Source organism: Pseudomonas sp. B424 (assembly GCF_055408345.1).
This window is the reverse complement of sequence record NZ_JBUZTL010000024.1, coordinates 1-57,671: the sequence shown is the minus strand read 5'-3', so window position 1 is coordinate 57,671 and position 57,671 is coordinate 1. Positions and strand designations below refer to the sequence as shown.

48 protein-coding genes, 1 tRNA gene and 1 pseudogene (1 of these 50 running past the window's edge) are annotated in these 57,671 nt (G+C 58.1%); 36 read left to right on the top strand and 14 right to left on the bottom strand.

What is annotated here, in order from left to right; all coding sequences use genetic code 11:
- Nucleotides 1-724, top strand: the 3' portion of a protein-coding gene (locus ACZRMS_RS21755) for a mechanosensitive ion channel family protein (RefSeq protein ID WP_463997026.1). The gene continues 119 nt to the left of window position 1, outside the view; the window shows 724 of its 843 coding nt (coding positions 120-843); its start codon lies off the left edge, out of view; its stop codon occupies nucleotides 722-724.
- 268 nt (nucleotides 725-992) lie between these two features.
- Here the strand turns inward: ACZRMS_RS21755 and ACZRMS_RS21750 are convergent, their stop codons facing one another.
- On the bottom strand, nucleotides 993-2,285 hold the full coding sequence (locus tag ACZRMS_RS21750; RefSeq protein WP_463997025.1) for an OprD family porin: 1,293 nt from the start codon (nucleotides 2,283-2,285) through the stop codon (nucleotides 993-995).
- Between the two features lie 786 nt (nucleotides 2,286-3,071).
- On the opposite strand from ACZRMS_RS21750, the gene ACZRMS_RS21745 reads away from it, so the two are divergent.
- Complete coding sequence (locus tag ACZRMS_RS21745; RefSeq protein ID WP_463997024.1) at nucleotides 3,072-3,497, top strand: HIT family protein; 426 nt, start codon at nucleotides 3,072-3,074, stop codon at nucleotides 3,495-3,497.
- A gap of 2 nt (nucleotides 3,498-3,499) precedes the next feature.
- Entirely contained in the window at nucleotides 3,500-3,706 is a 207-nt protein-coding gene (locus ACZRMS_RS21740; protein ID WP_003441212.1) for a SlyX family protein, read from the top strand.
- Between the two features lie 65 nt (nucleotides 3,707-3,771).
- Here ACZRMS_RS21740 and ACZRMS_RS21735 read toward each other — a convergent pair whose 3' ends face one another.
- Nucleotides 3,772-4,374 (bottom strand): cold-shock protein, encoded by a 603-nt coding sequence (locus ACZRMS_RS21735; RefSeq protein WP_463997023.1) that lies wholly within the window; start codon nucleotides 4,372-4,374, stop codon nucleotides 3,772-3,774.
- An 840-nt stretch (nucleotides 4,375-5,214) separates the two neighbouring features.
- Between ACZRMS_RS21735 and ACZRMS_RS21730 the strand changes: the two genes are divergently transcribed.
- From ACZRMS_RS21730 to ACZRMS_RS21650, 17 genes are all read left to right on the top strand, one after another.
- Nucleotides 5,215-5,577, top strand: coding sequence for a ribbon-helix-helix domain-containing protein (locus ACZRMS_RS21730; RefSeq protein ID WP_463997022.1), 363 nt, complete (start codon nucleotides 5,215-5,217; stop codon nucleotides 5,575-5,577).
- Between the two features lie 184 nt (nucleotides 5,578-5,761).
- The gene (locus tag ACZRMS_RS21725) at nucleotides 5,762-5,983 is read left to right on the top strand and encodes an FmdB family zinc ribbon protein (protein ID WP_048359691.1); all 222 of its coding nucleotides are present in this window, start codon (nucleotides 5,762-5,764) and stop codon (nucleotides 5,981-5,983) included.
- 109 nt (nucleotides 5,984-6,092) lie between these two features.
- The gene (gene aspS / locus ACZRMS_RS21720) at nucleotides 6,093-7,868 is read left to right on the top strand and encodes an aspartate--tRNA ligase (protein WP_048359690.1); all 1,776 of its coding nucleotides are present in this window, start codon (nucleotides 6,093-6,095) and stop codon (nucleotides 7,866-7,868) included.
- A gap of 108 nt (nucleotides 7,869-7,976) precedes the next feature.
- Nucleotides 7,977-8,723, top strand: coding sequence for a YebC/PmpR family DNA-binding transcriptional regulator (locus tag ACZRMS_RS21715; RefSeq protein WP_463997021.1), 747 nt, complete (start codon nucleotides 7,977-7,979; stop codon nucleotides 8,721-8,723).
- A 132-nt stretch (nucleotides 8,724-8,855) separates the two neighbouring features.
- Nucleotides 8,856-9,380, top strand: coding sequence for a crossover junction endodeoxyribonuclease RuvC (gene ruvC / locus ACZRMS_RS21710; RefSeq protein ID WP_048359688.1), 525 nt, complete (start codon nucleotides 8,856-8,858; stop codon nucleotides 9,378-9,380).
- A gap of 111 nt (nucleotides 9,381-9,491) precedes the next feature.
- Nucleotides 9,492-10,100 (top strand): Holliday junction branch migration protein RuvA, encoded by a 609-nt coding sequence (gene ruvA, locus ACZRMS_RS21705; RefSeq protein WP_060694300.1) that lies wholly within the window; start codon nucleotides 9,492-9,494, stop codon nucleotides 10,098-10,100.
- The gene (gene ruvB / locus ACZRMS_RS21700; protein ID WP_048359687.1) at nucleotides 10,101-11,162 is read left to right on the top strand and encodes a Holliday junction branch migration DNA helicase RuvB; all 1,062 of its coding nucleotides are present in this window, start codon (nucleotides 10,101-10,103) and stop codon (nucleotides 11,160-11,162) included. It begins immediately after the preceding gene.
- A 137-nt stretch (nucleotides 11,163-11,299) separates the two neighbouring features.
- The gene (gene ybgC, locus ACZRMS_RS21695) at nucleotides 11,300-11,767 is read left to right on the top strand and encodes a tol-pal system-associated acyl-CoA thioesterase (RefSeq protein ID WP_048359686.1); all 468 of its coding nucleotides are present in this window, start codon (nucleotides 11,300-11,302) and stop codon (nucleotides 11,765-11,767) included.
- On the top strand, nucleotides 11,757-12,452 hold the full coding sequence (gene tolQ, locus ACZRMS_RS21690; RefSeq protein ID WP_016782231.1) for a protein TolQ: 696 nt from the start codon (nucleotides 11,757-11,759) through the stop codon (nucleotides 12,450-12,452). The genes ybgC and tolQ overlap by 11 nt, the downstream gene beginning before the upstream one ends.
- Nucleotides 12,453-12,475: 23 nt before the next feature.
- Nucleotides 12,476-12,928, top strand: coding sequence for a protein TolR (tolR, locus tag ACZRMS_RS21685; protein ID WP_162200692.1), 453 nt, complete (start codon nucleotides 12,476-12,478; stop codon nucleotides 12,926-12,928).
- Complete coding sequence (gene tolA, locus ACZRMS_RS21680; RefSeq protein ID WP_463997020.1) at nucleotides 12,928-14,022, top strand: cell envelope integrity protein TolA; 1,095 nt, start codon at nucleotides 12,928-12,930, stop codon at nucleotides 14,020-14,022. Before tolR ends, tolA begins: the two co-directional genes overlap by 1 nt.
- 47 nt (nucleotides 14,023-14,069) lie before the next feature.
- Nucleotides 14,070-15,320 (top strand): Tol-Pal system beta propeller repeat protein TolB, encoded by a 1,251-nt coding sequence (gene tolB / locus ACZRMS_RS21675; RefSeq protein ID WP_261742473.1) that lies wholly within the window; start codon nucleotides 14,070-14,072, stop codon nucleotides 15,318-15,320.
- Between the two features lie 55 nt (nucleotides 15,321-15,375).
- Nucleotides 15,376-15,876, top strand: a complete 501-nt coding sequence (pal, locus tag ACZRMS_RS21670; protein WP_003441254.1) for a peptidoglycan-associated lipoprotein Pal — start codon at nucleotides 15,376-15,378, stop codon at nucleotides 15,874-15,876.
- A gap of 6 nt (nucleotides 15,877-15,882) precedes the next feature.
- Complete coding sequence (ybgF, locus tag ACZRMS_RS21665; protein ID WP_463997019.1) at nucleotides 15,883-16,701, top strand: tol-pal system protein YbgF; 819 nt, start codon at nucleotides 15,883-15,885, stop codon at nucleotides 16,699-16,701.
- Nucleotides 16,702-16,864: 163 nt separating this feature from the next.
- Complete coding sequence (gene queE / locus ACZRMS_RS21660) at nucleotides 16,865-17,512, top strand: 7-carboxy-7-deazaguanine synthase QueE (protein ID WP_048359682.1); 648 nt, start codon at nucleotides 16,865-16,867, stop codon at nucleotides 17,510-17,512.
- Between the two features lies 1 nt (nucleotide 17,513).
- Nucleotides 17,514-18,206, top strand: a complete 693-nt coding sequence (queC, locus tag ACZRMS_RS21655) for a 7-cyano-7-deazaguanine synthase QueC (RefSeq protein ID WP_463997018.1) — start codon at nucleotides 17,514-17,516, stop codon at nucleotides 18,204-18,206.
- 74 nt (nucleotides 18,207-18,280) lie between these two features.
- Nucleotides 18,281-18,356, top strand: a tRNA-Lys gene (locus ACZRMS_RS21650).
- A 712-nt stretch (nucleotides 18,357-19,068) separates the two neighbouring features.
- On the opposite strand, the gene ACZRMS_RS21645 is transcribed toward ACZRMS_RS21650, so the two are convergent.
- The 5 genes from ACZRMS_RS21645 to ACZRMS_RS21625 form a co-directional block, all read right to left on the bottom strand.
- Nucleotides 19,069-19,506 carry an N-acetyltransferase family protein gene (locus ACZRMS_RS21645; protein WP_463997017.1) on the bottom strand — a complete coding sequence of 146 codons (438 nt, stop codon included), beginning with the start codon at nucleotides 19,504-19,506 and terminating at the stop codon, nucleotides 19,069-19,071.
- Nucleotides 19,507-20,095: 589 nt separating this feature from the next.
- Nucleotides 20,096-20,419: an isochorismate lyase gene (locus ACZRMS_RS21640; protein WP_463997016.1), complete on the bottom strand. Its 324-nt coding sequence runs from the start codon at nucleotides 20,417-20,419 to the stop codon at nucleotides 20,096-20,098.
- 37 nt (nucleotides 20,420-20,456) lie between these two features.
- Nucleotides 20,457-21,647 (bottom strand): histidine decarboxylase, encoded by a 1,191-nt coding sequence (locus ACZRMS_RS21635; RefSeq protein ID WP_463997015.1) that lies wholly within the window; start codon nucleotides 21,645-21,647, stop codon nucleotides 20,457-20,459.
- A gap of 39 nt (nucleotides 21,648-21,686) precedes the next feature.
- Nucleotides 21,687-23,522: a (2,3-dihydroxybenzoyl)adenylate synthase gene (locus ACZRMS_RS21630; RefSeq protein ID WP_463997014.1), complete on the bottom strand. Its 1,836-nt coding sequence runs from the start codon at nucleotides 23,520-23,522 to the stop codon at nucleotides 21,687-21,689.
- Nucleotides 23,523-23,548: 26 nt separating this feature from the next.
- On the bottom strand, nucleotides 23,549-24,724 hold the full coding sequence (locus ACZRMS_RS21625) for an isochorismate synthase (protein ID WP_463997013.1): 1,176 nt from the start codon (nucleotides 24,722-24,724) through the stop codon (nucleotides 23,549-23,551).
- Nucleotides 24,725-24,859: 135 nt separating this feature from the next.
- Between ACZRMS_RS21625 and ACZRMS_RS21620 the strand changes: the two genes are divergently transcribed.
- Nucleotides 24,860-29,203: an amino acid adenylation domain-containing protein gene (locus ACZRMS_RS21620; RefSeq protein ID WP_463997012.1), complete on the top strand. Its 4,344-nt coding sequence runs from the start codon at nucleotides 24,860-24,862 to the stop codon at nucleotides 29,201-29,203.
- Nucleotides 29,204-29,296: 93 nt separating this feature from the next.
- Nucleotides 29,297-30,613 carry a putative histamine N-monooxygenase gene (gene basC, locus ACZRMS_RS21615; RefSeq protein WP_463997011.1) on the top strand — a complete coding sequence of 439 codons (1,317 nt, stop codon included), beginning with the start codon at nucleotides 29,297-29,299 and terminating at the stop codon, nucleotides 30,611-30,613.
- Between the two features lie 49 nt (nucleotides 30,614-30,662).
- On the opposite strand, the gene ACZRMS_RS21610 is transcribed toward basC, so the two are convergent.
- Nucleotides 30,663-32,828, bottom strand: a complete 2,166-nt coding sequence (locus ACZRMS_RS21610; RefSeq protein WP_463997010.1) for a condensation domain-containing protein — start codon at nucleotides 32,826-32,828, stop codon at nucleotides 30,663-30,665.
- 229 nt (nucleotides 32,829-33,057) lie between these two features.
- Here ACZRMS_RS21610 and ACZRMS_RS21605 point away from each other — a divergent pair, with 229 nt between their 5' ends.
- The 9 genes and pseudogenes from ACZRMS_RS21605 to ACZRMS_RS21565 all read left to right on the top strand — a co-directional run.
- On the top strand, nucleotides 33,058-33,576 hold the full coding sequence (locus ACZRMS_RS21605) for a sigma-70 family RNA polymerase sigma factor (RefSeq protein ID WP_463997009.1): 519 nt from the start codon (nucleotides 33,058-33,060) through the stop codon (nucleotides 33,574-33,576).
- A gap of 144 nt (nucleotides 33,577-33,720) precedes the next feature.
- Nucleotides 33,721-35,514, top strand: coding sequence for an ABC transporter ATP-binding protein (locus ACZRMS_RS21600; RefSeq protein WP_463997008.1), 1,794 nt, complete (start codon nucleotides 33,721-33,723; stop codon nucleotides 35,512-35,514).
- The gene (locus ACZRMS_RS21595) at nucleotides 35,508-37,277 is read left to right on the top strand and encodes an ABC transporter ATP-binding protein (protein ID WP_463997007.1); all 1,770 of its coding nucleotides are present in this window, start codon (nucleotides 35,508-35,510) and stop codon (nucleotides 37,275-37,277) included. Before ACZRMS_RS21600 ends, ACZRMS_RS21595 begins: the two co-directional genes overlap by 7 nt.
- Nucleotides 37,274-38,218: an ABC transporter permease gene (locus ACZRMS_RS21590; protein WP_463997006.1), complete on the top strand. Its 945-nt coding sequence runs from the start codon at nucleotides 37,274-37,276 to the stop codon at nucleotides 38,216-38,218. Before ACZRMS_RS21595 ends, ACZRMS_RS21590 begins: the two co-directional genes overlap by 4 nt.
- Entirely contained in the window at nucleotides 38,215-39,165 is a 951-nt protein-coding gene (locus ACZRMS_RS21585) for an iron chelate uptake ABC transporter family permease subunit (protein ID WP_463997005.1), read from the top strand. Before ACZRMS_RS21590 ends, ACZRMS_RS21585 begins: the two co-directional genes overlap by 4 nt.
- The gene (locus tag ACZRMS_RS21580; RefSeq protein ID WP_463997004.1) at nucleotides 39,162-39,944 is read left to right on the top strand and encodes an iron ABC transporter ATP-binding protein; all 783 of its coding nucleotides are present in this window, start codon (nucleotides 39,162-39,164) and stop codon (nucleotides 39,942-39,944) included. Before ACZRMS_RS21585 ends, ACZRMS_RS21580 begins: the two co-directional genes overlap by 4 nt.
- On the top strand, nucleotides 39,941-40,924 hold the full coding sequence (locus ACZRMS_RS21575) for a siderophore ABC transporter substrate-binding protein (protein ID WP_463997003.1): 984 nt from the start codon (nucleotides 39,941-39,943) through the stop codon (nucleotides 40,922-40,924). Before ACZRMS_RS21580 ends, ACZRMS_RS21575 begins: the two co-directional genes overlap by 4 nt.
- Nucleotides 40,925-41,088: 164 nt before the next feature.
- A complete protein-coding gene (locus ACZRMS_RS21570; protein ID WP_463997002.1) occupies nucleotides 41,089-43,335 on the top strand; it encodes a TonB-dependent receptor in 2,247 nt (748 codons plus the stop codon).
- A 112-nt stretch (nucleotides 43,336-43,447) separates the two neighbouring features.
- Nucleotides 43,448-43,969: pseudogene (locus tag ACZRMS_RS21565) on the top strand (Tn3 family transposase); the annotation flags it as partial.
- Between the two features lie 270 nt (nucleotides 43,970-44,239).
- Here the strand turns inward: ACZRMS_RS21565 and ACZRMS_RS21560 are convergent.
- Complete coding sequence (locus ACZRMS_RS21560; protein ID WP_463997001.1) at nucleotides 44,240-45,754, bottom strand: nucleobase:cation symporter-2 family protein; 1,515 nt, start codon at nucleotides 45,752-45,754, stop codon at nucleotides 44,240-44,242.
- Nucleotides 45,755-45,872: 118 nt separating this feature from the next.
- Nucleotides 45,873-47,231, bottom strand: a complete 1,359-nt coding sequence (locus tag ACZRMS_RS21555; protein ID WP_463997000.1) for an 8-oxoguanine deaminase — start codon at nucleotides 47,229-47,231, stop codon at nucleotides 45,873-45,875.
- Nucleotides 47,232-47,902: 671 nt separating this feature from the next.
- On the opposite strand from ACZRMS_RS21555, the gene ACZRMS_RS21550 reads away from it, so the two are divergent.
- Entirely contained in the window at nucleotides 47,903-48,352 is a 450-nt protein-coding gene (locus ACZRMS_RS21550) for a hypothetical protein (protein WP_463996999.1), read from the top strand.
- A 72-nt stretch (nucleotides 48,353-48,424) separates the two neighbouring features.
- On the opposite strand, the gene ACZRMS_RS21545 is transcribed toward ACZRMS_RS21550, so the two are convergent.
- Complete coding sequence (locus tag ACZRMS_RS21545; protein WP_463996998.1) at nucleotides 48,425-48,586, bottom strand: DUF2986 domain-containing protein; 162 nt, start codon at nucleotides 48,584-48,586, stop codon at nucleotides 48,425-48,427.
- A gap of 33 nt (nucleotides 48,587-48,619) precedes the next feature.
- Complete coding sequence (locus ACZRMS_RS21540) at nucleotides 48,620-49,648, bottom strand: LacI family DNA-binding transcriptional regulator (protein ID WP_463996997.1); 1,029 nt, start codon at nucleotides 49,646-49,648, stop codon at nucleotides 48,620-48,622.
- 369 nt (nucleotides 49,649-50,017) lie between these two features.
- On the opposite strand from ACZRMS_RS21540, the gene ACZRMS_RS21535 reads away from it, so the two are divergent.
- Nucleotides 50,018-51,349: an MFS transporter gene (locus tag ACZRMS_RS21535; RefSeq protein ID WP_463996996.1), complete on the top strand. Its 1,332-nt coding sequence runs from the start codon at nucleotides 50,018-50,020 to the stop codon at nucleotides 51,347-51,349.
- A 13-nt stretch (nucleotides 51,350-51,362) separates the two neighbouring features.
- Nucleotides 51,363-52,718 carry an amidase gene (locus ACZRMS_RS21530; RefSeq protein ID WP_463996995.1) on the top strand — a complete coding sequence of 452 codons (1,356 nt, stop codon included), beginning with the start codon at nucleotides 51,363-51,365 and terminating at the stop codon, nucleotides 52,716-52,718.
- Nucleotides 52,719-52,751: 33 nt separating this feature from the next.
- On the opposite strand, the gene ACZRMS_RS21525 is transcribed toward ACZRMS_RS21530, so the two are convergent.
- Entirely contained in the window at nucleotides 52,752-53,990 is a 1,239-nt protein-coding gene (locus tag ACZRMS_RS21525) for an acyl-CoA dehydrogenase family protein (RefSeq protein ID WP_463996994.1), read from the bottom strand.
- A 313-nt stretch (nucleotides 53,991-54,303) separates the two neighbouring features.
- On the opposite strand from ACZRMS_RS21525, the gene ACZRMS_RS21520 reads away from it, so the two are divergent.
- Nucleotides 54,304-55,227, top strand: coding sequence for an ABC transporter substrate-binding protein (locus tag ACZRMS_RS21520; RefSeq protein ID WP_463996993.1), 924 nt, complete (start codon nucleotides 54,304-54,306; stop codon nucleotides 55,225-55,227).
- 18 nt (nucleotides 55,228-55,245) lie between these two features.
- Nucleotides 55,246-56,565 carry an LLM class flavin-dependent oxidoreductase gene (locus ACZRMS_RS21515; RefSeq protein ID WP_463996992.1) on the top strand — a complete coding sequence of 440 codons (1,320 nt, stop codon included), beginning with the start codon at nucleotides 55,246-55,248 and terminating at the stop codon, nucleotides 56,563-56,565.
- Nucleotides 56,566-56,674: 109 nt separating this feature from the next.
- Here the strand turns inward: ACZRMS_RS21515 and ACZRMS_RS21510 are convergent, their stop codons facing one another.
- Nucleotides 56,675-57,175: a C40 family peptidase gene (locus ACZRMS_RS21510; RefSeq protein WP_463996991.1), complete on the bottom strand. Its 501-nt coding sequence runs from the start codon at nucleotides 57,173-57,175 to the stop codon at nucleotides 56,675-56,677.
- Nucleotides 57,176-57,671 lie beyond the last annotated feature (496 nt).

Genomic DNA, 57,671 nt, shown 5'->3' with positions numbered 1-57,671 from the left:
GTTGATCAACCGCCTGACCGTCAAGATTGGGCAACTGCTGGCGCTGAGAAAGGCCGATCTGGCGCTGCAAGGCTTTATCAGCAGCCTGGCCAATATCATTCTAAAGATACTGCTGATCGTCAGCGTAGCTTCAATGATCGGCATCCAGACTACGTCGTTTGTGGCGGCCATCGGTGCTGCGGGTCTGGCCATCGGTCTGGCGTTGCAGGGCAGCCTGGCCAATTTTGCCGGGGGGGTACTGATCCTGTTGTTCCGCCCGTTCAAGATCGGTGACTGGATCGAAGCGCAAGGTGTGAGCGGTACTGTCGACAGTATCCAGATCTTTCACACCGTGTTGCGCACCGGTGACAACAAAACCGTCATCGTGCCAAACGGCAACCTGTCCAACGGCATCATCACCAACTACAACCGTCAACCGACGCGCAAGGTGGTGTTTGATGTGGGTGTGGACTATGAGGCGGATCTGCAGAAGGTGCGTGAAGTGTTGCTGGCGCTGGCCGATGACCCGCGCGTGCTGAAACATCCTGCTCCTGTTGTGGTGGTGACTGCCTTGGGCGAAAGTGCGATCACCATGTCGCTGCGCGTTTGGGTTAACACGCCGGATTACTGGGATGTGCTGTTTATGCTTAACGAGCACTCCCGTGATCGCTTGAAAGCCGAAGGTGTTGATATTCCTTTCCCACAGCGTGTAGTTCGTGTGGTTCAGGAAGTGGCTGCGGAATAAGGCCGGACACTGCATCTGATAGTTGAGTCGGGTACGGGTAAACAATTAAAGGGGCGAATGCCCCTTTAATTGTTTTTGTCGCTTGTGGTCGCCGTTGCGAATGCAAGATCGGACACATATGCATAACTGATAATTAGTTGCATTCGATGTTGTTAGTTAGCTTGCTATATAACTTGGTTTTATGTCGGCCAATAAAAAGCCACGCCCTGAGACAGGTGCGTGGCTTTCACTAAACAGTGTGTTTGCAACTAGAGCCCTAAGGCCTTGGTTACAAGATGTTCAGTGGGTACTCGGCAATGATACGTACGTCGTTGTTGTCTGTGCCGTTCACGCTGTTGTTGCCGTTGGTGCGGTAAACCGCGCTACGCAGACGCAAGGACAGGTCTTTGGCCGGGCCTTCCTGCAATACGTATTTGGTCTCGAAGTCGAACTCGTGCTCTTTGCCTTCGCCCGTGCTGGTGGAGATGTTATCGCCTTTAACATAGCGAGCCATGAAGCTCAGGCCTGGAACGCCGTAGCTGGTCATGTTCAGGTCGTAGCGACCCTGCCAGGAGCGTTCGTCACGTTGGTTAAAGTCGGAGTACTGCACGGAGTTAGCGAGGAAGATACTGCCGCCACCATCGATGCCGTAGTTGTAACCGCTGTCACCGGTGGAGCGCTGGTGAGCAACGGTGAACTTGTGTGCGCCGATGCTGTAAGCCGCTGCCAAGCTCCAGATCTTGTTGTCCACGTCGCCCAGCAGTTCTTTGCCGTCGCTGGTGGTTTTATAGCCGTTGAAGTCGAAGTTCAGGGCCTGAGACTCTGCGATAGGCAGGGTGTAGTTCAGGTTGATGTACTGCTTCTTGAAGTAGTCTTCAACGTCGGATGCAGCCACGCCACCGACAAAGTTGTCAGTGAACTGGTAGGTCGCGCCAGCGATGTTGGCAGCAGTCAGGCCAGCTGCGCCTGGACCGTTGATGCTGTCACGAGCCATACCTGTCTGCGAGCTCAGGGCGGTGAAGCGACCTGCGGACAACTCAAGACCCTTGATTTCATTGCTGGTGATCAAGGTACCGGTAGCAACTTCTGGCAGCAGACGGCTGTCGTCGGTGGAGAATACCGGGCTGGAAACGAACTGGTTGCCGTATTTCAGAACGGTGTCGGAGAGACGGAACTTGACCGCGCCGCCCATTTTAGACTGGGTATCTTCCGGAGAACCGTCGCTCTTGGTGGCGAACAGACCGTTGCCTTGGCGACCAGCGCCGCCGTCCAGGCGTACTGTGCCCATGGCGAAAGCATCAACGCCGACACCGATGGTGCCCTGGGTGAAGCCGGACTGGTAGTTAAGCAGTTCGCTCAGGCCCCAATCTTCGCGATAACCACTTTTAAAGCCGCCGCCTGGCTTGGCAATGTTGCCAGCGCCATTACGGAAGTCACGGTTCATGTACAGCATGCGGGTTTTGGAAGTCAGCTTGCTGTCTTCAACGAAACCTTTGGCATCGTCCTGGGACGAGGCCATTGCGAACTGGGTAGTACCGGCTGAAACAGCCAGGGCGATCATGCTCCACTTCATCACGCGCATCGTGATTTGCTCCTTTGGTTTTTAGGAAGAGTACTGCCGTCCCACCTGAATTTATTATCTGGGCGGCTCTTTCTTTTTGTGTCGGCGCAAACTTATATCACGCCGGCAATGTTGGCGATACTTGCTCTCATAAGCTTTCAGCTTCTTTACAGCTGCGTCGCAAATTGCACCCTACATGTCGCAAGCGCGTAGCGTTGTGCCTGGTTTCAGCATGTACTTAGTGCTGTTTTTCGCGTCGGGCGTATAGGTGTGGTACACGCTTTCTGCGCAACAAAACTCCAAATTCCTACGGTTCAGCTATTGTTATCTATCGTCAGGCTTCTGCACTCCGGCGCAAGCTCTGACGACTATGTAATGCTCTATGCAACAAGCATGCTCAAACTGCAGTATCTGGAAAAAATAAATACTTTTTCTCTTTTTCGAGCGCTGAGGCCTGATGTGGCTTGGGTCAAATGGCGATAAGGCGGAGTCCGACTGGCTGCATTTCGTTGCAAAGAGACGTTTTCGTTGCATGTGTGATCTTGAAACGTTACCGGTTAACACCTGTTGGGGTGGTCGGTGACGTTTTAGCGCACTAAAAGCATTCGCGCTGTGCAGTTTTGGTGCACAAGTGTTTAAAGGGTGTTGATTGAGCGTGTGGCGCGGTATTTCGGGTGGGCATCCGTGGTTGCTGGCGTGATATGGGTACCAATCAAGGGTATCCTTCACTTCTGTCATTTGGCGGCTGATGAGTCTCATCGTCCGTTGAATCGAACTGAAACGAACGGTCAAACAGGAGAGCCCCCAGTGTTCGCTTTGGATACACGTCTTCAAGAGGATACCTGGCTGATAGGGGACTTCCCCTTGTGCCGCTTGCTGCTTTCCAATGATTCGAATTACCCCTGGTTCATTCTGGTACCTCGTCGTGAGGGTATAACCGAATTATTTCAATTGGATGACCATGACCAGCAACTGATGTGGGGTGAGACGACTGCCTTGGCGCGGGTGCTTAAAGAGGTCTTCGGTGCTGATAAAATGAATGTTGCCACATTGGGTAATGTTGTCAGCCAGTTGCACATGCATGTGATTGTTCGTTATCAGGCTGACGTGGCATGGCCTGGGCCGGTTTGGGGCAAGCATCCTGCACAACCGTATACGCAGGCAGATGTATGCGCTGTCCGGGACAGGCTGGCGTCGGCTTTTGACGCTGGTTTCACTTTTTCGGAGGGTTGATTGTGACGCTTGAAGCGCGAGTGATGGACCTTGAAAGTCGTTTGGCTTTTCAGGACGACACCATTCAGGCATTGAATGATGTGCTGGTGATGCAGCAGAACGCGGTAGATCGTTTGCAAATGCAGATGGCTGCGCTGCTCAAGCGCCAGGAAGAAATGGGCGGGCAGTTCGAGTCATTTGAGGAAGAAGCGCCGCCTCCTCACTATTAAGTCTTTTCGCGGGCAAAAAAAAACCGCGACCAGCCAAGCTGGTCGCGGTTTTTTTCAGGCTGAAATCAGCGGCGCGGCAGCGCTGCGATCACGTCTTCAGCTTGGAGGCCTTTGTCGCGGTTCATAACGGAGAACTCGACGCGCTGCCCTTCCACCAGAACCCGGTGGCCTTCGCCACGAATGGCGCGAAAGTGAACGAAGATATCATCGCCGGAATCTCGGGAGATAAACCCGAAGCCCTTCGAGGTGTTGAACCACTTTACAGTTCCTGTATCGCGGTTGGTCATGTCATAGCTTTGCGAGGACGTCGAAGGTGACGATTTGTAGAAGCTGACAGCCAGATGAAGCAATACCGCAATTACTGCCGGGGTAAGGCCTAGCAGAACAGCGGGCTGGTCACCGATCGGCAGCAGCAGGCCGAACAGGGTAAGGGTTTGCAGTACAACGGAAAGCACCAGAAGGGCGCTGACCAGATTTTGCAGTTGGTGACGCGGGCCTTTATTCCAGAACGGAATGACTGGAGCCAGTGTCAGGTTCAACAGGCCAAAAAAAGCCAGATAAAGAGCATCAGGATGTTGGAGGTAAGGTTGTGCTTCAGATTGCAGGCTGGGAATAAAGGACAGCAGCAAAGCCGCTGCACCCGTTAGCAGGTGGACGATTTTCAACATTTCAATTGACTCACATTAAGATGGATCGCAAGGAAGAGCTGATGGCACACGGTTCGCTTCAGAAAAAAATGGAGGCGCTGGACACGTGCGGTCATCAGCCTATGCGTCCTCGCCAGAGGCTTGGAAAGGGCGACACGCTGCCTATTTAACAGCAAAGCTTGGGGCTACTCAAATTAAGCGTATTGAGATACCTGTAGGGGCTCCTGCAGGGGGAGCGCCCACTAAATCCTTAATCTCACGAAAGCCGTGTCCTAGACGCATGTAGTCCATTGGTTTCGGGCTGGGCGTGTGATGCTGTCTGGCAGTAACTAAGTGTAAATGCGGCTGGAGTCGATGTGATGGCAACCGTTGGTCGTGAACTTTCGTTTTTTTGGTGTGGCGGTTCTGGGGGAAGGTGGTTGCGCTATCCGGGGAGCGTGTTGGTGTATGTGCCGGTATTTTGCGCAAGTGCGTAATTGTCTGTTAGGGGGTTGCAGTGGTGAAGTTTGTCTTCGGCTATATAAGCAGGTGCGTAAAGGTGTGCACTTTTAAATTGTATTCAGTATTCGTCTTTGTGTTTGCCAGTGGGCGTATTTAGAGTCGTCTAGGAGTGTTTGTTGAAGAGGCGTGCGTCATTCCTTTTTATTAATTGACTGCCCATGCGCGGGTCCACGCACCCCTGTGGTCGGGCCGTTCGCGAGGCATTCGGGCTCGCCCATATTCTCCGGGGGCGCCGAGAGCCCTCCTACAGGTATGAGGGTTTGATCCGCTGGATATGAATTTTTACATATTGTTTTATGAGGTCAGTTCTTCAAAAAAATATTGCTCGATTTTATTAGCGTGCAAGGGAGTGCTCTAACAATGGGACGATTGATTCGGCAAGAAAACGCAGGAGGTAGATTACTGCAAAGAGTTGGGGTTGACCCCGTGGTTCTTGATTTCGGAATGACCCTGGCCCGGCCACTTTCACGATCAGTCAGGTTGAATGGTTTTGCCACCTGTTTAAGGCTCGAAGAAGTGTACTGGGAAGTTCTGTCCGATATTTCGCGTATTAATGATTGTTCAATTAATACGCTGCTGTCTTACATTGACCGTGAAGTGCACTTGCGGCATGGGGGGGTAAAAAACTTCAGCGGGCTCATTCGGGTTGTCTGCGTCATGCATTTATTGAAAGCGGTACGGGATTCTCGGGGGGCGGCGCAAGAACAGGTGTTTGTGGGGTGAGGAGGTGTGGCTGGCTGGAGGAGGAGGGCGTTCGATGGCTTGTAATCGCACAATATTTATGATGCATTTGAGGCGTTCTGGCTGCTCATGCGGCTGCAATAGCTCGATTTACCATATATAATCTCGCCCTTTGCTGCGTGGCCCTCTTTAAGGGTTGCCGCTAACGGATTGTCGAGACGCGCCAATGCCCATGTACGATTACCAATGTGCTTCCTGTGGTCATCAACTGGAAGCCATTCAAAAGATCAGCGCCCCACCGCTGGTCGATTGTCCTGCCTGTCAGGCACCTGAACTGAAGAAAATGCTGTCCATGCCAGGCTTTCGCCTCAGCGGTACAGGCTGGTACGAAACAGACTTCAAGACAGGCTCGAAAAAGAATCTGGCAGGCGGCGATAAATCCGACTGAGGTAGAACGAACGCAGTCAGAACACAAGCGGGCTCTTGCATTGTTACCAGCACCGTCGGTGCGCAAGACCTCCACCGAATTTCGAATTACGAGAAGTGAAACCACTACCATGATGCGCAGCCATTATTGCGGCCAACTGAACGAAAGCCTGGAAGGCCAGGAAATTACCCTTTGCGGATGGGTCCATCGTCGCCGTGACCACGGTGGGGTGATTTTCCTCGATATCCGTGATCGTGATGGTCTGGCCCAGGTGGTGTTTGACCCGGATCGCGCCGAGACCTTCGCTGCCGCTGACCGTGTGCGCAGTGAGTACGTGGTAAAGATCACCGGCAAGGTGCGTCTGCGTCCGGCCGGCGCAGGCAATGCCAACATGGCGTCGGGCATGATCGAAGTGCTGGGTTACGAGCTGGAAGTATTGAACGAAGCGGAAACCCCGCCGTTCCCGCTCAACGAGTTCTCCGACGTTGGCGAAGAAACCCGCCTGCGCTATCGCTTTATCGACCTGCGTCGCCCGGAAATGCTCGAGAAGCTGCGTCTGCGTTCGCGCATGACCACCAGCATCCGTCGCTTCCTGGACGAAAACGGCTTCCTTGACGTTGAAACACCAATCCTGACTCGTGCGACGCCAGAAGGCGCACGTGACTACCTGGTACCAAGCCGTACCCACGCCGGTTCTTTCTTTGCCTTGCCGCAATCGCCGCAGCTGTTCAAGCAGCTGTTGATGGTTGCCGGTTTTGATCGCTACTACCAGATCGCCAAATGCTTCCGTGACGAAGACCTGCGTGCCGACCGTCAGCCTGAATTCACTCAGATCGACATCGAAACCAGCTTCATGAACGAAGCTGAGATCATGGGCCTGACTGAAGAGATGATCCGCAACCTGTTCAAGGAAGTGCTGGGTCTGGAATTCGGTGAGTTCCCGCACATGACCTGGGAAGAGGCCATGCGCCGTTTCGGTTCCGACAAGCCTGACCTGCGTAACCCGCTGGAACTGGTTGATGTTGCCGATCAGCTCAAGGATGTGGAATTCAAGGTATTCAGCGGCCCGGCCAACGATCCTAAATGCCGCATCGCTGCACTGCGCGTTCCCGGCGGCGCGAGCATGCCGCGCAAGCAGATCGACGATTACACCAAGTTTGTCGGCATCTACGGTGCCCGTGGCCTGGCCTATATCAAGGTCAACGAGCGCGCCAAAGGTGTTGAGGGTCTGCAATCGCCGATCGTCAAGAACATCCCTGAAGCCAACCTCAATGTGATCCTGGATCGCGTTGGTGCGGTTGATGGCGACATCGTGTTCTTCGGTGCCGACAAGGCCAAGATCGTCAGCGAAGCCCTGGGCGCCCTGCGTATCAAGGTTGGTAACGATCTGAACCTGCTGACGTGCGAGTGGGCACCGATGTGGGTTGTGGACTTCCCGATGTTCGAAGAAAACGCTGATGGCAGCTTCAGCGCCTTGCATCACCCGTTCACTGCACCCAAGTGTTCGCCGCAAGAGCTCGAGGCCAACCCGGCGACCGCTCTGTCCCGGGCCTATGACATGGTGCTCAACGGTACTGAATTGGGTGGCGGTTCGATCCGTATCCACCGCAAGGAAATGCAACAAGCGGTCTTCCGCCTGTTGGGTATCAATGAAGCTGAACAGGAAGAGAAATTTGGCTTCCTGCTGGACGCACTGAAATACGGCGCACCACCCCATGGTGGTTTGGCATTCGGTCTGGATCGTCTGGTGATGCTGATGACCGGTGCCCAGTCGATTCGTGAAGTGATTGCCTTCCCGAAAACCCAGAGTGCTGCCTGCGTCATGACCCAGGCCCCGGGTGTGGTTGATAACAAAGCGCTGAGCGAGTTGCACATTCGTTTGCGCGAACAGCCTAAGGCTGAGTAAAGCTGGCCCTCAAAGGCGCATCTCCGGATGCGCCTTTGTCATTTGGGTCGAGAATTTTTATTGCCGGGCCAAGCCGGGCAAGGTTTTTAAAAGGATTCGGAGTGCGTTATGGCAGGTCATTCTAAGTGGGCGAACATCAAGCACCGCAAAGAGCGTCAGGATGCCAAAAAAGGCAAGATTTTCACCAAGTGGATACGTGAGCTGACCGTAGCTGCCCGCCAAGGCGGTGCTGAGCCGGGTTCTAACCCGCGTCTGCGTCTGGCGCTGGACAAGGCCCTTGGTGCAAACATGAGTCGCGACATCATCGATCGCGCAGTCGCCCGCGGTGCCGGTGCGGCTGATACCGACGATATGGTCGAGCTGAGCTACGAAGGTTATGGTCCTGGCGGCGTTGCCGTGATGGTTGAATGCATGACCGATAACCGTAACCGCACCGCAGCGGCTGTACGTCATGCGTTCAGCAAATGCGGCGGTAACCTTGGCACTGACGGTTCGGTCGCGTATCTGTTTGAGCGCAAGGGCCAGATTTCCTATGCGCCTGGCGTTGATGAAGACGCCTTGATGGAAGCTGCAATGGAGGCTGATGCCGACGACGTGGTGACCAACGATGACGGCTCCATTGACGTATTCACTTCGTTTTCAAGCTTTTATGCGGTTCGCAACGCCCTGGAAGCAGCGGGCTTTGCTCCGACTGATGCCGAGATCGTCATGTTGCCAACCACCAGTGCCGAACTGGATCTGGAAGGGGCTGAAAAGGTGCTCAAGCTGATCGACATGCTTGAGGATCTGGATGACGTACAAAACGTATATTCCAACGCTGAAATTCCTGACGCTGTCCTGGAACAGCTTGGCTGATACACAGGTTGCGTCAATCAAGAGGCCGGAGGTGTGCCGTCGCGATGATCGCGGCGCTGTGCACCTCCGGCTTCTGCCTTTAAGCTGTCCGGGTATGTGCCGGTGGGCGTCACTTCATAAGCTGTAGGCGTTATGACTCTTATTCTTGGTATCGATCCTGGTTCGCGAATCACCGGTTATGGCGTGGTGCGAGACACTGGGCGTGGCTGTGTGTATGTGGCTTCGGGGTGTATTCGCACGGGGAGCGGCGAACTGCATGAGCGGTTGCAGATCGTCTATCGCGGGGTGCGTGAGGTTATTCAGACGTACGGTCCTGTCACTATGGGGATCGAAAAGGTCTTTATGGCGCGCAACGCCGATTCGGCACTCAAGCTGGGTCAGGCCAGGGGCGCGGCCATTGTCGCCGGGGCCGAAGAAAGCCTGGAGATCGCCGAATACTCGGCAACCCAGGTCAAACAGGCCGTGGCAGGCACCGGTGGTGCCAACAAGGAACAGGTGATGATGATGGTCATGCATCTGCTCAAGCTGACCAGCAAACCGCAAATCGATGCGTCGGATGCGCTGGCGATTGCCTTGTGCCATGCGCACACTCGCTCGAGCCTGCTGCCCCATGGCCTGGGCGCAGCGCGCAGCCGTGGTGGGCGTTTGCGGCTCTGAGGCGCGATTTTTAACCTAATTAAGCTTGCTGGCAGGGCGCCATCTGTAATGATGCGGCTCTGTCGTTCTACTTGTCAGCCATTGATCTGGCCAGAGAAAAGGATCTGAAACGTGATTGGACGCTTGCGCGGCACTCTGGCTGAAAAACAGCCGCCGCACCTGATTCTGGATGTAAATGGCCTCGGCTACGAACTGGAAGTGCCGATGACTACGCTCTATCGGTTGCCGTCCATCGGTGAGCCTCTGACCCTGCATACCCACCTGGTTGTTCGCGAAGACGCCCAGTTGCTCTATGGTTTCATTGGCAAGCGAGAGCGCGACTTCTTCCGTGAGCTGATCCGGCTGAACGGCGTCGGTCCAAAGCTGGCGTTGGCGTTGATGTCCAGCCTGGAGGTTGATGAGCTTGTGCGTTGCGTACAGGCCCAGGATACGTCGGCCTTGACCAAGGTTCCGGGTGTCGGCAAAAAGACTGCCGAACGGCTGCTGGTTGAGTTGAAAGATCGTTTCAAGGCGTGGGAGCAGGTGCCGAGCATGTTTGCTCTGGTTCCCAATCAGCCGGATGCTCCGCTGCAAGTGGCCAGTGCCGAGAGTGATGCGGTCAGCGCCTTGATTTCTTTGGGCTATAAACCTCAGGAAGCCAGCAAGGCGGTTTCCGCGATCAAGGATAAAACGTTGAGCAGTGAAGACATGATCCGCCGTGCCCTTAAGGGGATGATTTAAGTGATTGATGCTGATCGTTTGATAACCGCTGCCCCAAGCGGGCGGGACCGGGAAGAAGTTCAGGATCGGGCGATTCGCCCTTTGAGCCTGGCCGACTATATTGGTCAGCCAACCGTGCGTGAGCAGATGGAGCTGTTTATTCAGGCCGCGCGCGGGCGTTCGGAATCCCTGGACCACACGCTGATTTTCGGTCCGCCGGGGCTGGGCAAGACCACGCTGGCCAACATCATCGCCCAGGAAATGGGGGTGTCGATCAAAAGCACCTCAGGCCCCGTATTGGAGCGCCCGGGTGATCTGGCGGCCTTGCTGACCAACCTTGAACCCCATGATGTGTTGTTTATTGATGAAATCCATCGCCTGTCACCCATTGTCGAAGAAGTGTTGTACCCGGCAATGGAAGACTTTCAGCTCGACATCATGATTGGTGAGGGGCCAGCTGCACGCTCGATCAAACTCGACTTGCCGCCTTTCACCCTGGTGGGGGCGACGACGCGGGCCGGGATGCTGACGAACCCGTTGCGCGATCGTTTCGGGATTGTTCAGAGACTGGAGTTCTACAGTACTGACGACCTGGCAACGATTGTCAGTCGTTCGGCCGATATCTTCGGGCTACCGCTCGACCCGGAAGGGGCTTACGAAATTGCCCGCCGGGCTCGCGGTACGCCTCGGATCGCCAACCGTCTGTTGCGTCGGGTGCGCGATTTTGCCGAAGTGCGGGCCAAGGGGCATATCACCAAGCCGGTGGCTGACCTGGCGTTGAACCTGCTGGATGTTGATGAACATGGTTTTGATCATCAAGACCGGCGTTTGCTGTTGACCATGATCGAGAAGTTCGATGGCGGGCCGGTGGGCATTGACAGTCTGGCCGCCGCGATCAGTGAAGAGCGGCATACGATTGAGGATGTGCTGGAACCGTATCTGATTCAGCAGGGCTACATCATGCGGACCCCACGAGGGCGTGTGGTGACCCGGCATGCGTATTTGCACTTTGGCTTGAATATTCCTTCACGCTTGGGTGATATGCCTGTGGTAGACGAATTTCTGAATGCTTTGGACGATTAATAAGCGGTCCATGACCGATTTTTTCAAGGTTTTTGCTGTCTCAAGGGCTGGCGCTGAAAATCTTGGCTTATAAAGCTCAAGAAGCGTGAAAAACAGTGGTTTGGCGGATTGGCAACCTGAGGAGTAAGCACTAGAGTATGCGCGCGCAAAACAGGCTTGAGCCGTTCGCACATCGCTGTCGCGTTTATTACGAGGACACCGATGCGGGTGGCGTCGTGTATTACGTAAATTATCTAAAGTTTATGGAGCGGGCTCGAACCGAAAGGCTGCGGGAGCTGGGCTTTGCCCAATCCGAGCTGGCAGGCGAGAACCTGTTATTTGTCGTGCATTCCAGCGAGGCGCGCTACCACGCACCGGCGCGACTGGACGACGAACTGTTGGTAAGTGCGCAAGTAACAGAACTCAACCGTGCCAGCCTGCGTTTCAAACAGCAGGTCTGGCGGGCTGCAGATGCAACGCTGCTCTGTGAAGGGCAGTTTTTGGTGGCCTGTGTGCGCGCCGATAGTTTCAAACCCCGGGCCATTCCCGAAGCTTTACGTACGGCCTTTGCCGACGTGAGCGGCGCGGGTAAACATTTAGAGCAGGAGATAAAGCGTGGAAGCTAACGTCGTCGACCATTCCTCCATGTGGAGCTTGGTCAGCAATGCCAGCATTGTTGTGCAGTTGGTAATGTTGACCCTGCTGGCCGCATCGGTTACCTCGTGGGTCATGATTTTTCAGCGCAGCACCATGCTGCGCGCCGGTCGACGTGCCCTGGAAAGCTTTGAAGAGCGTTTCTGGTCGGGTATCGACTTGTCGAAGCTGTATCGTCAGGCAGGTAGCAACCCGGATCCGGACTCTGGCGTTGAACAAATCTTCCGTGCTGGTTTCAAAGAGTTTTCCCGTCTGCGTCAGCAGCCTGGTGTCGATCCTGAAGCCGTGATGGAAGGCGTGGCACGTGCCATGCGTGTAGCGATTTCCCGCGAAGAAGAAAAGCTTGAGCAAAGCTTGCCGTTCCTGGCCACCGTGGGTTCCGTCAGCCCGTATATCGGTCTGTTTGGTACGGTGTGGGGCATCATGAACTCCTTCCGTGGCCTGGCAACTGCCCAGCAAGCAACGCTTGCAACCGTAGCACCGGGTATTGCCGAAGCACTGATCGCAACGGCCATCGGTCTTTTCGCTGCCATCCCGGCGGTTATTGCTTACAACCGTTTTGCTGCGCGTAGCGAAACGCTGATCAGCCGCTACTACACCTTCGCCGACGAATTCCAGGCGATCCTGCACCGCAAAGTGCACACCAGCGAAGAATAAGCAGGTAATTTCCAATGGCTTTAATCGCTCGAGCTCGCAAAAAGCGCAAGCCGGTCGCCGAGATGAACGTAGTGCCTTACATCGACGTGATGCTGGTGCTGCTGGTCATCTTCATGGTGACCGCTCCGATGCTCAATCAGGGTGTAAAGGTTGATTTGCCCAAGGTCTCCAGCGAGGCTTTGCCGCAAGACAACAACACCCAGGTTCTGACCATTTCGATCAAGGCTGACAAGACCTATTTCTGGAACCTTGGCAGTGAAGTCGATACCGACAAGCAGATGGACAAGGCAATGACCTTGCCCCAGATGACTGATGCGGTGACCAAGATCATTCGCGCAGGCAATGAAGGCGGCAAGCACACCCAGGTCTTTATTCGCGGTGACAAAACCGTGGATTACGGCGCGGTAATGGGTGCCATGGGTGGCCTGCAGAAGGCCGGAGTCGGTAACGTTGGCTTGATAACCGAGGCTCCCTGATGCGCGAACAGCGGGAGCCGTCCGCCTCTGAAAACTTTTTTTGGCCTACAGTCTGGGCGGTAGGGCTGCACGTTCTGATTTTTGGCATGCTGTTCGCCAGTTTTGCCATGACTCCGGAGCTGCCGCCTTCCAAGCCGATTGTTCAGGCAACCTTGTATCAGCTGAAGTCAAAAAGTCAGGCGACCACCCAGACCAATCAAAAGATTGCGGGTGAGGCGAAAAAATCCGCCGCGCGCCAGACCGAAGTCGAGCAGATGGAGCAGAAGAAGGTTGAGCAGGAAGCTGTAAAGGCCGCGGAACAAAAGAAGGAAGAGGCTGCCGAAAAGGCTGCAGACGCCAAGAAGGCTGACGAAGCCAAAGCGAGCGAGGCCAAGAAAGCGGACGAGGTGAAGAAGGCTGATGAAGCCAAGAAAGCCGACGATGCCAAAAAGGCCACCGACGCCAAAAAAGCCGAAGAGAAAAAACTGGCTGACATAGCCAAGAAGAAATCTGAGGAAGAGGCCAAGAAGGCCGCGGAAGAAGAGGCCAAGAAAAAGGCCGCTGAAGACGCCAAGAAAAAAGCTGCTGAAGATGCGAAGAAGAAAGCTGCCGAAGACGCCAAGAAAAAGGCTGTAGCTGACGAGGCGAAGAAGAAAACCGCCGAAGATGCGAAGAAAAAGGCGGCTGCCGATGCAGCCAAGAAAAAGGCCGTGGAAGCAGCGCGTAAGTCGACCGAAGAGAAAAAGGCGCAAGCCCTGGCCGATTTGCTTTCCGATACGCCGCAACGTCAGCAAGCCTTGGCAGATGAGCAGGGTGATGAGGTCGCCGGCAGTTTCGATGACCTGATTCGTGCTCGCGCCGCAGAAGGGTGGGCTCGTCCTCCGTCCGCGCGCAAGAACATGACAGTGGTGCTGCAAATTGGCATGTTGCCAGATGGCACGGTGACGTCTGTGACGGTTGCCAAGTCCAGTGGTGACGGGCCGTTCGATAGCTCGGCTGTGGCGGCGGTCAAGAATATTGGCCGTTTAACGGAAATGCAGGGTATGAAACCCAGCGATTTTAATCCTTATCGATCATTCAAGATGACATTCACACCTGAGGATCTAGCCTTGTGATTAAACTTTTTCGAGGACTGCTGGTCGTCGTCTGCTGCTTGGCAGGGATGGCTGTAGCAGATGAAAAGAACATCCTTGTCACCAGTGGTAGCGACCGGGCGACGCCCATTGCCGTAGTACCTTTTGGTTGGCAGGGCGGCACCGTGTTGCCGGACGACATGGCTGAAATCATCGGTAATGACCTGCGCAATTCGGGTTACTACGCGCCGATTCCAAAGCAGAACATGATTGGCTTGCCGACTCAGGCCAGCGAAGTCATTTTTCGCGACTGGAAAGCCCTGGGTGCTCAATACGTAATGGTCGGTAACATCGTGCCTGCAGGCGGTCGCCTGCAGGTGCAATATGCCTTGTTCAACGTTGCAACCGAGCAGCCGGTCCTGACCGGCAGCGTGTCGGGCACGGCTGAGCAGTTGCGGGACATGGCGCATTACATCTCCGATCAGTCGTTTGAAAAACTGACCGGTATTAAAGGTGCATTCTCTACCCGTCTGCTTTATGTGACGGCCGAGCGCGCCAGTGCGACCAACACCCGTTACACCCTGCAGCGCTCGGATTACGACGGTGCTCGCGCCGTTACCCTGCTGCAATCCCGTGAGCCGATCCTGTCGCCGCGCTTTGCACCCGATGGCAAGCGCATCGCTTATGTATCGTTCGAGCAGAAGCGTCCGCGCATCTTCATGCAGAACATTGATACCGGTCGTCGTGAGCAGATTACCAACTTTGAAGGTCTGAACGGTGCGCCAGCCTGGTCGCCGGATGGCTCCAAGCTGGCGTTCGTATTGTCCAAAGACGGCAATGCCGAGATCTACGTGATGGATCTGGCTTCCCGTGGGCTGACTCGCGTAACCAATAACCCGGCAATTGATACCGAACCGTTCTGGGGCAAAGATGGCTCAACCATCTATTTCACCTCTGACCGTGGCGGCAAACCGCAGATTTACAAAACTGCAGTTGGCAGCGGTAACGCAGAGCGCGTGACATTTATCGGGAACTACAACGCCAGTCCGAAGCTTTCGGCTGACGAAAAGACCCTGGTAATGATCCATCGTCAGGACGGTTTCACCAATTTCCGTGTTGCGGCGCAAGATATACAGCGCGGAACCGTGAAAATCCTCACAGATACCAACCTTGATGAGTCTGCTACTGTCGCACCTAACGGCACCATGGTAATCTACGCCACCCGCCAGCAGGGCCGGGGAGTCTTGATGCTCGTGTCTATTAATGGACGCGTAAGGCTCCCTCTTCCTACCGCTCAAGGCGAAGTCAGAGAACCTTCCTGGTCCCCTTACCTGAACTGACGTGGTGATAGCTTTACGTTGCATATAACACTTGGGGTTCATTAGGAGTTTTACGATGGAAATGCTGAAGTTTGGTAAATTTGCTGCGCTGGCACTGGCCATGGCTGTAGCTGTAGGTTGCTCGTCCAAAGGCGGCGACAATGCCGGTGAAGGCGCTGCTGTTGATCCAAACGCTGGTTACGGCGCAAACACTGGCGCTGTTGATGGCTCCCTGAGCGAAGAAGCTGCTCTGCGCGCTATCACTGTTTTCTACTTCGAATACGATTCTTCGGACCTGAAACCAGAAGCAATGCGCGCTCTGGACGTTCACGCTAAAGACCTGAAAGCTAACGGCGCTCGCGTTGTTCTGGAAGGTAACACTGACGCCCGTGGTACTCGTGAGTACAACATGGCACTGGGCGAGCGTCGTGCGAAAGCCGTTCAACGCTACCTGGTACTGCAAGGTGTTTCCCCAGCACAGCTGGAGCTGGTGTCCTACGGTAAAGAGCGTCCAATCGCTACTGGCAACGACGAACAGTCGTGGGCTCAAAACCGTCGCGTCGAACTGCGTAAGTAATTCGTCATGCGAACGTGCCGCCGTGCTGTAACTATTCTGACTCTCAGCCTCATGCCGCTAGCGGCATGGGCTGCGGTTCCTGTGGTCGATGACAACTCTGGCTATAACAATAGCGGGGGGAGTTATCCATCACCGGGTTATGGTGCGAGCGGCGCCTATGCCGGGGGAGGGGTTTCGGCCCCTGTCTCGGCACAGGGCGAGCTGTTCAACCAGCTGCAGCAAATGCAGGAGCAGATTGCGCGCCAACAGGGTGTGATCGAAGTTCTGCAAAATGATATTTCGCGCATGAAACAAGAAAGCCTGGAGCGATACCAGGAACTTGATCGGCGTATTGGTTCTGGCGTTGCTCCGGCCGCCGCACCTGATAATTCTTCTGCTGGTGGTGCTAATGCCGCCGGTAACACAGCGGCGCCTGCACCTCAGGTTGCTGCGAGTTCCGAGCCTGGTGATCCGGCGAAAGAAAAACTCTATTACGATGCTGCTTTCGACTTGATCAAAGCCAAGGATTTCGACAAGGCCAGTCAGGCGTTTACAGCCTTTCTGCGCAAATACCCAAACAGTCAGTACGCGGGCAATGCTCAATACTGGTTGGGTGAAGTGAATCTGGCCAAAGGTGATCTGCAAGCCGCCGGCCAGGCCTTCGCCAAGGTAAGCCAGTTGTATCCGAAGCATGCAAAGGTTCCGGATTCACTCTATAAGCTTGCTGATGTAGAGCGCCGCCTGGGTCATACCGACAAGGTAAAAGGCATTTTGCAGCAAGTGGTCGCTCAGTACCCGGGTACGTCGGCTGCGCAGTTGGCGCAACGCGATCTGCAGCGCATGTAGCACATACGATGCTTTCATCGAGAAACCCGCGCCTGTCGCGGGTTTTTTCGTTAGAATTCACGCCCTTTTATGAAATACGCTCTTCTGAGTCCTGTGCAAGCAGATTCCTTGGAGTGCCTGACGGAGGCGGACAGCCTGTTTAGCTGTTACGCCCGTGGCGGATATGCAAGACACATTGAGAATTACCGAAGTTTTTTACTCGTTACAGGGTGAAACGCGAACGGCTGGCCTGCCCACCGTTTTTGTACGCTTGACCGGCTGCCCTTTGCGCTGTGGGTACTGTGACAGCGCTTACGCCTTCAGCGGCGGGACCGTGCGCCCCCTCGACGACATTCTTGAGCAAGTTGCCAGCTTCCGCCCGCGTTACGTGTGTGTGACGGGGGGTGAGCCACTGGCCCAGCCCAATGCAATTCCCCTGCTCAAGCAACTCTGTGATGCGGGCTATGAAGTCTCGATTGAGACCAGTGGTGCACTGGATATCTCGGCAGTCGACCCGCGCGTCAGTCGCGTTCTCGACTTGAAAACCCCGGGCTCCAAAGAGTCTCACCGCAACCTTTACGAAAACATTGCCTTGTTGACGCCCAATGATCAAGTCAAGTTTGTGATCTGTTCGCGGGAAGATTACGACTGGGCGGTGTCCAAGTTGATTGAGTATGGTTTGGAGCGGCGGGCAGGCGAAGTACTGTTTTCGCCGAGCCACCATGACTTGCCGGCTCGTGATCTCGCGGACTGGATCGTGGCGGACAACCTGCCAGTACGCTTGCAAATGCAACTGCATAAATACCTGTGGAACGACGAGCCGGGGCGCTGAAATGACTGAACAAACTGTTGTCACCGAAAAAAGAGCCGTAATCCTGCTGTCTGGCGGCCTCGACTCGGCCACTGTTGTGGCCATGGCCCGCGCTGACGGCTATAGCTGCTACACCATGAGCTTTGATTACGGCCAGCGCCACCGTGCGGAGCTTGACGCAGCAGCGCGTGTTGCGCGGGATCTGGGAGCCGTTGAGCATAAGGTCATTGGCCTGAACCTGGACGGGATTGGCGGTTCGGCCCTGACCGACAGTTCGATTGACGTGCCGCAAGCGCCGAGTGAAGGCATCCCGGTCACCTACGTACCAGCACGTAACACAGTGTTCCTGTCCCTGGCATTGGGCTGGGCTGAAGTGCTGCAAGCGCGGGATATCTTCATCGGCGTCAATGCGGTGGATTACTCGGGCTATCCCGATTGCCGTCCGGAGTTTGTTGAAGCCTTTGAAGTGATGGCAAATCTGGCGACCAAAGCCGGGGTAGAGGGGAAGGGGTTCCGGATCCAGGCGCCTCTGCAAAACATGAGCAAGGCGCAAATTGTACAAGCGGGTGTAAAGCTTGGCGTGGACTACTCGCTGACAGTTTCTTGCTACCAGGCTGACAGTCAGGGCCGTGCGTGTGGCAAGTGCGACAGCTGCCGCCTGCGTGCAGAAGGCTTCGCAGCCGCCGGAATTACTGACCCAACCCGTTATTTTTGAATTATTTCGAATTTAATTCGAACAAGGTGTTGAATTCTCGTTAGAAATCAGTATTATACGTCCCACAACGAAGCGGGTCGTTAGCTCAGTTGGTAGAGCAGTTGGCTTTTAACCAATTGGTCGTAGGTTCGAATCCCACACGACCCACCATATGCAACACCAAAACAGCCGGTCTAATCCTCAGGATTAACCGGCTTTTTTGTGCCCGGGATTTGGCGAGGCGTGAGGGCTGACAGTCGTTAATCACATAAAACCTTCGCAGACGCAGCCGTCTCCTGCGAAGCATTAGTGTTGGCTTTTTTTGATGTCAATGTGGTGTAGCTGTTTTTCAGGTGACTTTTATCAAAATACGAAATGTCTGTCAGAAGCTATTCCGTGCGCTGCAGGAAAGTTGATGTGAGCGTAGGTGGGCTTTTCTTGTTCAATACGTTACCTAAGCCGCCTCGTACCATTGGCATTCGGTGAGCGGGTGTAAGCCAGCCAAGCTTGCAAATATCAGCCCCAATCGTGGCATTTCATCCTCCCTCGACTGCTCATCAATGCGAACAGCGTCGAAGCGTCTGATCTTTCATCTATCGATGGCGGTGGTGGCAAGCTCAAGTCCTTCCACCAGGTTCCGGGTCCATCCCAAGCCAGTTCGTGAATAAGCCCCGTGCCCACCGGCAGAATGCCCTGATCCAGCGAGTAGCGTTCGGACGGCAGACTCGCTACCTGCGTAAGAAGTTTTGAGTGCGGCGATGACGCAGTTTTTGGCGGTGGCGGTGGCGGTGGCGGTGGCGGTGGCGGTGGAGTTTCCATGCTGATGGACTCAACCGGCGCTACCCACCTAAGCGTGAGCATCTAATCAGTACGTTTTTGATTATTATTTCAGGCACTTTTCAAAGCGAATATCACCTTCTGGTAAATTCTCCACGGGCTGCCAGCCGAGGCTTCGATAGAAGCCACTCGCACGGCTAGCCTCAGCTGTTTCTAACCAGATCGTCTGGTGGTGTTGAAATAGGAAAGTCTCTGCTTCATCCATCAGTCTGCGCCCCAGTCCGTTCCCCTCAAACGCGGGTAGAACGAAAGCGGCAAACACACATCCGTCCTCGGCATTGGCCATAGAAAACCCCACAGGGGCACCATTGACCTCGGCAACCCAAGCGCATGGGGCCTCTAGAATTGCCTGTCGTATAGTTATGGGAGTAATCCCCATTGCCGCTAGCTGATCAAGGGATAAGTGATTTTCGTGGACGCTGGTTCGAATATCAAAAATGGCATCGATATCCGCTAGGTTGGCGAGCCTGATTGTTTTTTCCATGACGTACTCCTTTATATTCCATCCATATGATGGAGAGTATCCTTACATATCTGACGCAATCAACGGTGGCCCCATCTGTAAGGCAGTAACTCGGTAATCTCATCAGTTCCGGAGTCTCATTAACTGTTATATGTGTTTTATCGTCCATAAATCAATTGGTTAACTAATCTAACTTTTTTCATATTTTTTATGCACGGAGCGATTGAGTAGCGCCCATCCCGCACAGTCGTAATTCTATGGTAACCGCTGAAGACACAAGCCGCGTGAGCGCACATTCTTCTGTGGCCGGCATCGGAGAACCGAGGCGCGCCAGGCGTTGATCGTTTGACGGTTGAGGAGCTGAAAGACTGGCTGTTGATGCACTGGTCAAGTGTGAAGGCAGCACTGCTGGAGGATCGGTAGATGCCACGGGCGGTACGTCGAGTGGATATCCCCAAGTCTAATGGCGGGGTTAGAACAATCGGCGTTCCTACGGTGGTGGATCGACTTATCCAGCAGGCGCTCCACCAAGTACTACAACCGATCTTCGAGCCAACTTTCTCCGATGGCACCCTACTCGATCCCTAATCGGGTCAGTCGAGATAAGAATTTACGTCTGGGGCTGCTCCGAATGGGTGGCCCGCCAATGCAGAATCTGCTGCTGAATATTCCAGTGAATGATCTGCTCGTAGAGCTTCTCGACGAAGGCGACGTCAAACCCGTCCTCTACCGCCCATTCACGCCGCTCCTTAAGCATGGCTGCGACCCGTTCTGGCGCCGGAATCTCTTGTTCGTTGGCTTTGAACTGCGCCGCAGCCTTCACGTAACGCAGGCGTTTTTGCAGTGATTCGAGGATCTGACGATCGAAAAAGTCGATGCCCACCCGAATGTCGTTGAGGTTTTCGCAGGCTTCTGGCGCTTTCAGTGGTGGCATAGGTGTGTCTCTGTCAAGAGCGAGTACGCAAGTTGAATTACGCCGTCGGCAGTCGCTCGCCGGCCGCTTGTCTGGCGGGTGCTCGCTTGGAGCGCCAGGCCTCTAGCTGAGCTTCGGCAGCCACTTCGTCGATCAAGGCGTCGATCATGCTGTTGTCGTGATGATGAGGCGTGGTGATCAGGTGTGCGGTATGGCCTGAGGTCGCCAGGCAGTATTTCGTCGCGACCCGCTCTGACGGGCACGGGAACACCACAGTGATGGAGTTTTCGTTGCGCCAGGCATCAATGCCCGAGGACTGGAATCGGTCGACGGCGTACTGCGCCGTGTCCAGGCTGTGCTTGATCCGATGGCGCCAATCAGCCAACGAGTGGCTGCGCAGGGCTGCCCACATCATCAGTGGGGTGTGACCGTTGCGGGAGCCGCTGATGGTCTTGTCATGGGCCCGGATATAGTCCACTTCCACCGAGATGCGCGCGACGTTCTTGCGTTTGGCCACGACGATTCCGCAAGGAATAGGCGAGCCGATCATCTTGTGGCCGGAGACACAGATCGAGTCGATGCCGTCGGCAAACGAGAAGGGCTGTGGGTGATCGACGAAGGGCAGGATCATCCCGCTCAGCGCCGCGTCGGCGTGCAGGTAATAGTCCTCGCGGGCAATGCCGGCCTGATGCAGGCGCTGTTGGATGGTCGCGATGTTATCAACGGCCCCACACATCGTGGTGCCGATGTTGGCGAAGATGATGGGGTGACGTTCCTGGTCGGCGGTTATTTTCGCCATCAGGTCATCGTAGTCGATTTCACCATTAGGCAATGACTCGATCGCACGGCATTTAATTCGCAGCAATTTGACGATCTTTGCCACGGAATAATGGGTGTCTTTCGAGTAATACAGGGTACCGTCCGGGAACAGTTCACGCCCCAGGTAGCAACCAAACATGTTGCCTTCCGTGCCCCCGTTGGTGACGTAGCCCCAGCTGTCTTCGAGCGCAATGCTGAACAGCTCGGCGAAGTACGTCATGACGTCTTTTTCAAAGTCGAACGAGTTCAGCAGGTAGTTGCTGTACTCGTTCCAGTCCCCGCAATTGTTGATCGAAAACTGCAAGAAGCGATGCAGCTGGGAATAATCAAAATCTGCTGACTCGGGGTATCCAATGTTGAAGTACTGATTCGTCACACAGTGCTGCCAGAAGCGCTCAAGCTTGCTTTGGTCGGCAGTGGATAAAGTCATTTCTAACTCCTTTTAAATCGACTTGGCGGAGCCGCCCGGTCAGGCGACTTTCTGCCTCGTGTCTACCAGCGACCACCAACTGGCGAGCGTGGGCGAATCCGCCAGTTCTTCGAAGCTGACGGCGATGCCGCGCTCCTTGAGTTCGGCGGCGAGCCTCATCACTTGCAAGGAGTCGAGACCGTAGAAAATCAGGTTTTCCTCCGGGTCCAGGTCTTCGCAGTCCTCGACGAGTTGCAGTACCCGGGTTTGCAACCAGGCGCGGGTGGTTTCCGCCGCCAGGAGCTGACGCAGATGTTTCTTGTCGATCTTGCCCACGGCCGTCAGCGGCATGGTCTCGATGAGCCGGATGCGATCGGGCAGTTTGTATTCGGCGATGCCGAGTTCCATCAAATGGCGTCTCAGCGCCGGCGGTTTCAGGTTGGGGGTGCGCGAGACAACGAAGGCGCAGCTCTTTTCTCCCAGCCTGTCGTCGGGCATGGCCACCAGGCCGGCGTGGGTCACGTCCGGGTGGAGGACGATGAGGTTTTCGATTTCCTCCGAGGCGACTTTTTCACCGCCACGGTTGATCTGGTCCTTGACCCTGCCGACCACACGCAAATCGCCGGTTGGCATGCGTTGGACGAGGTCGCCGGAATAGTAGTAACCCTCATCATCGAACGCCTGAGCATTCTGTTCGGGGCTTCGGTAGTACCCGCAAAAGGTGTAAGGGCCGCGCGTTGCGAGCATGCCCGGCTCACCGTCCGGGACGGGAATGCCTTGTTCGTCGACGATTTTGATTTCGTCGTCGGGGCTGATCGGGCGGCCCTGGGTGGTAAAAATCTGTTCGTCGGAGTCGTTCACCCGGGTGTAGTTGATCAGGCCTTCGGCCATGCCGAATACCTGCTGCAGCTTGCAGCCGAGCACACCGGGAACCTGACGCGCCAGCGAGTCGGCAAAACAAGCGCCACCGACCTGGAGGAATTCCAGCGATTGCAGTTGTTCTTTATGCTCCGGCGCTGCCTGCAACCACAAGGCGACGGCGCTTGGCACCAGGGCTACGGTATTGATCTCTTGGCGCTGGATGATCGAGAAACAGGTCAAGGGCTCCGGGCTGGGGGCCATGACGATGCAGCCGCCCGCATACAGGACGCCAAGGGCGCCAGGGGAGCTGAGCAAGAAATTATGAGCGGCAGGCAGGGCACACAGGAAGCGCGTCCGTGATGTGAGCTCACATATTTCGGCGCTTGCCCGCGCGTTATAGTGATAGTCGTTATGAGTGCGCGGGATGAGTTTGGGGGTGCCCGTGCTGCCGCCCGACAGTTGGAATAACGCCACTTCGCCTGCTTCGGTTGGGGAGAAGTCCGCGCGGCTCTCGCTCGGAGTTTTGATCCAGTCAGCGAGGTTGTTTTCGTGACGTTGCTCGCCCAGCAGCAAGGTGATTTCAGGGATTGAACCGACTTCCTTGAAGTCGGTGATATAGCTGTCGCCACGAAAGACTTCATGCTCGCGGGAGGCAATCAGCAGCTTTGGTTCGATTTGCTTGGCGTAACTTTTGAGCTCGAGCTTTCGATGGCTGTAGAGCGCGTTGAGGGGCGCAATCCCAGCTTTGAGCAGGGCGAAGAGAACAATGTAAAACTCCGCGATGTTGGGCAACTGCACCAAGGCGGTATCGCCCTTGCCAAGCCCGCTGGCCGCCAGCCGCGAGGCCAGGTTGGTGGACAGCTGATCCAGCTCTGCATAGCTGAAACAGCGATCACCGCAAATAATCGCTGGTGCGTGGGGTTGTGATTGGCTGCGTACCTGAAGAATCTGTGTGAGCGGTTTGTCGATCCAGTAGCCTTTGTCCCGATAGCGTTGTGCTCTGTCCAGGGGCCAGTGGTTAAATTCTATAGTCATAGTGTTCACGCGTGAGAAAGTTCGAGTTAGTGGGCCAAGCCGCATGCGCGCAGCATGGTGCCGAGTTTGGTCTGGACTTCTGTCCATTCGGAGTCGGGGCTTGAGGCTTCAACGATGCCTGCGCCGGCGAACAGACGAACACTGTTGCGCTTGACGGTACCGCAGCGAATCGTCACGACCCATTCGCCATTACCCTGGGCATCGCACCAACCCACCATGCCGGTGAACAGGCCGCGTTCGAAGGGTTCGACGAAGCGGATCAGGCGCCGGGCGCGCTCGGTGGGGAAGCCGCAGACGGCCGGCGTGGGGTGCAGGCGGCAGGCAAGCTGCAAGGCCGAGACGGTCGGATCTGCCAGCGTGCCTTCGATGCGGGTGGAGAGGTGCCAGAGTGCGGGCGTGCTGATGAGGGAAGGGCGTTGCGGCAAATTCAGCTGCGTGCACAGTTCGCCGAGTTGACTGACGATGTCCTGCGTCACGAAACCGTGCTCGTAGTGATCTTTTTCCGACGCTGACAGCCAGTCTGCATTGCGCCGGTCGGCCTCTGGGTCGGCCATGCGCTTGGCCGAGCCTGCCAAAGGGTTAGACAGAAAGCTCAGGCCTTCTTTGCGAACCAGTAGTTCGGGACTGACGCCGATCAGCGTGGCGCCATCAGGCATTGGCACACGGAAGTGATAGCCGCTCGGGTTCTGCGCCCGCAAATTGTGCTGCATGGCGTTCACATCCACGTCCTGGGCAAATATCAATTTTCGCTGCACAGAGAGCACGGCCTTGCGCACGTCGCTGTGGCGGAAGTTGACGATGGCGTGTTCCACCGCTCGCTTGAAGGCTTGCTCGTCCGGGATGTTCTTCTGTTCGACCAGCACAGGCAGTGTTGCTGTGCCGGCTCGTGCGAGGGTGCTTCGTGTTCGCCACTGCGCGTGTTCAGGGACGTAGAGGCACGAGGCCTCAGCAGGATCGAAAGGGATAGCGCCGACGATGATCGGGTTGCTCTGACCGGCTTGGCGCGCTCTATCAAGGGCTTGCGCAACTGTTTTCTGGAACAGGCTATTGGCGTCATCGCCGCCAATGGCAGGTGTTTCGACTCTCTGCAGCATCCCGGTGACGGCTAACTCACGGTCGCCGGATGTGAATGAAAAACTCTGTTTTTCACCAACGACTTGAAACTCGTCTATCTCGTTCGTTCTCAGGGTGCCCGTTCTCATTTTGGGGAAAGCCTCCGTGGCCTAAGGAACAAGAAAAATTAATACTTGAAATATAATCATTATCGTTTCTAATAGAGAACGCTAATCATTTAGATTTGTCAATCACATGAGTGAGCCATGAGAGAGTTAACTTCAATGCAAGCCGCCTGTTGGATCGGGCGCACTGCTCATGCGTCTTTAGGGAGAGTTTCGGCTCATCTGTATGCCGAGTTCGATGGTCATGCCATTGATCTCGAGCGGCTTCGCAAGGCACTTGAACGGGTATGCCTGCTGCATCCAATGCTGCGGGTCAGGCTGAATGCAGAAGGGCTGCAATCCATTGCTGCGATGGACCAGTCACCGCCATTAGAGGTCGAAGATTTACGTTTGATGAGCGAGCAGGAAGTGACACAGCGCCTGCACTGCAAACGTGAGGAGTGGACTCATCAGCAGCTTGATCTGTGCCGGGGGCCGGGGGCACGGTTGTGCGTGAGTCTGCTGGCGGGTGATGACTTCCGCTTGCATGTCGATACGGACATGATCGCCATCGACCCTTCGAGTTTCCGCACGTTGATGGAAGACCTCGCACGCTTCTATGAGTACCCCGATGCGCCGCTGCCACACACACCGTCTTTCTTCGACTGGTATGACAAAGCGCGCAGCGATACCGCGCTCAAAACGGCCCGCGACCGGGACCGTCTCTGGTGGCGTGAGCGTCTGGCTGACATCGCGCCGGCGCCGACCTTGCCTTTTCTCGAGACCCAGCCGGACCAGGCGCATAGCGACCGATTAAGCACATGGCTTGGCCCGCAGGAGCGTCAGGCGTTACAGCGCCTCGCCCGTGAACGCAGAATGACCCTGTCCACCTTGATGATGGGGTTGTTTGCAGCAGTCCTCGGCGCGCAAACGGGAGACAGGAGATTTCGTCTCAATGTCCCGACCTTTTGGCGCCCGCCGCTCGTGGGTGAGGTTGAGCGAATCGTCGGCGATTTTGCCAACGTACTGATTCTCGATGTCGATGTCGAGGCGGTCCAGAGCCCGGCCAGGCTGTGCACGCAGCTGGCAGGCAAGATGATCGAATTGCTCGAACATTGCGCCTATCCGGGGGTGAACCTGATGCGCGATCTATCCCGCCATCATGGGTCGCCACAGCTGGCGCCCGTGGTCTTTACCGCCGCGTTGGATATGCCGGGCGCAGACCTTCTTTCTGAGCGCGTGCGGCGCGTATTGGGTCCAATGAACTGGGTGATTTCCCAAGGACCTCAGGTTGCGCTCGACGCGCAGATTGCCTGCGCCGACGGCGGCATCTTGATCAATTGGGATGTCCGTCTGGATGCGCTGCCGCGAGCCTGGGTATCGGACTTTTTCGACCGTTTCGTGGCGCTGGTGCGTGAGGTGGCTGTCTGCTCCGCTGTTCTGGACCAGCCGCTTTCTCAATCAGCGGTTGTCGAAAAGCCACTGACCGCCCTCCAGCAGGCCTATTTGCTTGGACGCAGCGCGCAGATGCCGCTGGGTGGCGTGGCCATGCAGGAGTTTCGCGAGTACCGCGGAGCTATGGATCCGGCTCTGCTGCGAAGCCGTTTGGCCGAGATGGTCCAGCGCCACGAAAGCCTGAGAACACGGATCGATGCGCAGAAACTCGTGCAGTTTGTCAGCGATGAGGTACAGATAAACCTGGAGGAAGTCGACCTTGCGGCCCTGTCGCCAGAAGCGGCGCTCAGCTATGTTGAAGAGCGCCGCGAGGCCTATGCGCACGCGTTGTTCGAGCTGGATCGTTCGCCCTGGAATGTCACGGTCTTCCGGCTTGCGGAAGGTCAATTGAGCGTCTTTGTACGCCTTGATGCATTGATCCTCGATGGACGATCTATTGCTACCCTCATGGTCGAGCTGTTCGACGGTACAACGGGCGAGGAACCGTTCTCGCAGGCTGCATCCGAGCCAGAAGATTTTGTCAGTCAACGCAAGACCGATTCCACCTATTGGAAGGCCAAGCTCGCTGCGGTCAGCGGTGCGCCACGTCTGCCATGGATCACTCCACTGGATCAGGTGGGTGCGTCCCGCTATGAGCGACAGAGCCTGTTGGTGCCCAAAGCGGCGTTCGGTGCGTTCTGCAAGCTGGGTGCACGACAGCGGCTGTTCAAGAACACCACGTTGATGGCGCTGGTGTTGGAAGTGCTGTCGCACTGGCTCGATGAGGGGGGGGTGTGTGTTGCGGTGCCGGTTGCCCCGCAAACGAGCGGTGCCTTTGCCAATCGATCAAGCTTCATTGCGGTTAATTGGTGCGCTGAACCGGATGGCTTTGCCGAGCGGGCCGCCAAGCTGCAAGTGGATGTACTGGAAGGGCTGCAGCATCTGACCTTTTCAGGGGTGGACCTTGCTCGTTTGCTGTTCGAGTCCCACGGCCCGGGCCCGGTGCTTCCCGTGGTGATCACCAACGGTTTTTCCTGGCCGGTCTCGGCGGTGGACAGCCCGATGAGCCTGTGTGATGGGCTGACCCAGACACCACAGGTGGCGATGGATATTCGCTTCTCGGCCAACGCCGACGGCGCGTTGGTGTTCGATATCGACTATGCGCGCGCGGTGCTGGATCCGGCGGTGGTCAGCGACGTCTTGAGCGCAATCGAAAAGGCGATCAACCAGGTTACGGCAAGCAGTGTTTTTGCCATTGATGCCCCGGCGATCATCGACAGAAGTCACTACCGACTGAATGGCCAGGTCGCTGATGCGTGCCGCGAAGGCTTTCTCGGCCGGATCGCGACCCACATCTTTGATCGCACCCACACCAGAGTCGCCCTTATCAGCGGTGATCGGCAAATCAGCTATGCCGAACTTGGCGACAGTGTGTGCCGCATCATCGCTGCATTGAAAACGCGCGGGCTGTCTCGTGGACAAGTCGTCGCCATCTGCCTGCCTCGCAGCCCGGAGCACACGATGGTGACATTGGCCTGTGCGCTGACAGGCGTGATCTGGGTCCCCATCGACGCGTCAGCGCCGGCCGACCGGTTAAATTACCTGCTGGAAAACTGTCGGCCCGATCTGGTGGTGACTGCCCACAGTGAGTCTCTCGAACATCCATCGGCAACCCCGGATGAACTATTGGCGGTGCAAGCCCAGGTTCCGCCCTTGCTGGGTGACCTGTCGTTAAACGACGCCCCGGCCTATTACCTCTATACCTCGGGCACCACCGGCAAGCCCAAATGCGTGGTTCTGAGCAACCGGGCCACTGCCAATGTCATCGGCAGCACCCTTGAGCACTGGGCCGTGACCGAGCGTGATGTGTTCATGTCGGTAACCCCGCTTCACCATGACATGTCGGTGTTCGACGTCTTGGGATGCCTGACGGCAGGGGCGACCCTGGTGCTTCCCGGTGTGGGTGAGGAAAAGGATGCTGTGCGCTGGAACCAGTTGATTGCCCGGCATCAGGTGACGTTGTGGTGTTCGGTGCCCGCCATTCTGGAGATGCTCCTTTCTTGCCGCTCCAGCCATGACCTGAAGAGCCTGCGTCTGATTGCCCAGGGCGGTGATTACATCAAGCCCGCCGTGATTGCCGAGTTGCGTGAACTGCTGCCGTCAGCTCGGTTGATTTCCCTGGGCGGGCCGACGGAGACCACCATCTGGAGCATCTGGCACGACATCGTGGCGGATGACCGTGCGCTGATCCCCTATGGACGGCCGTTGCCCGGTAACAGCTATTTCGTCCTTGGCCCACAAGGCGCGCATTGCCCGGTGGGTGTTGTTGGTCGAATTCACACGGTGGGCGTCAATCTCGCGCTGGGATACCTCGAAAACGGCGAGCTGACACAAAGCGAATTCGTGACCGTCCGTGATGAACAAGGCCAAGCCGTTCGGGCCTTTCGCACCGGCGACTGCGGGCGTTACCGCCGCGACGGCACCTTGATTTTCGACAGCCGGGTCAACGGCTACGTGAAAGTGCGTGGTGTGCGGGTATCGCTCCCGGACATCGAGATAGAACTGATCAGTCATCCGTCGGTCAGGCACATATTGGTCGTGGATTATGGCGAGCAGCGCCAGGGCGAAGTCTGCATCGGTGTGCTGTATGTCAGTCAGCAGGGCGGCGCAGAGTTGACCGCGTCCGAGCTACGCAACTACGCCCGCCAGCACCTGCCGCACTCCCATGTGCCCGCGCGGTTCCTGGAGGTGGACGAATTACCGCTGTCGCAAAACGGCAAGCCTGATCGCCAGCGGGCCCGCAGCCTGCTTACGGCTCCGGCAAATGACGCAGCCGAACCTGTCGCGATGATCCAGTCAGCCCCGCGCAACAAGGTGCTGGATATCTACTTGAGCGTACTGGGTCGCCCGCTGGCGGACGGCGCGAATGACGCGGTGGACTTCATCAGCCTGGGGTTACGTCCCCAGCATTTGAAGGCGATCTCGGCACGGGTCCAGGAGGATTTTTCGGTGCTTCTTTCACCGGGGCAACTCCTGCGCTGCCGCAATGCACAAGACGTTGAGCGCCTGCTCATGGCCGAGGGTTCATGAGCCTGTCATGGATTTTGATATGAGCGCAGTGGCGCGCCTGAGGGCGTGCTGGCTGCTAACCAAACAACAGTGCTTAGGGAGATGGATCGGATGATGGATATACCCAATGTTGATATTGCCGGCGTTGGCATAGGCCCCTTTAATCTGGGATTGGCCGCGTTACTGTCCAAGCATCCTGGGGTGACCGGTATTTTCCTGGACCGCAAGGCGGAGTTTCGCTGGCACGAAGGGCTTCTGTTGCCCGGCACCACACTCCAGGTTCCGTTTCTGGCGGACCTGGTGACGATGGCGGACCCCACGCATCAACTGAGTTATCTGAACTACCTGTATCAGCACGATCGCCTGTACCAGTTCTATTACTACGAGAGCTTTCAGGTGCCTCGCCGTGAGTACGACCATTACTGTCGCTGGGCGTCGCAGCAGCTGCCAGCCTGCCATTTCGGCGAGGACATCTGTGATGTGACGTATGACGCCAGTGCGGACCGATTCCTGATTGAAAGCCAGTCAGTGTCAGGCTTCAAACGACATTATTACAGTCGAGACCTGGCGATTGGCGTCGGCACTGTGCCGCTACTGCCTCAGTGGGCGCAGGTCAAGAGCACCGCGCCGGTCATGCATTCGGCGGAGTTTGGCAAGCGCCAGGAACAGTTGTCGATATGCCAGCGGGTCACGGTTATTGGTTCCGGCCAAAGTGCGGCGGAATGCGTGTTGGCATTGTTCAACGAGCTGACACCCGAGCGGATCGCCGCGGGAGCTTCGATTCGCTGGATCACACGCTCACCGGGTTTCCATCCCATGGAGTATTCGAAACTGGGGCAGGAATGTTTCACGCCGTCCTACATGGAGTACTTCCACAGCATTCCGAGGGAGCGCCGCCGCGACATCGTTGCGGGGCAGGGGTTGTTGTACAAGGGCATCAGTTTTTCGACCATCGCTGACATCTACGACCTGATCTACGAACGCTCGATTGGCGGTGCTGATCCTGGCCTGACGTTGCTTTCCAACTGCGAGGTCGAGACCGTGGAGGATATCAACGGCACGCTGCGAATCGCCTACCGGCACCGTGAACTGGACCAGACCAGCACCCTTGAAGCCGATGCCATTGTCGCAGCCACCGGTTATGGGCATGCCTGGCCGCAGTGGTTTGAACGGTTCAAGGGCGTCGTACTCGAAACCGATGAATACGGTGACTCTATCGTCCAGGAGGATTTCACGGCGCGCCGCTGTGATGCCGGCACGGGCCGTATCTTTGTGCAGAACGCGGAGATCTTCCAGCATGGCGTTGGTTCGCCGGACTTGGGGATTGCGGCCATTCGCAATGCGACGATTGCCAACCAGTTACTCGGCCGACCGCACTACCGCTTGCCCAAGCGCTCATCGTTCCAGCGCTACGGGATGCATGAGGCGTAGAGTCAATGTGCAGGGTCTTGGTATCGTTACCAAGACCCTGATCGGAGGGTTATGTGCGGATATGGTCCAGGGCGATGCTGGCTGCATCGGACGTCGTGAACAACGCGAACACCTGATCAATCGTCGCACTGAGGCGCGCCATCTGTTCTGCGCTGTAGCGGTCCGAACGGTAAGTGATGACCAGGCGCAGTGAGCGCTTGCCGTCGATCATGTTCTCCATGATCTCGAACTGAATGCCGAACATCGACTGGTTCTTGTCCGGGTCAATCTGCCGATAGCGGATCGTCCCGGCATCGGGCGTGCTCAAGGCACCATTCAAGGCGTTGTTGGCGTGAATCTGGATGTACACGTCGAACAGCAGGCCGTCTGCCGCCGTCATCCCCAGGGCTTGTTGGATCTGCTCCATCGGTACATCGGCATAAGCCATGGAGTCATTGATCAAGCGGGTGACGTTTTCAATCAGTGCGCCAACGGCCTGCTGAGGATCGAACTGCACCCGGTGCGCCACCATCGTGGTGAAGTAACCAACCGTCTGGTAAAACCCGGGGTCGGTTCGGCCGGAGGCGGACGTGCCGATCACCAGGTCCTTCAAGTTACCGAGCTTATGCAGGGACAACGCAATGGCCGTATAGACCACGCCGAACAGCGACGAGTTATTCCGTCTGGCGAAGGCATACAGGCTATCGGTGAGGTCCTGGTCAGGTTTGATTTCGAACCACTGAGCCTTCGTCGACACCTCGTTGGCCGGCACGCTGGCCTGATGGTCAGGGGAGGGCAGTGTCAGGCCACGGGTTGCATCGCGCAGCATGCTCGTCCAGTAGTCGAGATGTTGCTGATTGATGCCAGTGGCCTGTTCTCGCAAGGCGAACTCATGAAATGAAGGTGCAGGCGATTGCCAGGTGGGTACTTTGTCGGCGACACGGGCGAGGTAAGCTTGAGCCAGTTCTTCCATCATGACGTTAAGCGACCATTCATCAATGGCCATGTGATGGACCAGCAATGACAGGGTTTGGCGCTGGCGTTGCGCGTCGTAAATAAAGCGCACCCTGAGGGGCAGCTCGCGGGTCAGGTCGAACCGATAAGTGGCTTCGCTTTTCAGCGTTGCACCCTGGCTTTCATGGCTTGGCCAGAACCACTTGTAGTCGGCCAGTTGCGTGACCGGCACGATCTGCTGGTACGCCTCATTATTCTCGAAGTGGAAGGTTGAGCGCAGGCTGGCGTGGCGCTTTAGCAGGTCGTAGAAGGCGTGCTCGAACAGCGCTTCGTCCACCTTGTCGAGGAAATCCAGGGCAAAGGGCAGGTTGAAAATCGTGCCGAACTCAAAGGCCACATAAGCCCGCCCGAGAGAGGCCTGGGCCAGGGCGAAAGGTGCTTTTTGCACGTTTTGCGGCAGGCCCGCAGCATAAGCTGCCTTGTCTTGAACAATGATATGGGCGTGCGATGCCAGTTCGGCTGCCGACGGAGCACTGAAGAAGTCATTGAACTGGACTTCGATGCCATGGCTGCTCAACAGCTTGCCAATGATGCGGGTGGCCAGCAGCGAATGACCGCCAAAATCAAAGAAGTCATCGGTAAGTTGCATATCGGGCTCTGCCAGGGCTCCTCGGAACTCGCCAAGAATAATCGCCGCGACTTCACTGTTGTTGGCCGCAGGCTGGGGGTTGGGCGCACTGGCCGATGGTGATAGAGCTTCGCCATCTGCCGGGCGACGCAACCAGGGTGTATCGCCGGCCGAGTGGCCTATATAGGCGCTCAAGACCCGGCAATACAAGTTGTCTTCCTGGCAGGTCTGGTCGAGGATCTGATGGAGTACGAAGCCGAGGATGACGTCGTGCCCGGTTTGAATAATCAGTGCCTTGAACGGCGGCTGGCTTAGCGGATCCCACGGTGCCGTTTGCTGCGAGAGCAACTGCTCGGTGGCTTCAGCGTCGGAGTGTGAACGCATGATTTCAACGCAAGACTGCCAGTCATTGGCGTGCACTTTGTGCACTTCGCCCTCGTCGTTGAACTGATAGCGTGCATTCAGATCGGGCAGTATTTCGATGACGGCCTTGATCGCCCGCTCGAGCCTTGAAAGGTCGATGTCGGCGTCGAATCGCCAGGCGCTGAAGTGTTTGAGCGTACGTTCGGGGTATTGCTGCTGCAAGAGCCAGAAATGTTCTTCGTCACCGGTGACAGATAGTTTCGGTAACGAATCTGGATTGAGTTCCATCATGGAAATTTCCCGCCTTATCAAACTGAACAGTCAGAAGTAGAGATGGCACCAAGTGCCCACAGACCGATCCTCGGTCTGCTGTAACGCCCAGGAATCCGGGCGTCAGAGAGGGTGCAAGCAGGTCGCATTGCGGGGGCTCTATGAACGCCGTATGATGCTGAATAATAATCATACCTATTCGCATTAGTCAAAAACTGATCGCGGATGGCATCGTCTCAGGAGAGGTGTTGTGGACAACGGAGCGTTCGCGTCCAGGCAGCAATTTGAACAGCTGTATGTCGACCACCACAGTTGGCTGTGCAGCCTGTTGCGCCGCAAGTTGGGCAACTCGGTCGATGCCGCCGATCTGGCCCACGATGTCTATCTCAATCTCATCAAGAAGGGCCGGCTGCCCTCCACCGAGGATTCCCGCTGCCACCTGACCCAAATCGCCAAAGGCATGGTGATCGACCTGTATCGCCGCCGTCGCCTTGAAGCCTCCTATCTGGAGGCGCTCAAGCTGCAGGCCGAACCTCTGGCGCCTTCAGAGGAGCGACGCGCTCTGGTGGCGGAAATGCTGACGCAGATCGATGACGCATTGCACGCCAAGCCGGCCAACACCCGCCAGGCGCTGCTGTTGTGCAAGTTGCATGGCATGGGCTACCGCGACATTGCCACCGAGTTGAAGGTGTCGGTGTCTTCCGTCGAGAAGTACATCGCTTCAGGCCTGCGAGCCTGCTACCCGTTCGTGCCCGGGCTCGGGCCTTGAGCCGCCTCGCAAATTAATGAACATCTCGATTGAGGATTTTGCGTTGCCGTTCGGAATACAAGGTACGCAGCGCGCAAACCCCTCGAGCGCAGAGGAAGTCAGGCATGCCTTCAGGCTGCCTGCAGTGGTTATTCAGGAGAGCTCATGAGTGTTAAAGATGAACCCGCCACGACTGGCTCGGTATCCCAGGTACTCAGGCCCATACGTGGGCGACTGATTATTGCGGCGGTGTTGGCCGCTATCGGCACCATGCTGACACTGGTGCCCCTGGCCGGTATCGCCCATGTCGCTCAGCTTGCAATGGGTCAGGCCGACGTTGCTACCGCCTGGGGCCAGATGCAGGATCAGGTCTGGCGGGTTGTCATCATCAGTCTGGTCTGCCTGTTCCTGGGGATGACGCTGATCTCGATGGGCGAAATGGTCGCGCACCTGGCCGACAATCACATCACCGGTTATTTACGCCTGGCGATTACCCGGCGGCTGGCCAAGGTGCCACTGGGCTGGTTCACCAGCCGGGCCTCGGGCGAGGTCAAGCAAGCGATGCAGGATGACATCGGTACGCTGCACAGCCTGACCGCGCATTTCTTTACCACGCTGGGCCGCACTATCGGCGCGATCCTCATCTCGATCCTCTACCTGTTCGCCATGGACTGGCGCATGGCGATTGTCTCGCTGCTGCCGTTCCCGCTGTTTTTCCTGTTCTTCTCCAGGGCCACCAAGGCCAGTGGGGCGAACATGCAGTCATTTGGCGCCGGCATGGCACGGATCAACAACGCAGTGGTTGAGTTCGTCAACGGCATTCCCGTGGTCAAGGCTTTCGGTGTCGAAGGCAAGGCCCATGGCAGCTACCGCGAGGCGGTCGATGGCTTCGCTGACGCGTTTAACGACTTCACCCGGCCGCTGGTCAGTGCGATGGCCAACGCCCACGCGATGATCGCCCCGGTGGCGGTACTCGGCGTGGTGCTGGCGTTTGGCACGTTGTGGGTGAGCCTGGGCTGGATCACTCCGGTCGAGGTGTTGCCTTTCGCCCTGGTGGCACCGGGCATCTGCGCACCCCTGCTGCTGCTGAGCTACGTCACCCACGACTTGAACAATGCCACCGGCGCTGCCCAGCGTGTGCATACGCTGCTGCAAACACCGGTGCTGGAAACCTTGGCGGGCGCCGCGCCGACGCTGGCGGACAATGCCGAAATTCGTGTCGAGCAACTCGGCTATAGCTACGACGGCCAGACCCCGGTGCTCAAGGATGTCAGCTTCACCCTCAAGCCGGGCACGGTGACGGCGATTGTCGGTGCTTCCGGCTCCGGCAAGTCGACCCTGGCCCGCCTGCTGCTGCGCTTCTTTGATCCGAGTGAAGGGCGCATCACCCTGGGCGGCGTCGACCTCAGGCAGATCGAGAGCGCGCAGCTGTACCGGCGCATCGGTTTTGTGCTGCAGGAAGTGCGCCTTATCCATGCCAGCCTGCGCGACAACATCGCCTTGGGCCGCCCCTCGGCCAGCCAGCAGGAAATCGAAGAGGCCGCCCGCACCGCGAATATTCACGAGCGCATCCTCGCCTTGCCTCGGGGTTACGACTCGGTGATTGGTGAGGATGTGCAGCTTTCCGGCGGTGAGTTGCAGCGTGTGAGTATCGCCCGCGCGGTATTGCTTGATCCGCCGGTGCTGGTGCTCGATGAAGCCACGGCGGCCGCCGATGCCGAGAATGAAGTGAAGCTCCAGCAAGCGCTGTCGCGATTCGCCCGGGGCCGCACCTTGATGGTGATCGCGCACCGGCTCGATACGGTGATGCACGCCGACCAGATCATCCTGATCGACAACGGCACGATCTGCGAGCAGGGACGTCACCACGAACTGCTCGCCCGCAAAGGCCGCTACGCCCGACTGTGGGCGCTGGGCGGCTACGAACAGGCCAAGGAACAGGCGGTATCGTCATGCTGAAAACCTTTATTCAACTGCTGGGTGAAGAGGCCCCGGTACTGCGCCGGTACCTCTGGATGACGCTGGTCTACGGCCTGCTCTGCGGGCTGACGATTGTCACCCTGGTGCCGGTGCTCACCTATCTGCTGGGCAGTGACGTGCGCTCGGCAGGGCAATGGCTGATCGCGCTGGTGATCGGTGTGGTGGTGTGCTGGGCGCTACGACGCAACGTGGAGAAAGCCGGTATCCGTGTCGGCATCGCCGTTCTCCAGCGTGGCCGTCATCGGCTCGGCGACCATGTGGCGCGTCTCCCGGTGGGCTGGTTCAGCGCACAAAACACCGCCCGGCTGAGCCATGTGACCTCCCAGGGCATGATGGAAATGGCCCAGCTTCCCGCTCACGTTTTTACCCCGCTGATCACGGGTGTGGTTACACCGGTAGTGATCCTTGTTGCGTTGTTCGCGTTGCATTGGCAAATGGGGCTGATCGCACTGGTGACACTGCCGATCCTGTTTGGTGTCTTTGCGCTGACCGCTCACCTGGGCCAGCGTGCCGACCAAAGCTTCCAGTACAACGCCGCGCATGCCAGCCAGCGCATGGTTGAGTTTGCCCAGGCGCAATCAGTGCTACGCGCATTCAATGGCGAGGACGGCGGTACCCAGTTTATCGAGCAGGCCATCGGGCGCCAGCAGCAGTCTGCAAAGCGGCTGATTCACGTATCGGCGATGTCGGTGGTGTTCAACGCCTGGGCGGTACAGGCTGGCTTCGCCGTGTTGCTGGTGGCCGCCACGCTATGGCTCGGTGATCAGTTGGGCGCAAGCCTGGAACCGGGTTCGGTCATCGCCGTGATCGTGTCGTTGCTGCTGGTCAGCCGCTTCATCGACCCGCTGCTGGAAGTGGCCGGTTATAGCGAGGTGCTGCGTGGCGCGCGCGGTCAGCTGGATGCGGTGCGCGGGATCTTTGCGGTCAAGCCCCTGCCTGAGCCGCAGGCCCCACAAGCGCCGGTCGATGGATCTGTTGAGTTGCGCAACGTGAGCTTCCGCTATGCCGAGGATCAGGCTGATGTACTGCGCGATGTCAGCCTGCGTATCGAGCCCGGCAGCATGACCGCGCTGGTCGGTGCTTCCGGCTCGGGCAAGACCACCCTGGTGCGGCTGATTGCGCGCTTCTTCGACGTGACGCAGGGCAGCGTGATCGTGGGCGGTGTGGATGTCCGGCAGATGTCCAGTGAACAACTGGCCGGTCAGATCAGCCAGATCTTTCAGGACGCTTACCTGTTCCAGGGCAGCATCGCCGACAACATCCGCATCGGTAAACCTGATGCCGGCGATGCCCAGGTGATGGAAGCGGCACAACAAGCCGGGGTCGTGGAGATCATCGAGCGCCTGCCCCAAGGCCTGGATACGCCGGTGGGCGAGGGCGGTGCACGACTGTCCGGCGGTGAGCGTCAGAGAATTTCCATCGCCCGTGCGCTGATCAAGGACGCCCCGATTCTGTTGGTCGACGAGGCCACCGCCGCCCTCGACGCTGAAAACCAGGCCGCCATCGCTGAAACGCTGGCACGTTTGCGCGGCACCCGCACGCTGATCGTCATCGCCCACCAGCTGTCGACGGTGGCCATGGCCGACCAGATTGTGGTGCTTGATCACGGCCAGATCAGCGAGCAGGGTTCCCATGCGCAATTGAGTGCCACGCCAGGGCTCTACGCGCACTTTCTCGCGCAACGCCGAGCCGCGAAAGGCTGGCGCATTGCCGGGACGTCTGACAGTGAGGGCGGTTCTTGAGTCGTGCAGCCTTACTGATCCTGTTTGCCGTGCTCTGTTGCCTTTCGTTGATGGTGGGGGTCAAACAGGTTTCCTGGACCGAACTGTTCACGTTTTCCGATGACGCCTGGTTGACCCTGACTGCCAGCCGTCTTCCACGCCTCGCTGCCCTGATCCTGACTGGAGTGGGGCTGGCCGTGTGCGGTGTGATCCTGCAGCAGATCGTGCGTAACCGTTTCGTAGAACCGGCGACTTCCGGCGGCCTGGATGCAGCAAAGCTGGGCATCCTGATTTCACTGACGGTGGCCCCCGCCGCCGGTGCGGCCGGCCGGATGCTGTTTGCCCTGGCGTTTTGTTTTGCGGCGAGCCTGCTCTATGTCGCGATCATCCGTCGTATCAAGTTCAAGAACACGGTGATGGTTCCGGTCATTGGCCTGATGTACGGCAGCGTATTGAGCGCCGTCGCGGAGTTCTATGCCTACCGTCACAACAACTTGCAGAGCATGCAGGGGTGGATGCTGGGTGACTTCTCGAAAATCGTCCAGGGTAACTACGAGATCATCTATCTGATCTTGCCGATCGTGGTGCTCACTTATCTATTCGCGCACCGCTTTACCGTGCTCGGTATGGGCGAGGGCATGGCCAGCAGCCTGGGCCTGAACTACGCGGCCAACGCGGCACTGGGGCTGATACTGGTGGCGGTGACCGTCTCCGCCACGGTCATTACCGTGGGGGCGATTCCCTTTGTCGGGCTGGTGATTCCCAACCTGGTGGCGCTGCACTACGGCGAGAACCTGGAGCGAACATTGCCCATCGTTGCCCTGTGCGGCGCGTCGCTGTTGTTGGCGTGCGACATCCTCGGCCGCTTGCTGATCTACCCCTTCGAAGTGCCCATCGGCCTGACGGCGGGCAGTGTGGGCGGTGTGTTGTTCCTCGTGCTGCTGATCAGGAAGTACACATGAGAGGCGTGGCTACCCGCTATGGCCTCTGGGGGCTGGTGCTGATCCTGGCGATAGCGTTCCTGTTGCTGGGCTCAGGCTTTGACTTCGAGTACGTCATTCCCAAGCGACTGACCCGTTTGGCCGCGATGGGCATTGCCGGGGTCTGCATTGCTTATTCTTCGGTGATTTTCCAGACTATTGCCGGCAATCGGATACTGACGCCGGCGATCATGGGGTATGAGGCGATCTACCTGCTGTTCCAGGCCCTGCTGATCCTGGTGCTGGGCACCCAGAGCCTGGTGCTGTTGGGGCGTAACGGTAATGTGTTGTTGTCGATCCTGCTGATGCTCGTCTATTCGTGGCTCATTCACCGTTGGCTGTTCCGTGACGGACGCAACAACGTGTACCTGCTGCTCCTGCTGGGACTGGTACTGAGCATGGTGATGGGGACCTTTACCCAGTTTATCCAGCTGAAGATCAGCCCCGGCGAGTTCTCGATTTTCCAGGGCTTCAGCTACGCCTCGTTCAACAAGGCGCAACCCGGGCAAGTGATCTATTCGGGGCTGTTGGTGGCGGTGGTGTGCTTTATGACGCAAAGAACCCTGCCGGTGCTCGATGTGCTGTCGCTGGGGCGTGACCAGGCGATTTCCCTGGGGGTCGATTATCAGCGCAGCGTGCGCCTGCAACTTGCACTGATCGCGATTCTGGTGGCGGTCTCCACCAGCCTCGTCGGGCCGACGGCGTTCATGGGCGTGTTCGTGGCGAACATCGCCTATGCGCTTGCCCGCACCGCCCGGCATCGGGTTACGCTGCCCATGAGCTGCGCCATCGCCATCGGCATTTTCATCATCGCCCAGTACCTGGTCGAGCAGATGTTCAACTTCAACACCTCCGTCAGCATTCTCATCAACCTGGTGTGTGGCGTGTATTTCCTCGCGCTGATGGTTCGAACCCGAGGCGCCCCATGATCTCCCTCAGTCACGTCTATAAGACGTATGGCAACAAACACGTCCTGAGCGACGTCAGCGTTCAGTTTCCGCCAGGGCAGGTGACCTCGTTGATTGGCCCCAACGGGGCAGGCAAGACCACACTGCTGATGTTGATCGCACGTCTGCTGGCGCCGACTAGCGGCGATCTTCTGATTGGCGGGCGCAGCATTGCGGATGTGCCGATCCGCGACTATGCCAAACGCGTCGCCACCTTGCGCCAATCACCCGATTTCAGCCTGCGGCTGACCGTTGAAGAGCTGGTGGCCTTCGGGCGCTTCCCCTACAGCCGTGGGGCGCTCACCGCTCATGATCACCAGGCCATCGACGAGGCCATTGAGTTTCTGTCACTGCAACCGCTGCGCCTTTCTTACATCGACGAACTCAGCGGCGGGCAGCGGCAGATGGCGTTCCTGGCGATGACCATTGCCCAGCAAACCGATTACCTGCTGCTGGACGAGCCGCTCAACAACCTCGATATGAAGCATGCCGTACAGATCATGCGAGCGCTGCGCCGTTTGTGCGACGAACAGGGGCGCACGGTGATCCTGGTGGTGCATGACATTAACTTCGCCGCCAACTATTGCGACCATATCGTGGCCATGAAAAACGGCGCAGTGCACTGCCGTGGCCCGGTGGCGGAGGTCGTCACCGAGGCGCGCCTGCGCGATCTGTTTGATCTGGATTTCGAGATCCTGCAGAGCGAGCAGGGGTTTGTCTGCAACTACTTCAACCCATCACCGTCAAGGGAGCTGATATGAGCACCGGTAACGCAAAAAGAATCTATGGGGCACTGCTGGCAGTCGCTGTGGCGGCCAGTCTGCAAGGGTGTGACAAGCCGTCGGCAGAGGCGCCTGCGCCAGTCACCGCGCAGGCACACTACGAGCCGATCAAGATCGAGCATCCGTTGGGTACGACGGTGATCACCAAGCTCCCCGAGCGCGTGGTGGCCTTCGACATGAGTGAACTCGATACACTCGATCAACTCGGCGCGCCGGTGGTGGGTATCGCCAAGGACTATGTCGCGAACTTCCTCGTCAAGTACCGTGACAACCCGGACATCATGGATGTGGGGTCGACCATCCAGCCCAACCTTGAGCGGTTGCATGCCCTCAAGCCCGACCTGATCCTGATCTCGCCGCTCCAGGCGCAGAGTTACACGGAGTTGAGCCAGATCGCACCTACGGTCTATGACGATGTGGACCTGACCAACAAGCAGGGCAATCTGATCACCACGGCCAAAAACCATTTGACCACCCTGGGGCACATCTTCGGCAAGGAAGAACTGGCCCGCCAGAAAGTCGCGGAGATGGACGCCAAGGTAGAGCAGACCCGACGCGTGACCGAAGGGCGCCCCGAGAAAGCGCTGATCGTGCTGCATAACAATGGGGCCTTTACCTCCTATGGCGTGAAGTCGCGCTACGGCTTCATCTTTGACACCCTGGGCGTGAAACCGGCCAGCACCGACATCGAGGCTGGCCTGCATGGCCAGCCGATTTCCAATGAATTTATCCAGCAGGCCGATCCCGATATTCTCTACGTGATTGACCGCACGGCGGTGATGGAACGGCGGCCAGCGCTGGATATGAAGAGCCTGGACAACCCACTGCTGCGCAAGACCAAGGCCTGGAACAATGGGCATGTGATCTTCGTCGATGCCCAGACCTGGTACCTGTGTACTGCCAGTGTGACGTGCCTCAATCGCATGGCTGACGAGGTGGTTCAGGGTTACAAGGGCTGATCCGCTAGCCGTACTGGCAGCACAAAGGCCGGGTGCCATTGCGGTACCCGGCCTTTTTTTGTAAAAAATATACAAATGCTAATGATTGCTATTGAGGTTTTCGCGTTCTGGTTCGGAGAACTTAGTAAATACATTTCAACTCTCCGAATCGAAAGGAACCCAGCATGTCGGAACGCTGTCGCCAACATCGCGCCACCCCTGATTCACCACAGGGTGCGCAACGCTTTACTTTGAATCGTACGTTCACTGCCGTGCAGATGGCACTGTTGCTGGGGATGACCGGGCCCTCCATGGCTGTGGCCGCCGAGCCCCAGGAGGGTGCAGGCAAAGCCAGCCTGGAACTGTCTGAAACGCGGGTGGAGGGTGCCATGAACTCCGCCACAGATCTGCCGCCTGCGTATGCGGGAGGGCAGGTTGCCTCCGGCAGCCGCATCGGACTGTTGGGCAACAAGGACTTCATGGAGACACCGTTCAATTCCATTAGCTATACGGACGAATACATACAGAACCGCCAAGCGCAGGATATCGGTTCGGTGATCGGTGCCACCGACCCCTCGGTGTATGTGCCCACCAAGCGCAGCAACTTTGAAACCTTTTTCATTCGCGGCTTCTACAGCAACGCCGATGACATCACCTTCAACGGGCTGGTCGGCATGGCGCCCAACATGCGCGGTTCTACCGAACTGGCCGAGCGTATCGAAGTACTCAAGGGCCCTTCGGTGTTGCTCAACGGCATGCCACCCAGCGGCAATGTGGGCGGCAGCATCAACCTGGTCCCTAAGCGTGCAGGCGATGAACCGCTGGCACGCTTGACGACCACTTATGAGTCCCGCGGCCAGGGCGGCGTGCATGCGGATCTGGGGCAGCGCTTCGGTGATCAGAAGCAGTTTGGTGTGCGCTTCAACGGGGTTTACCGTGACGGCGATACGGCCGTGGACAATCAGCAACACAAAATGGCGCTGTCTTCCCTCGGGCTGGACTGGCGTGGTGAGCGCGCTCGTTTGTCGGCCGACTTCTATAAGCAGCGTGAGCGTATCGACGGCCTCAACTACTTTGGTATCAACACCATTGGACCTAACGTCACCCACCTGCCCAGCCCCAAGAAGGGCGATTACGCGCTGGCGCCAGATTGGGCCTACACCATCAACAACACCACCACCACGATGGTGCGGGGCGAGTACGATCTGACAGATTCGCTCACCGCCTACGCGGCATGGGGGCAGCGTGACGGTGGTTACAACGCGCTGATCAACTCAAGCACCCTGGTGAACAACGCGGGTGACATCAGCTCTTTGGCGATTCGTTCGATTCGCAGTGGCACCCAGCAATCCGGCGAGGTCGGTTTGAAGGGCAAATTCCAGACGGGACCTGTGGATCACGCCTGGACCATCGCCGCGACCCGCTTCACGTCCGATAACAGTTTCAAGGATGCCAAGGCCGCGATCCCCGGCAACACCAACTATGACAACCTGAACTTCGGCAACGCGCCGACCTTTCCGGGCTATGGTGTGACCACCTCGCAAATCAGGGCCAACCTGGGCAGCTATGCAATTGCCGACACCTTGTCCTTCGCAGATGGCCGAGTGCAGTGGACCGTGGGTGCCCGTCGCCAGCGCGTGCAAAACACCAACGCCACCTTCGGGTCCACGGCCTCGAAAACCAGCTATGACGAAAGCCGTGTTTCGCCGGCCACCGCGCTTCTGGTCAAGGTGACGGATGAAGTGTCGCTTTACGCCAACTACATCGAGGGCCTCAGCCAGGGCGCTACGGCACCTGATTCTGCAGAGAATGCCGTTACGGTCATGCAGCCGTTCCAGACCAAGCAGTACGAGGTGGGTACCAAGGTTGACTTGGGCACTTTCGCCCATACCGTCAGCCTGTTCCAGATCGAGAAACCCAGTGCCTTTACCGATCCGCTCACCAATGTCTTCGGCGTCTACGGCGAGCAGCGCAATCGTGGCGTGGAATGGTCATTCTTCGGCGAGCTGCAACCGCGGCTGCGCCTGATGGGCGGTGCGACCTACACCCAGGCGGAAATGACCAAGGTGGTCAGCGGCGGCGTCAAAGACAAGCAAGTCACTGGCGTACCCAAGGTGATTGCCAAGCTGGGCACAGAATATGACCTCCTTGACGTCCCTGGGCTGACCCTGACCGGAAACATCAACCATACGGGCAAGCAATACGCGACCAACGATCATCGGGTCTCGCTGGACTCGTACACCACCTACGATGTGGGTGCCCGCTATGCCTTCAAGGTCGAGACCAAACCGGTGACCTTGCGCGCCACCGTGCAGAACGTCACCAACAAGGCGTACTGGCTCGGCTCCTGGAAAGGCGGTGATGGCAGCGGCCTCTCCGGTGGCTTGGGTGCGCCACGCACGGTGCTGCTCTCGGGTACCGTGGATTTCTAACGGTTTATCAGCCAGCAAGCCCGGCGGTCAAATCCGGGGCCTGGCGCCAGAGGTGCGAAGAAGCCTGCAGAAATGCAGGCTTTTTTGCTTTGGGTTTCGCTGTCTCGTTTGAAAAAGCAGTGTGCCGCTGCGCCGTTACGCGCCGCAGCTTCTCAATATACTCAAGCTGAGACCGGCACCTGCCGCTATGGATGTGCTTGATGCCATCGACGTATTGCGCACCCTGAATGCTGATAACAGCCGCAAGGTGCCGGCCGGTGCACCTGCTGCCTTTGTCAAAAAGCGCTGGCAGAGGTTGGTGATGACTGACGCTGGCATCGACCGGCGTTACTACGAACTGTGCGTGCTGTCGGAACTCAATAATTCTCTGCGTTCGGGCGATATTTGGGTGCAGGGTTCACGCCAGTTCAAGGACTTCGAAGACTACCTGGTGCCGTCCGATAAATTCGCTGGCCTCAAGCAGATCGGCCAGTTGCCGTTGGCTGTGGAGACTGATTGTGATCAGTACCTGCACGAGCGATTAATGCTCCTGGAAACACAGCTCGCTAAGGTCGATCAACTAGCAGCGGCCAACAATCTGCCGGATGCCATCGGATCGGGCAAGTTCAGGCCATTGCGGCCGCTGCATTCGGCTTAACGTGCTTTATTTTCCGTTTTCTGAAGCGACCCCTGTTAGCTCACTGGTTCGGCATTTACCCGAGAAAGAAACGTCGACGTTAACGGTTAAATGTGAAGCGGATGGTGCCCGCTTTTTTGCCTCGAGCACCACGCGTTTCCATCTGAAAGAGGTGACTGTTGACGGCAAGCCCAGTGAGCCTTTCAACGTGTACCCCGGTGTGCCGATATTGGTCAAAGGCGCGAAAATCAAGGTCCCCCAGCAGGCAGGGTGTTAGACCCTTGCAGGTCAGTGCTCTTGCTCAAGGCTCTTTTTACGAAGCACAGGGGCATGCTCGGGAGTTTCGTCGGCCTCCACAATCGGCACTTCCTTGCCGTTGCAGTCGAACAGTTTGCCGTCACGGAAGACATCACCATCGTTGAGCCCACAAATGTCCCGGTGGTACAGGATGCGATCGCTGGCCGCGACGAATACCGACTGTTGGTCGGAGTTGCCGGCCCGTATGTGGTTGAACAGCAGGTTGAGCAGGATGGCCATGATCGCTGCCGAGCTGATGCCGGAGTGGAAGATGGTTTCGAACCAGCTCGGGAAGGCGTGGTAGAAGTTTGGCGCTGCAATCGGGATCATGCCGAAGCCGATCGATGTGGCCACGATGACCAGGTTCATGTTGTTTCGGTAGTCCACCTGCGCCAGGGTGCGGATGCCGCTCGCCGCGACGGTGCCGAACAGTACCAGGCCGGCACCCCCGAGGACGGCGGTGGGCACGGCGGCAACCAGTCGGCCCATCACCGGCAGCAGCCCCAGGGTCACCAGGATCAGGCCCGCGGTGGCAACCACGTAGCGGCTCTTGATGCCGGTCACGGCCACCAGGCCTACGTTCTGCGCAAAGGCACTCTGGGTAAACGAACCAAACAGAGGGGCCAGGGCGCTGGAGATCATGTCTGCCCGCAGGCCGTTGCCAAGGCGTTTTGAGTCGACTTTGGTGTCGATGATTTCTCCAACGGCAAGAATGTCTGCGGAGGTCTCGACCATGGTTACGATGATCACGATCAGCATCGACAGGGTCGCGGCGAGCTGGAACTGCGGAAGGCCGTAGTGCAGGACTTCGGGCAGTGCGACCAGCGGCCCTTCAAGCACCTGGGAGAAATCAGCCATGCCAAAGGCTGTTGCCACCAGTGTGCCGATGACGATCGCCAGCAGAATCGACAGTCGCGAGATGCTGGCGCTGCCCAGCTTGCTGAGCAGCAGCACGGTGACCAGGGTGAAAGCCGCCAGGCCTATGTTGGCCATGCTGCCAAAGTCGGGCGCCTGGCTGTTGCCGCCCATGGCCCAGCGTGCCGTGACAGGCATCAGGGTCAGCCCGATGGTGGTGATGACGATTCCCGTCACCAGTGGCGGGAAGTACTTGATGATGCGCGAGAACAGCGGCGTTATCAGCAAGCCGATCACCGACGCCACGATCACCGCCCCGAACACGACGGGCAGCCCGCCCGTGCCGTCACTGCCGATAATGGCAACCATGGTGGAGACGCCGGCGAAGGACACTCCCTGGACCAGGGGCAGGCGGCAGCCGAAGAAGGGGATCCCGAGTGTCTGCAGCAAGGTGGCCAGGCCGCCGGCGAACAGCGATGCGGCGATCAGCAGGCCAACGTCGGCAGAAGTAAGCCCCGCCGCCTGACCGATGATCAGGGGGACAGCGATGATGCCCCCGTACATGGTCAGCACATGCTGAAGCCCGTAGGCCAGGTTGGCACCCGTACCGAGGTTTACGTCTTCTGGAAGAGATGAAGCGGAAGAAGTCATGGTGAGTAGCTCGCTTTTGTTGTTTTAGATGCGTCTAACAGCACGTTCTCAGTCGCATTCGATGAGTTTTTTGGGCGTACGGACCGCCCGGGTTGTTGCGCTCAACGGCCTGAACAGGTCACTCGCCACTGACCAGCTGGCGGGCCAGCCGGTTGTGGCGCTCAAGTACCAGAGGCAGGTCGACGGTGGTGAGGCGGCCGTCCCTGACCACTACACGGCCATTGATCACACTGGTGTCGACGTGGGTAGGGGTGCAGAACACAAGCGCTGCCAGCGGGTCGTGATGGGCGCCGGCATAGGCCATGTGGCCAAGGTCGAAGGCGACGAAATCCGCCACCATCCCGGGTGCCAGGGCGCCAATATCATTACGGTTGAGCACCTTGGCGCCGCCCAGCGTGGCAATTTCCAGGGCTTCGCGAGCGGACATCGCATCGGGGCCAAAACCGACACGCTGCAACAGCAGCGCCTGGCGCACCTCGCCGATCATGCTGGCGCCATCGTTGGAGGCCGAACCGTCGACACCCAGGCCCACCGGGACACCGTGGTCGCGCATCTTGCGGATCGGTGCGATCCCCGAGCCCAGGCGCATGTTCGAGCACGGGCAGTGGGCTACCCCGGTGCCGGTGCGCGCGAACAATTCAATGCCGTGCTGGTCGAGTTGTACGCAATGGGCGTGCCAGACGTCGGGGCCGACCCAGCCCAGGTCTTCGGCGTATTCGGCCGGCGTCATGCCGAACTTTTCGCGGCTGTAGGCGATGTCGCTGACGTTCTCTGCCAGGTGCGTATGCAGCGACACACCGTAGTGGCGCGCGAGAACCGCTGATTCACGCATCAGGTCGCGGCTCACCGAAAAGGGCGAGCAGGGCGCCACGACCATGCGCAGCATCGAGCCATGGCGGGGGTCATGGTAATCCTCGATCAGGCGCTGGGACTCCTTGAGGATGTAGCCCTCTTTCTCCACTACTGAGTCGGGCGGCAGACCGCCCTGGCTGCGGCCTACGCTCATGCTTCCGCGTGCCGCGTGAAAGCGCATGCCGATTTCTGCGGCGGCATGAATGCTGTCGTCGAGCTTGCAGCCGTTGGGGTAGATGTAGAGATGGTCGCTGGAGGTTGTGCAGCCGGAGAGCATCAGCTCAGCCATCGCCGTCTGGGTCGAAACCGCGATCATTTCAGGCGTCAGGCGTGCCCAGATGGGATAGAGGTTGGTCAGCCAATTGAACAGCTCGCCGTCCTGGGCCGCCGGCACTACACGGGTGAGGCTCTGGTACATGTGGTGATGGGTGTTGACCAGGCCCGGAATGACCACTTTTCCGGCCATGTCCAGAACCACATCGGCCTGCCGGGGCAGCGTATCGGTCGGGCCGACCTGCTTGATCAGGTTGTCCTCGATGAACAGGCCGCCTTGCCTGATCTCCCTGCGCTCACCATCCATTGTTACCAAAAGTTCTGCATTCTTGATCAGTAAAGTCTTGGTCATGTGTATTCATCCCTGATGGTGATTTGGTTGCAACGAGACTTTGTCGCAGGTACAGGTTTCGACCTGCGAAGCCCGTGCAACCAGGCACTGTGTGGGTGCAATCTGTTGCTGTCTGGATCGGTCAGTGCCCGCGCTGGGTGCATGTTCAAGGGAATTGGCACGTGATCCTGTTCACTTGCAAGCCTTGGGCCACCTGCAAGCGTGCGCCAATGCGGGCATCGACCAAAGGCGAGAGCAGGTTCCAGGCGGTATTGCGCGGGGAGCGGGATAGAGACGAACGGGTTGCTCATGCGATAGCTCAAGCAAGCATCGTAGTGAGGGTTGAACGACATTCGCGGATGATGCGCGATGGGTTCAAGCAGCTGTGTGTGTCCCATGGTTTTAGACCGTCGCAGTACGCATCGGCGAATACCGGTGTCGTAGGCGCGGATTTATGTAACCAGATTTTGTGGAAACTGTATACAAGAATAAGGCCCCGGATGGGCATCCAGGTTGTGCCGGGAAAAGGCAAATTCCTACATGCCTGTAGGAACTGACTGTCAATACAGGGCGACTTATTGGCTTGCACAATTCGTCGTTCGTATTGCTAGAGCGTGACAGCACGTTGAAAGCGAGTTGATCCGCCGACGTTCAGTTTTTTAGCCTGCCCATAACGAAAACAGGGAGTACACATGAGCACTATTCGTTGCCCCGATTGCGGGAGCGCAGCCAGCGCTTACGGCAGTGTCACCCACTGCTGGTGTGACAAAATGTACTGTGACCATACCCAGGACATGTTTGCTACCTACAGCTGCGCCTGTGGCTCGGGCGGTGTAACCCCGCAAGCCCGGCAACACCAGGAGCATCAGGAAGCAAAGTTTTTGGCCGAAATGGCCCGTGACGTGTCGGCGCTGCTCGCGACCCTCCCGAATAAAATCAGGGGGGCTTTTCAGACTCAAAGTGTCATGGCCAACGACTCGCAGGTGCAGGTGGTTTTCAGCAACGGCTGTAGTGCTGCGATTACCGTCACGTGCGTGTATTCGAATCCCTGGGAATTTCAGGTGATCAGCAACTATCAGACAGTTGTGGCCAAAGGAGGAGGGGAGCTCAAGGCGGCGCTGGCAAGCATTGCCAATGGTTAGTTGAGCGCCCTGCGCGGGCGCGAAAAACAGCCTCGCCCCCTCGCTCAGGAGGGGGCGAACTCGGTCCTCAAATCAGCTCTCGGTGGCGGTGACAGGCTCGAGCGCAGCTTCAGCCGCCAGCTTCAACCGGTCGGCTTTGCTGATGTATTTGTCCTTTTTTTGCGGTGCCAGTTTGGCACTGGCCTTTTTGGCGTGAGCCTTTAACAACTGGGTGATTTTTTTACGACGATTCATGCTTTTTACTCGGCTTGTAAATTCTTGAAGGGTTCAGCTGGACAGTGAGGAGCTCGCCCGCACCTGCAATTGAGGGGGCAGGATGATCGACTCGGTGGCCTCGCCCTTGATGCGCTTGAGCAACAACTCCACGGCATGTTGGCCCATCTGTGCCAGCGGCAGGCGCACGCTGGTGAGCGGCACGATCAGTTCGCTGGCCAGTGCAATGTCGTTGAAACCCACCACGGCGATGTCCTTGCCCGGCATCAGCCCCTTGTCACGTGCAGCGCCCATCAGGCCGATGGCCAGGAAGTCGTTGACCGCGAAAAACGCCTGCGGCCGCGGGGCAAGCCTCAGCAGGTACGCGCCCTGCTTGTGCCCGGTGAGGCTGTCGAAAGGGCCGTTGAGGGTCCATTCCGGGCGCAGGGTGATGCCTTGCTCGCGGTAATAACGGGTAAACCCGCGGGTGCGGTCAGCCCCGGTGGATGCATACCGCTCGCCCGCCAGAATCGCCACATCGCGAAAGCCCAGCCCGTACAGGTGCTCGGCCGCCAGCCAGCCGCCCAACTCATCATCGCTGCACGCCGCTACATGCCCGGCAATCTGCCGGCTCACCAGCACGTAGGGGATGTGTTTGCGTGACAGCAGGTCGAGCAGTGGCTGGTTGTCACCCACATGGGAGTCCCCCACGATCAACCCGGCCACCGAGCGGCGCAAGGCATGTTCGGCACGGGCCATCTGACGCGGTTGCTGGTCGTCGGTGTTGGACACGAACGTGAGGTAACCGGCCTGCTCGGCCGTGCTGTCGATGCTGTCGTAAATGGTTGCCATCACCAGGTCGGTCAGGCGCGGCATGAGCACGCAGATTTCCTGACTTTTACGCAACTTCAGGTTGGATGCCTGCGTGTTCGGTCGATAATCCAGCTCTTTTGCCAATGTCCGAATACGCGCCACCACCTCGGCCGACGCCGCTCGCTCGACCCCGGCAGGGTCGCCATTGAGCACCCGCGACACCGTGGAAACGTGCACGCCCAGTGCAGTCGCCATGGACTTCAGGGTAGCGGGGCGAGATTGATTCGGCATGTTTGAGGGGGTTCCGGCAGTCTGTTATTCAGCGCGCGGATTCTACCCGAACAGGACGCAACTTCCCGGAATTAAATCTTTACCCAAACGTTTGACTAAAACTTTTCTCCGCTCTACATTTCGCCAACCCAAACGTTTGGGTAAAACAATAAAAATACGCCGACTCCGGCTAATACCAGTCAGTCAGGGGAGAGGTGGGAGCGGGCTTGCTCGCGATTGGAGCGGCGCGGTGTGAGCATCTGACCGCGTCGCCTGTATCGCGAGCAAGCCCCCTCCCACAAGGGGTCAAGTTCAACCCTTAACTGACCGGCATCAGTGGGCTCCGGCCGACTTTTTGACTTCTGCCATCACTTGAAGAGTCAGATCCCTATGAACCACCCAGCGATTCCGTCTTTCCGCTACCAGATTTTCTTCCTGATCATGCTGATGGCACTGCTCAATTACATCGACCGGGGGGCGATTGCCTATGCTTCGGCGAGCATTCTTCCCGAGTACGGTTTCGACAAGGCCGACTGGGGCAATGTGCTGGGTTACTTCGGTTACGGCTACATCCTCGGGGCGCTGGTCGGCGGCATTCTGGCCGACCGTTTTGGCGCCAAACGCATCTGGCTGATCGCCGGCGCCACCTGGTCGGTCTTCGAGATTGCCACCGCGTTTGCCGGCGACTTCGGGCTGGCTTTTCTGGGCGGCTCGGCCATGGCCGGGTTTGCCACGATCCGTGTGATGTTCGGCTTTGCCGAAGGCCCGGCCTATTCGGTGATCAACAAGAGCGTGGCCAACTGGGCTACGCCCAAGGAGCGCGGGTTTGTGGTGTCGGTCGGCCTGCTCAGCACGCCGCTGGGTGCGCTGCTGACCGCGCCGGTTGCAGTCGGCCTGCAAACCCTGACCGGGGACTGGCGCAGCATGTTTGTGGTGCTGGGCGTGGTCAGCCTGGCGCTGTTGATTTTCTTCATGACGCGCTTTACCAACACCCCCGATGAAAACCCCCGTGTGTCCAGGGCCGAGCTGGAGTTCCTGCGCAAGGAGCGCGCCGAAGCCGTCAATGCCTCGACCCCCACCACCAGCGTTGCGCCGGTCTGGCACTTCTTCAAGAACAAGGACTTGCTGCTCAATGCAGTCGGTTACTTCTCGTTCGTGTACGTGACCTTCCTGCTGCTGACCTGGACCCCCAAATACCTGCAGGACGAGTTTCACTACAACCTGTCATCGCTGTGGTACATGGGCATGATCCCGTGGACCGGTGCCTGCTTCACCGTGCTGCTGGGGGGCAAGATCTCCGACTTGCTGCTGCGTCGCACCGGCAACCTGAAAGTGGCCCGCAGCTGGCTGGCCGCGACCTGCCTGTTGTTGACCACGCTGTGTTTCATCATGGTCTCGCAAGCCCAGACCGTGTGGGGGGTGATTGCCCTGATGACCCTGGCCAACGCCCTCAACGCGCTCCCCAACTCGGTCTACTGGGCCGTGGTGATTGACACCGCGCCGTCCAACCGCGTGGGTGCCTACAGCGGCATGACCCACTTTATTGCCAACACTGCGTCGTTCATCGCCCCCATGCTCACCGGCTACCTGACGGTTCGTTACGGTTATTCGTCGATGTTCGTGGCCGCAGCGGTGGCCACGGCCCTGGGCATGAGCGCGATGCTGATGGTACGCCCCGGCGGTCGCCAGACAGCACCTTCCCCTATACCTGCTGTTGCCTGATGGAGTTGTTTTTATGAGCCTGGCGAAACCTGCCCACGCTGGATATTTTTTTGGCCAATCGGTCACCGCGCTGGCCGGGCGCCTGCGCGAGGGCAGCCTGACGAGTGTCGGGCTGACCCAGGCCGCCCTGGACAGCATCGAGCGGCTTAACCCGATCTTGAATGCCTTTGTTCAGGTCGATGCCCCTGTGGCACTGGCCCAGGCCCGCAAAGCCGATGAGCTGCTTGCCAAGGGCGTGGACCTGGGCCCGCTGCACGGCATACCGGTGGCCGTGAAAGACAATATCGATACCTTCGACTACGTCACCACCTATGGCTCGGCGCATTTCAACGGCTTCAAGCCGGCACGCGATGCGCTCTGTGTGCAACGCTTGCGCGAGGCCGGTGCGGTGATTGTCGGCAAGACGTTGACCCACGAGTTCGCCTACGGTCCGACCGGCGACCGCTCGCTTCAGGGCGCGGCACGTAACCCGTGGGATGTCCGTTGCATCACGGGTGGTTCCAGCGCCGGCAGCGCCGCGGCAGTCGCCAGCGGCATGGTCCCGCTGGCGCTGGGTACCGACACCGGCGGTTCAATCCGCATTCCTGCGGCGTTGTGCGGCGTGGTCGGCTTCAAGCCCTCGTTTGCCGCTGTGCCGCTGGAGGGGGTGTTCCCGCTTTCATCGAGCCTCGACCACGTGGGCCCCATCGCCAACTACGTTGAGGATGCGCGCCTGCTGTTCGAAGTGTTGGTCGGGCGAGCTTGCGCACCGGCGCTCAATCCTCGGCCCCTGCGGGTCGGCTGGATCACTTGCGGCAGCTTTGGCCCGGTCGACGCCGAAGTGAATCGCCAGGTCTGCCAGGCGGCGCAGCAGCTGTTTGGCGAAGCGCTGCAGGACACCGCGCAACTGCAACCGCTGGCAGCGGACATGAAAGACACCTTGCTGGTGCTGCAACGCGCCGAGGCCTTTGAAGTTCATGCCGAGCGCATGCACGAGGCACCGCAGCTGTTCGATGAGGAAGTGCGCGAGCGCCTTGAGTTGTCGCAGGAAGTCAGGGGCTGGCACTACATCCGTGCCCAGGCTGGCCAGGCGCGGCTCAAGGCGGCAATGGCGGATGTGTTCGAGCACTATGACTTTCTGGTTTCGCCCTGCGTGCCGATTACCGCCACAGAAATCGATGCCCGGGAGGTTCGGGTGGGTGAGCAGGACATCGATGTACGCGCCGCAGTGCTCAGCCATACCAGCGCCTGGAACCTTACCGGGTTACCTGCGATCAGCCTGCCGGTGGGACAGGTGAGGGGGATGCCGGTGGGGTTGCAGGTGATAGGCGCCGCCGGAGCAGATGATCGTCTGCTGGAGGTGATGGCCAAGCTGTTTGTGCGGGCCTGAGTAGCCCGCACATGCTTCATCGTTCCCCAGTCCTCAGCCCTTGGCGACCCCCACCCGCCACTGCGAGGGCGGCCGTATGCCGTTGACCAGGTAGTCGCCGACAATGCGCGACTTGTACACCCGGGGGTTGTGATTGGCCAGGGTGCGGGCGTTGCGCCACAGGCGGTCCAGCGCTTTGTTGCTGGCAGTGGCGCTGGCGCCCAGGGCATCGAAGAGCGCGGTGGTTGCGGCGAGCGTGGCATCCACGACGGGGTTGACTGCCAGGCTCACTTCCAGCTCGGCTTGTGCCACCTGCGGGTCGTCATGGGGCAGCACGTGTTCGCTGGCGATGGTGTGCCGGGCCGTGAGCTCCAGACGCTGCGCCGCTTGCCGGGCGATGGCTTGTGCGGCGTAGGCCTGGCTGGCTACTTCGCCGATCACTTGCAGCAGTTGCACGTCCTGGGCGGCAGTATCGGCATTGCCCGTGGAAAACGTCCTGGCCCGTTTGCTCAGTTCCTCGGCGCCACTCAACGCGGCGCGGCGGGCGATACCGGCGAGGGTGCTCAGGTGATACAGCTGAAAGAAGGATTGCCCGTAGGCAAAGCGCTGGTCAGTGGGGCGCGGTTCATCATCCACGCGGGCGTTATCAAAGAGGCAGGTGCCACTGGCCGTCAGGCGCTGGCCAAAACCGTTCCAGTCATCGACGATTTGCACGCCAGGGGCTTTGAGGTCGACCACCACGGTGTACAGCGTGCCGTCTTCCCCGGTGGCGACGGTGTTGATCAGGTCGCTGTAAAGCGCGCCGGTGGTGTAGAACTTTTTGCCGGTGATGCGCAACGATCCGTCTTCAGCCCGGTAGATACGTGTTCCAAATTCGCCGCGGGTCTGGGTGCCCACCTCGGTACTGCCCGGTGAGAGCAGTGCGCCCTGGCTGAGTTTGTCCAGCCACTTGGCCTGCCAGTCAGGGCTCTTTGAAACGAGCACTTCTTCGCAAAAACCGAAATGCCCGCGCAGTGCCTGGGTGATGTTCGAGTCCGCCGCGGATAACTCGGTCAGCAGGGTCAGCAACTCAACCAGCGTGGCGTCGTGCCCGCCATAACTGTGGGGCAAGCGCCAGCGTGGCAGGCCCAGTGCGTTCAATTGTGCGATGACAGTGGCCAGGCTGCTGCGCGAACTGTCAGCTTCTGCGGCGTGCGCGCTGATGTGTTCAAACAGCGGGCGAAAGGGGGCGGCCAGTTCTTCATAACGGGCGGTTGGGGCGGTGCCCCAAATATTCAAATCTGGATTAGGCATGCAGTCTGACCTTGCCGGGCCTGCGCTCAGTGGCGCGCGGGCGCTGTAATGAGTGAAGTAAATGCAATGAGGCCCAGTGGTCTGGTCAGGCCACCCTAAACCGGGACCGGATAAATTCTTAATACGAAAAACTGCTAACCAAATACCCGTACAGGGTTCTATTGATATGCCTTAAAAGTATTAACTTGCTAATCACTTATTGCGCTAGCTTCTAAAAACACCACGCTTGGTGCCAAAAAAAGCCTCCTCTCTCAATACCAGACTGCATGCCTACAGATGGTCGAGTTAGCCGTTAACTCTGTGGGTATCCTGAATGACAGTTCGACGCAATCTGCTGGCCCTGTTGGGCCTGGCCTCCCTGACGCTGCATGGCGCAGCAGCCTACGCGGCACAGCCAGCGACCCTGGTGGTGGGTGATCAGTTCTTTTCCAATCGCATTGTTCTGGAGCTCTCGGGTGAGCTCAAAGACTTGCCGTATACCATCGACTTCAAGCGTTTCAATACCGGATCACCGGTGGCTTCGGCAGTTGCCAGCGGTGCCCTGGATATTGGCGTGGTGGGTGATACCCCGGTCATCAGCCTGGCGGCCAACGGCGCCCCGGTGAAGGTGGTGGCCAGTACCCAGACCAGCCTGAACGGCGTGGGGATTGTGGCCCGGCCGGGCATTCATTCGGTGGCTGACCTCAAAGGCAAAACAGTCGCCATCTGGAACGGCTCCTGGAGCCAGCAAATGATGTTCAAGGCCCTGGATGAAGCCGGGGTTGCGCGCGACAGCGTGACGTACAAATACCTCCTGCCTGCGGAAGCGAGCATGGCCTTGAGCCAGGGCGACATCGATGCCTTTGGCACCTGGGAACCCTATGTCTCCTTGCAGGAGAAAGAGGGCAGCACCCTGATCCGCAACGCCAAGGGCCTGATGAGTGCGCCGACTTATGTGGTCGCTTATGAGCCGGTCCTGGCGCAGAAGGGTGAGCTGATCAAGGACTTTGTGGCACGCCTGACCCGCGCCCGGGTGTGGAGCCAAAGCCATGTCGACGAGTACGCCGCGGCCTGGTCCAAGGCCAACCAGTCCTCGCCCGAGATAGCCAGGGCGTGGTTCAAGCGCGACGCCATAACGGTGCTGCCTATTTCGCCCGCGATCATCAGCGAAGCCCAGGCCACGTCCGACTTTTTGTACGACGCCAAGCTGCTCAAAAAGCCCTACGACGTGACCCCGATGTTTGACCGCGCCCTCTAACTACCCAGGAATAACCTTATGGCCAAGCAAATGGCATTGGCGGGGTTCATGCTCTCAGGCCCCGTTGTACATAGCCACGCGGTGTGGCGTCACCCGCAAACCCGTAGTCATTTTCTCGACCCTGACTACTACATCGAGATAGCCAAAACCCTTGAAGAGGGCTGCTTTGACCTGCTGTTTTTCGCCGATCGCCTGGCGGTCGGGGATCAGGCGGGGCAATCCCGGGCGCGCTCCTTCGAGCTGGGCGCCCAGGATGCGGCGCGGCTGGACCCGCTGCCGATTCTCAGCCTGCTGGCCGGCCACACACGGCATATCGGCCTGGGGCTGACGCGCTCTACCACCTACTATCAGCCGCCCCATGTGGCGCGGGCGATTGCCTCTCTGGATCACATCTCCAGGGGCCGCAGCGCCTGGAATATCGTCACCTCGATGAACGACAGCGAAGCGCGCCTCTTTGGCCATGCGCAGCACCTTGCCCACGACCAGCGCTACGCCCGTGCCGATGAGTTTGTCGAGCTGGTGCTCAAGCTGTGGAACAGCTGGCAGCCTGACGCGCTGGTGCTGGACAAGGTCCGGGGCATCCTCGCGGACCCGGGCAAGATCGATGCCTTCAAGTACCGGGGTACCTTTTTTGACTGTGATGGCCCGCTCAATATCCCGCGTGTACCCCAGGGCCAGCCGGTGTTGATTCAAGCCGGGGCTTCGGGCCGTGGCCGGCAGTTTGGCTCGCGTTGGGCCGAGGTGATTTTCAGCATCAACAGCCGGGTGGAGCGCATGCTCGAGTTCCGCCAGGACATCCACCAGCAGATGCGCGCCATTGGCCGCAACCCGGATGAGTGCAAGATCCTCACCGCGGTCATGCCCTTTATTGGCGGTACTGAGGCCGAGGCGATCAAAAAGCGTGATGAGCACAATGCACTGGCCAACCCGGAGTTGGGGGTCATCACCTTGTCGACTCAATCAAACTTCGATTTCACCCAATTCCCGCTGGATACCCGACTGCTGGATATCGCCAGGCACTCGGCGACGCCTGATGTGATTGCGCAAAAACTGCGTCTGGAACGCGACATTACCCTTGGGGAATACGGCGCAATCATGGCCGCCAGCATCCGTGTACCGCAGCTGGCGGGCACCGCAGAAAGTGTGGCGCAACAGTTGATCGACTGGCTGGAGCTGGGCGCTTGCGACGGTTATGTGGTGTCGCCCGCCTACCTGCCCGGTACTTTCACGGAGTTCACCGAATCGGTGGTGCCGATCCTGCAACGGCGCGGCTACCTGCGCACCGCGTATGAACATCCGACGTTGCGTGGGCATCTGGGCCTGAAGCGTTTTGATTGATGATCCACAAGCGAGGGGCTTACCCCTAAACCCCTCGCTAACACTTCAGTATTCGATTGTTCCATCAATGCGTGCGCTTCTGTGAGCGCTTGAATCCTTGTGCCCGTGCTTAAAAGCGTCGAGCGGTGGTGTAGTTTTTCTTCCAGTAGGAGTTTTCCAGAGAATCGATACGAATCGTTTTGCCCTTGCGCGGCGCATGGATAAAACGGTTGTCGCCGATGTACAGGCCCACATGGTTGCTTCGAGCACTGCCCTGGGTACGGAAGAACACCGCATCGCCAGGTTTCAGGGCATGCCGGGCGACGGTCGGTTTTTTCGCCTTGAGCATGTCGGCGGTGGTTCTTGGCAAATGGATATTGGCTTCTTGCTTGAACAGGTACACCAGCATGCCACTGCAATCGAAGCCCTTTTCCTTCGACATGCCACCCCAGAGATAGGGGATGCCGAGCAAGGTGTGTGCGTGGTTGATGACCTTGCGCACATGGAGCGGCGAAGAGGCTGCGTGAGACTTCTGGATGGCTGAAGAGTAAGGCTTGCGAGCTTCCGAAGCCGTAGCAAGACCGCAGCCGGCGAGCGTAAGAAACACGATCAGGGAGATGAATTTTGACACAAGTAACCTTCCGATTGATGGGGGGTACTTGAAGTCTAAAAGTGCGGTTTAAGCGGATATGTAGGGTGGATCCTACAGAAATTACGGTATTAATCTGATCCCGACGAACAGTACTGGTTGTATTGAAAAAAGGGGGGGTTGCGCTGACCTTCGTTTTGAGCCTTAGGAGGCGTGAGCGTTCTTGCTCTTTATCTACGCGCTCCTTCGGTAGTTTTTTTGCAGTTGATTTACAGCGTACATATCCATTCGATGCGCCGCGGCGTTCTACGGGGTTCGCCCTTGCTCCGGTCCTGCTCCGTGGGCACGCCGAAGGGGCGGGCAGGTCAAAAGCAATGCCCGCCGAGGCGGCCGACCGGCCGGCCTGTTTGGCGGCGAGGTCTGCGAGACTCGCACATCTCCTCTGTGGGAGCGGGCTTGAACTGGTCCAGTAATTTCGGACATTCTTTTCGGTTCTCACGCCGCCATCTTTTCCGCTGCTACTGGAGAGTGGTATCCG

Coding starts and splice junctions, on each gene's coding strand:
- ACZRMS_RS21630 (WP_463997014.1), bottom strand. CDS start 23,522: ATGACTATAGAATTTAACCACTGGCCCCTGGACAGAGCACAACGCTAT.
- ACZRMS_RS21735 (WP_463997023.1), bottom strand. CDS start 4,374: ATGTTGAAAATCGTCCACCTGCTAACGGGTGCAGCGGCTTTGCTGCTG.
- ACZRMS_RS21525 (WP_463996994.1), bottom strand. CDS start 53,990: ATGCCTAATCCAGATTTGAATATTTGGGGCACCGCCCCAACCGCCCGT.
- ACZRMS_RS21645 (WP_463997017.1), bottom strand. CDS start 19,506: ATGGAAAAAACAATCAGGCTCGCCAACCTAGCGGATATCGATGCCATT.
- ACZRMS_RS21540 (WP_463996997.1), bottom strand. CDS start 49,648: ATGCCGAATCAATCTCGCCCCGCTACCCTGAAGTCCATGGCGACTGCA.
- ACZRMS_RS21585 (WP_463997005.1), top strand. CDS start 38,215: ATGAGAGGCGTGGCTACCCGCTATGGCCTCTGGGGGCTGGTGCTGATC.
- queE (WP_048359682.1), top strand. CDS start 16,865: ATGCAAGACACATTGAGAATTACCGAAGTTTTTTACTCGTTACAGGGT.
- tolA (WP_463997020.1), top strand. CDS start 12,928: ATGCGCGAACAGCGGGAGCCGTCCGCCTCTGAAAACTTTTTTTGGCCT.
- ACZRMS_RS21520 (WP_463996993.1), top strand. CDS start 54,304: ATGACAGTTCGACGCAATCTGCTGGCCCTGTTGGGCCTGGCCTCCCTG.
- basC (WP_463997011.1), top strand. CDS start 29,297: ATGGATATACCCAATGTTGATATTGCCGGCGTTGGCATAGGCCCCTTT.
- ACZRMS_RS21580 (WP_463997004.1), top strand. CDS start 39,162: ATGATCTCCCTCAGTCACGTCTATAAGACGTATGGCAACAAACACGTC.
- ACZRMS_RS21545 (WP_463996998.1), bottom strand. CDS start 48,586: ATGAATCGTCGTAAAAAAATCACCCAGTTGTTAAAGGCTCACGCCAAA.
- ruvC (WP_048359688.1), top strand. CDS start 8,856: ATGACTCTTATTCTTGGTATCGATCCTGGTTCGCGAATCACCGGTTAT.
- ACZRMS_RS21635 (WP_463997015.1), bottom strand. CDS start 21,647: ATGACTTTATCCACTGCCGACCAAAGCAAGCTTGAGCGCTTCTGGCAG.
- ACZRMS_RS21725 (WP_048359691.1), top strand. CDS start 5,762: ATGCCCATGTACGATTACCAATGTGCTTCCTGTGGTCATCAACTGGAA.
- ACZRMS_RS21560 (WP_463997001.1), bottom strand. CDS start 45,754: ATGACTTCTTCCGCTTCATCTCTTCCAGAAGACGTAAACCTCGGTACG.
- ybgC (WP_048359686.1), top strand. CDS start 11,300: ATGCGCGCGCAAAACAGGCTTGAGCCGTTCGCACATCGCTGTCGCGTT.
- ACZRMS_RS21535 (WP_463996996.1), top strand. CDS start 50,018: ATGAACCACCCAGCGATTCCGTCTTTCCGCTACCAGATTTTCTTCCTG.
- queC (WP_463997018.1), top strand. CDS start 17,514: ATGACTGAACAAACTGTTGTCACCGAAAAAAGAGCCGTAATCCTGCTG.
- ACZRMS_RS21595 (WP_463997007.1), top strand. CDS start 35,508: ATGCTGAAAACCTTTATTCAACTGCTGGGTGAAGAGGCCCCGGTACTG.
- ACZRMS_RS21550 (WP_463996999.1), top strand. CDS start 47,903: ATGAGCACTATTCGTTGCCCCGATTGCGGGAGCGCAGCCAGCGCTTAC.
- ACZRMS_RS21640 (WP_463997016.1), bottom strand. CDS start 20,419: ATGCCACCACTGAAAGCGCCAGAAGCCTGCGAAAACCTCAACGACATT.
- aspS (WP_048359690.1), top strand. CDS start 6,093: ATGATGCGCAGCCATTATTGCGGCCAACTGAACGAAAGCCTGGAAGGC.
- ACZRMS_RS21750 (WP_463997025.1), bottom strand. CDS start 2,285: ATGCGCGTGATGAAGTGGAGCATGATCGCCCTGGCTGTTTCAGCCGGT.
- ACZRMS_RS21570 (WP_463997002.1), top strand. CDS start 41,089: ATGTCGGAACGCTGTCGCCAACATCGCGCCACCCCTGATTCACCACAG.
- pal (WP_003441254.1), top strand. CDS start 15,376: ATGGAAATGCTGAAGTTTGGTAAATTTGCTGCGCTGGCACTGGCCATG.
- ACZRMS_RS21515 (WP_463996992.1), top strand. CDS start 55,246: ATGGCCAAGCAAATGGCATTGGCGGGGTTCATGCTCTCAGGCCCCGTT.
- ACZRMS_RS21600 (WP_463997008.1), top strand. CDS start 33,721: ATGAGTGTTAAAGATGAACCCGCCACGACTGGCTCGGTATCCCAGGTA.
- ACZRMS_RS21625 (WP_463997013.1), bottom strand. CDS start 24,724: ATGAGAACGGGCACCCTGAGAACGAACGAGATAGACGAGTTTCAAGTC.
- ACZRMS_RS21715 (WP_463997021.1), top strand. CDS start 7,977: ATGGCAGGTCATTCTAAGTGGGCGAACATCAAGCACCGCAAAGAGCGT.
- ACZRMS_RS21530 (WP_463996995.1), top strand. CDS start 51,363: ATGAGCCTGGCGAAACCTGCCCACGCTGGATATTTTTTTGGCCAATCG.
- ACZRMS_RS21620 (WP_463997012.1), top strand. CDS start 24,860: ATGCAAGCCGCCTGTTGGATCGGGCGCACTGCTCATGCGTCTTTAGGG.
- ACZRMS_RS21575 (WP_463997003.1), top strand. CDS start 39,941: ATGAGCACCGGTAACGCAAAAAGAATCTATGGGGCACTGCTGGCAGTC.
- ACZRMS_RS21730 (WP_463997022.1), top strand. CDS start 5,215: ATGGGACGATTGATTCGGCAAGAAAACGCAGGAGGTAGATTACTGCAA.
- tolB (WP_261742473.1), top strand. CDS start 14,070: ATGGCTGTAGCAGATGAAAAGAACATCCTTGTCACCAGTGGTAGCGAC.
- ACZRMS_RS21555 (WP_463997000.1), bottom strand. CDS start 47,231: ATGACCAAGACTTTACTGATCAAGAATGCAGAACTTTTGGTAACAATG.
- ybgF (WP_463997019.1), top strand. CDS start 15,883: ATGCGAACGTGCCGCCGTGCTGTAACTATTCTGACTCTCAGCCTCATG.
- ACZRMS_RS21610 (WP_463997010.1), bottom strand. CDS start 32,828: ATGATGGAACTCAATCCAGATTCGTTACCGAAACTATCTGTCACCGGT.